The organism is Pseudomonas sp. NPDC089407 (genome assembly GCF_044900445.1).
Taxonomy (GTDB): domain Bacteria; phylum Pseudomonadota; class Gammaproteobacteria; order Pseudomonadales; family Pseudomonadaceae; genus Aquipseudomonas.
Genome location: NZ_JBJDNB010000002.1, coordinates 57,672 through 113,841, shown reverse-complemented (window position 1 = coordinate 113,841; position 56,170 = coordinate 57,672). Strand labels below are relative to the sequence as shown.

Sequence of the window (56,170 nt, the reverse complement as noted above, 5' to 3'; positions counted from 1 at the left end):
AATTTAATGATCAATTTACTGACGACTTAAAGCGCTCAAAGCCATCTGCCAACCCGACGAACATTTTTACAATCTATTTTCAAAAAACACCTAGCCATTTGCAAGGTCGTTATCAACCACGTAAAAAACAGTTGGACTCCTTGAATGCCCGCATTATCAAAAATGACGATTCTGGCAATCAAACGCACCGACTTATTGAAAGACGAACGCTATATGACAGAGTTCAAGACGGCGGGCCTCATCTTATGATTTTGACCGAAACTTTTAAAAACACTGTTCTTAGCCCAGTACTCTTGATCCTGTTATGCCTGTTAGGCGTCTTCCCTCTGGACGTCATCCTTCCTTCGTTCCCTGCACTTGCAGAAGCCTTTCTAGTAGATCCAAAGCTAATAGCTTATTCGGTAAGCCTGTTCGCGTTTGGCGTAGCTGTAGCGCAAATTGTTATTGGCCCGCTATCTGATCGAGTTGGGCGCAAGAGACTGTTACTCGGCGGGTTGGGGATATCCATTGCTGGGGCAATTGGCTGCCTGCTTTCAATCGACTATGAAATGTTTCTGGCTTTTCGGTTACTGCAAGCCGTCGGCTGTGGCAGCCTGGTTCTGAGCCAAGCACTTGTACAGGACCTGTATAGTGGAAAACAGCGTAACACCATGCGCATCCTATTGACGAGTGCAAGTGGCGTGTTCATATCAATCTCGCCCGTCGCTGGTGCAGTTCTCCAACAATCAATGGGTTGGACAGGCAGCTTTACGGTATTTATTGCAATTGCTGTTTTCGTCATCTTGCTTGCAGGAGTGATACTGCACGAAACACCTGTTTCAGCCGTGCGTAACTCAGGAGTACAAAGTTATCTTACCATGTTGCGCGACGCATCCTATGTAAGCTTTTCTCTACAAGCAACTTTAGCGTTCGCCTGCCACTTTTCCTTCATTGTCGTTGCACCGCTGCTACTCATGGAACAGCTAAGCCTGACGCCGTATGAGTGTTCTATTGCATTCATTTTCTACGGGCTCGCTTATGTGGTCGGTGGCGCAATCGCGACTTACTTGAACAATCGAGTCAGCGCACACGCTCAGATAGGCATGGGGTTTATGCTGATAGCCACTGCGGGAGCCGCTCTGTTGATTTGGCATTGGGTAGCAGGGCTGACAATACCAGGCCTCATGATACCGATGATCTTTTGTACAGCAGGAACGACGCTGGTACGCCCAGCTGCTGCCACGCAAGCATTAGCCCGCTATCCGCAGCAGGCGGGTGCAGCAGCATCGCTTAACACAACATTGCTATTTGCCGGGGGTGGTTTAGCTGGCACTTTGATTGCGACCACTGAACACCTGCTGCCGATGAGCTTGGGGGTTCTGTTCCTAAGCAGCGCCCTTGGCGGCTTCCTGCTGCTCATGTGTCTCAAAGGCAATAGCATGCAGCACTGCTAATTTCTGCAGAAAGCCAGTGAAGCAAACGCATAAATGCCAGAGGCCCCGCAATTGCGGGGCCTCTGGCATTTCTAGCTCACACCGGGTTCAACCCGCCGGCCGCAAGCCCTGGCGCATGCCAAACAGGAACAGCAACAGGTCCTGGTCCGGCTCGGCCTTGGCATGCTGCTGCGGTTTCATGTCCCGCGGTAGCGCGCACTGGTCGGCCATTTCAGCCTTGCTGAACACGGTCGGCTTTGGCTCTTCCCAGGCAGCGACCGCCACGGTGGTCACCGCCAGGCCTGCAATCAGGAACAAAGCTCGAGCTATTTCTAGTTTCATTACCCTAACCCTTTGACAGCGCTGCCAAACGCCATCTTGTAAAAGTAGAGCAGCGTTTGCCATTCCGCGTCATTGAGCGACGAATGGCGACGCAGCTGGCGCAGGTCGTTACCTGCCGCGCGCTGGCAACTGATGCGCCGCCGGCACTTTTCCAGGTCGAGCAAGGCCACTTCGACGCGGGCCTGCTCGCCTTCGCCGATCACCTTGATGAATACGTGCTTGCCATACAGGCAGCCGTGCTGCCAATGGCCCAGGTGCATGCGCGCCAGGTTATCCGCCAGGTCCTTGAGCATGCGCTCATGCACCACCTGCGGGTAACGCTCGCGGGCACCTTCGGCATGCCAGTTATCGAGCTCGACAAAGCCGTCCAGCGCTTCGCTGACCAGCAACGCACGCCACTGGTGGTCAGGATCGCGCTCGGCGCCACAGAAGACGATACGCGGAACGCGTACGCCCAGTTGCTCGAAGCTGGTCAGCGCATCGAGCTCACGCAACACAGTCGGCCGGCCGAAGGGGTGCAGAAGGCTGCGGTAGATGTGCCCGACCTGGCGCTTGGCATACAGCAGCTTGCCATTGGCATCGCTGAGACGTTGCACGCCACTCTCGCCGCCGCGGCGCTGGTTAGGCTCCTCGACCCACTCGCCTTGCTGGCGCCAGTAAAAATCGAACCGCGACTCCCCTTTCTGGGCTACAGCCATCAAACACTACCCCTTACGCAATACATAGACCCGCCACATGGCATAGAACGGCAGGAAGTCGAGGCGCTCCTGGATTCTGAAGCCGGCGGCCCTGAATTCTTCTTCAACCGTTTCGGCCGGTAACACAAAACGGTTCTGGTAATTGTCCTGCTCGGCCCTGACGCTGCGGCGCCGCTCCAGGTTTTTCCGCCGCCAGGCCTTGAAGTTGCCATCAACCCACAGCGACAGGATCACACTATCACGGCTAACCCTTTGAAATTCCGAAAGAATTTTCTTTCTGTGTGCCGACTCGCCAATGTGGTGGAACAAGCGCATGCAGAAAATGCTGTCCACCGCGTTGTCCGGCAAGTCGATGTCGAATGCCGATGTCTGCAAAGGCCGTACCCGTGATACCACCTCTGGCGGTTGCGCGGCACAGGCAGTCTCGATCATCGCCTCGGAATTGTCGGCGCCAATGATCACCCGGTTGGGCTTTTCTGCCAGCAGCGGCCAGAAGCGACCGGCGCCACACGGCAGGTCCAGTACCAGGCCAGGCTCGCCGGCCAATGCCAAGGCGCGACGCGCCAGTTGCTCATCGCGCTTGTGGGACAGCCGTCGTGCCAAGCCGTCCTGATGCTTGAGAAAGTACTCGCGGGCATGGTCTTTGTCGTACTTCTCGGAAAATTCAAGCTTGATGGGGCTACGCATTGGGCATCTCCAGACTCCATTGCGCCCACATTAGGCAGGCAAGCGTCGGAATCAGGTCATGCCGATGTGAAAAATATGTTGAACGCCGTTACAGCTGTAACAACACTTTACTCAACCAGGACGTCCGGGTCCCCCTTGACCACTGTGTTGCTCAGGTCCACGTGGAAACGGCAGCCGTGTGGCACGGCCGAGGTCAAGGTGACCCGCCAGCCTTGGTCGTCGCAGATCCGCTGTACCAGCGACAAGCCCAGGCCCAGGCCTTCGCCGCGTCGCTCGTCACCGCGCACGAATGGCTTGAACATCGCTTCTCGCTGTTCCTCAGGGATGCCCACACCGCTGTCTTCCACACTGAAGCCGTTGCTTTCCAGGCTCAGGCGGATATAACCACCATCGGTGTAGTGCGCTGCGTTACGCAGCAAGTTACCCATCACCGACTGCAGGAAAGTGGCGTTGTACAGCACTGCGCTGGCACTCACATGGCCATCGAAATACAGGGCCAGGCCCTTTTGCTCGATCGTGTCGCGCCACACCCCGACCAACTCGTCGGCCACCTCGCGCAGGGTTGCCCGCGATGCTACCGCGCCCTCGTCACGCTGGGCCCTGGCCAACATCAGGAAGGTCTTGACCAGTTCGCGCATTTCTTCGGTGGCGCGCGCCACGCGCTCCACCTGGCTGCGTGCGCGGGTATCGAGGTTGGGGTTTTCCAGCAGCAGTTCGCAGGAAGTGGCCAGCACCATCAAGGGTGTGCGCAGCTCGTGGCTGACGTCGCTGGTAAACAGCCGCTCACGGTTCAGCGCGTCGCGCAGCCGGCCCAAGGTGTCATCAAAGGCCACAGCCAACTGGCCGACTTCGTCCGCGGCATAGTCCGGCGCCAGCGGCGGGGCCAGGCCCAGCAACTGGTCGCGGTGGCGCACCTGGCGCGCCAGGCGGATAACCGGTGCCATCACCCGGCGCGCGACCAGCCAGCCGAGGATCACCGCCAGCACCAGGCTCAGCACAAAGCCCACCACCACCACGGCGAACAGCACGCGCTCGCGCTCTTCGAAGTCGCTCTGGTCCTGCAGCAGCACGTAGCGCCGGCCATCGACGATCTCGACCATGGCGTGGTACGACAGCTGGTCACGGAACACCTCGTGGAAACCGCGGTCCAGGTGGCGCAGGTCCTTGGGCATCTCGAAGTCGTCGCGCCCGCCACTGAAGTAGAACAGCTGGTCGGGGCGCGGGCGGTGGCTCCAGTCGCTGACGCTGTCCATGCGCAGCAGACGCTGCAGGTCGCCACCGAGTACCGAGGAAATCAGCCGCTCTTCAACCAGGTGCACGGTGGCGACGATACCGAAGGCGAAGGCCCCGGCCACCAGCGCGCTCATCAGGGCAAAAGCAATGATGATGCGCTGGGCAAGGCTTTGCTTAAACTCCATCGCGGCCCTCGGCGAGGCGATAGCCGACGCCATGGACGGTATGCAGCAGCGGTTTTTCAAACGGTTTGTCGATCACCTGGCGCAGCTGGTGCACATGGCTGCGCAGGCTGTCGCTGTCTGGGCAATCATCGCCCCACAGGGCTTCTTCCAGCACTTCGCGGCGCAGTACGTGCGGGCTCTTCTGCATCAGTACCGCCAGTAGCTTGAGGCCGACCGGGTTGAGCTTGAGCAGGCGGCCCTGGCGGGTCACTTCGAGGGTGTCGAGGTCGTAGCTGAGGTCGGCCACCTGCAAGGTGCGGCGCCCACCGCCCTGGGCACGGCGCAGCACGGCTTCGATGCGCGCGGCCAGTTCGGACAAGGCGAACGGCTTGAGCAGGTAGTCGTCTGCGCCGGAACGGAAGCCTTGCAGGCGGTCGTCGAGTTGATCGCGGGCGGTGAGCATGATCACCGGCGTGTCGCGGCGAGCGTCTTCGCGCAGGCGCTTGCACAAGGTGTAGCCATCGATGCCGGGCAGCATGATGTCGAGCACGATCAGGTCATAGTGCTCGGTGGCAGCCAAGTGCAGACCGGACAGGCCATCCTGGGCGCAGTCGACGGTGTAGCCCTTCATGCCCAGGTAATCGGCCAGGTTGGCCAGGATATCGCGGTTGTCTTCAACCAAAAGAATGCGCATCGGTTTCTCCTGTGCGGCGCTTCTCGCTATGGTGCGCGGCAGGCGCAGCTTAAGGCCTATGCCTGCACGGTGCCAGCCCCCGGGAAAATTCACCGCACTTGACGGTTTTTTCACTGATCCTTCACGGACACAGGATAGCGGGAAGCCGACAATGCCCGATCTTTTTCGTGCCCTGGAGCCGCCATGCAGCAACGCACCCGCCCTCGCCCGATCAATTACTGGCTGTACCTGGGGATCCCCCTGGCGACCGCGCTGGCTTTGATCCTGTTGGAACTGACTTCAGTCGACATGGACGTCGCCAACCTGTTCTTCGACCCGGCTGCCGGGCAGTTCATTGGCCGCCACAGCTATTGGCTGGAGAACATCCTGCATGACCGGGTCAAGCAAGTGGTGATTTTGCTGGGCGTGCTGTCATTGCTGACCTTCGTCGCCAGCTTCTTCGTCAAGCGACTGTTTGGCTGGCGTCGCGAACTGGGTTGCCTGGTGCTGGCACTGGGCTTGTCCACGGCGTTTGTCACGCCGCTGAAGAAGGTGACCCAGGTGCAGTGCCCGTGGAGCCTGACCCAGTTTGGCGGCAGCGAAACCTACAGCAAGTTGCTGGAGCCGCGCCCAGCTACCGACAAGCCAGGGCTGTGCTGGCCGGGTGGGCATGCCGCGACCGGGTTCTGCCTGTTCGGGCTGTTCTTCATGCTGCGTGATCGCAAGCCGCGCCTGGCGCGGGTGGCGTTTGTCGTGGCCTTGGTGGCCGGCTCGGTACTTGGCGTAGGGCGGATGATGCAGGGGGCACACTTCCTGTCACATAACGTGTGGACGGCGGTGTTCTGCTGGTTGATCGGGTTGGGGTCGTATTACCTGATTCTGTATCGCCGTGGGAGGGTTGAAGCGCCAGCCGTCGAACGCAGCGTCGCCTGAACCAGGGGCCGCTTCGCGGCCCGATCGCGACACAAGGCCGCTCCTACAGATTACGCGCTCCCCTGTAGGAGCGGCCTTGCGTCGCGATGGGCTGCGCAGCAGCCCCAATGGCCCCCACAGGAAAATAAAAAAGCCCCGGTTCTCGCGAACCGGGGCTCCTTATGGTGCAGGGGGTAAGGCTGGCTTACATCATGCCGCCCATGCCACCCATGCCGCCCATGTCTGGCATGCCGCCGCCAGCTGGGGCTTCGCTTGGCGCGTCAGCAATCATGGCTTCGGTGGTGATCATCAGACCGCCGATCGAAGCAGCAGCTTGCAGCGCCGAACGGGTGACCTTGGCTGGGTCCAGGATGCCCATCTCGATCATGTCGCCGTATTCGCCGGTAGCAGCGTTGTAACCGAAGTTACCCGAACCTTGCTTGACCTTGTCTGCAACAACGCTTGGCTCGTCGCCGGCGTTGGCAGTGATCTGGCGCAGCGGGGCTTCAACAGCGCGGCGCAGCAGGGCGATACCGACGTTCTGGTCTTCGTTGTCGCCTTTCAGGTCAACGATGGCCGACAGAGCGCGAACCAGGGCAACACCACCGCCAGGTACCACGCCTTCTTCAACGGCTGCACGGGTAGCGTGCAGGGCGTCTTCAACGCGCGCTTTCTTCTCTTTCATTTCAACTTCGGTGCCGGCACCGACCTTGATCACGGCAACACCGCCAGCCAGCTTGGCCAGACGCTCTTGCAGCTTCTCACGGTCGTAGTCCGAGGAAGTTTCTTCGATCTGGGCACGGATCTGCTTAACGCGAGCTTCGATCTCGGTGTCAGTACCTGCACCATCGATGATGGTGGTGTTTTCCTTGGACAGGATCACGCGCTTGGCGTTACCCAGGTGCTCCAGGGTAGCGGTTTCCAGGGACAGGCCGATTTCTTCGGAGATGACCTGGCCGCCAGTCAGGACGGCGATGTCCTGCAGCATGGCCTTGCGGCGGTCGCCGAAGCCCGGTGCCTTGACCGCAGCAACCTTGACGATGCCGCGCATGTTGTTGACGACCAGGGTAGCCAGCGCTTCGCCTTCAACGTCTTCAGCAACGATCAGCAGTGGGCGACCGGCCTTGGCAACGGCTTCCAGCACTGGCAGCAGCTCACGGATGTTGGAGATTTTCTTGTCAACCAGCAGCAGCAGCGGGCCTTCCAGCTCGGCAACCATGGTGTCAGGCTTGTTGACGAAGTATGGCGACAGGTAGCCACGGTCGAACTGCATGCCTTCTACGACGGACAGTTCGTTTTCCAGGCCCGAGCCTTCTTCAACGGTGATCACGCCTTCTTTACCGACTTTTTCCATGGCTTCGGCGATGATTTCACCGATGGAGTTGTCGGAGTTGGCAGAGATGGTACCTACCTGGGCGATGGCCTTGGAGTCGGCGCATGGCTTGGACAGGTTCTTCAGCTCGGCAACAACGGCAGCAGTGGCCTTGTCGATACCGCGCTTCAGGTCCATCGGGTTCATGCCGGCAGCGACGGCTTTCAGGCCTTCGTTGACGATGGCCTGAGCCAGAACGGTAGCGGTGGTGGTGCCGTCACCGGCAGCGTCGTTGGCCTTGGAAGCGACTTCCTTGACCAGCTGGGCGCCCATGTTTTCGAACGCGTCTTTCAGCTCGATTTCTTTGGCGACGGAAACGCCGTCCTTGGTGATGGTCGGCGCGCCGAAGCTCTTGGCCAGTACCACGTTACGACCTTTCGGGCCGAGGGTCGCTTTTACCGCGTCAGCCAGAACGTTGACACCAACCAGCATTTTCTTACGAGCGGAATCACCGAATTTTACGTCTTTAGCAGCCATGATCGTTTAATCCTTGGAATTCTTTGGAGTAACGGGAAGTCGGGGAAATCAGCCTTCGATAACGGCGAGGATTTCGTTCTCGGCCATGACCAGCAGGTCTTCGCCATCGACTTTCACGGTGTTGCTGCCCGAGTAAGGGCCGAAAACCACTTTGTCACCGACTTTAACAGCCAGCGCACGTACTTCGCCGTTTTCCAGAACGCGACCGGTGCCAACAGCAACGACTTCGCCGCGGTTTGGTTTTTCAGCGGCCGAACCCGGCAGGACGATACCGCCAGCGGTTTTCGATTCTTCTTCGCTGCGACGGATGACTACGCGGTCATGCAGAGGACGAAGCTTCATTGTCGATCTCTCCCAAATTGTGGTTTTCATCGGCCGGTATCGAAACCGGCGGGTTGATGCTGTCCGGCGTTGCCGGGAGGCTGCTCGCATGGGGCGAACTGCCTGAGTTATGTCTGGTGTTTCCACCAGAAACCTTGCGGTGACCACATACATGAGGCCGCCATATTCAATTACAAGGCTTCAGATGCAAAATTTTTCAGTTGGCTGAAAAAGCCCGGGGCCGCATGCGCGGCCCCGGGGTTACAACGGTGTTTATTTGTCGCGGCGCTCGTACTCGCCTTCGATCACATTCGGGCGATGGCCACCATCGCGCGGCTGCGCCTGGAACGGGTCATCCTGGAACGCCCGCTGGCGCATGGCCTGGGCCTCGGCACGTTCACGCATCTTGCGCGCAGCCAGGCGACGGGTGAACGGCAGCAGGCACAGCACACCAAGTACGTCGCTGATGAAGCCCGGCAACAGCAGCAAGCCGCCACCCACGGCCATCATCAAACCCTGGAACATGTCCTCGGCGGGCAGTTCGCCACGCTGCAGGCTTTCGCGGGCACGCAGGGCGGTGGCCAGGCCGGCCACGCGCATGACCAGCACACCCAGGGCGGAGCCGGCGATGATCAGCAGCAGCGCCGGGAAGAACCCGATGGCCGCGCTGACCTTTACGAAGACGAACAGCTCCAGCACCGGAAACAGCAGAAGCAACAGTAGAAAAGCACGCATCAAAGCATTCCTCGTCGGAAGAGAACCTTCCTGTAAGACCTACAGGTGGATGCGAATGCCCGTTTTTTCAACCCTCAACCTCTGTCGTAGCCGGCCACTGGTCGGCGCGCGCCAGCAAAACCAAGGCTTCGCGTACTTGTGTCGGCGTGTTGCAAATGCTCGGGAAAGGCAACCAGTGCACCGCCTGGCCGATGCGCAGGTGCATGCCTTCGCTGTCTACCCCGACCATCTGCGCTGGCGCATGGCGTGGCAGGTCGGTCAGTTCCACATAATGGGCGATGGCATTGGCGTGGTCGCTGTTCATGTGCTCGACCATGCTCGCCTCGGCCTTGCCGGCGAACGGGTTGGCCAGGGTCACCTGGTCGAGCCAGTGGATCGCGCCGAAGCCGCCGATGTAGCGGTGGCGTACCGGCTGCAAGACCCAGAAGTCGAAGTCGTGGGCCTTGTGGTAGTTGGCGGCATCCGGGAAATAGCGGTAGTAGCGCTCGGCAGCGGCCTCGATGGCGGCTTCGTCGACCAGCTTGAGCGCCTCGGCCATCACCGTCAGGCGCCCTACGGCCTGCACATCCTCGGCTTCGCGCTCCCCGACCAGCAGCGAGCACTTGGGGTCTTGCTGCAGGTTGTGGGTGTGCTGGGCGATGCGGCTGATGAGAATCAGCGGTTTGCCCTCGGCATCCAGGCAGTAGGGTACGACCGAACCGAACGGGAAGCCGGGCATCGACTTGGAATGGGTCGAGAGTACGCCGCGGTATTCCTTGAGCAGCAGTTCCCGGGCGGGGCGGATGGCGTTGGTACTCACTTGGGGGCGGCTCCTGGCGGCGGACTGGGTAAATGACAAGATAAGCATTATCACATCCAGTGCCAATGGGGCTGCTTTGCAGCCCTATCGCGACGCAAGGCCGCTCCTACAGGGGATCGCGTACTCCTGTAGGAGCGGCCTTGCGTCGCGAAAGGGCCGCAAAGCGGCCCCAGGGATTTACCAGGTAACGCCGAACCCAGCGGTATAGCGCGTCTTCTCCAGATCACTGTCACGCGTTCCGCTGATGATGTCGCGCTCGGCCTTGAGGTTGAGCGAAGCCCACTCGGTCACCTTGTAACGCAACCCGACCTCGGCATCCAGGGAGTAGTCGGCCACGCCACCCAGCGGCTTGGCGAGCTCGCCATTGGTGAACAACTGCACGTTCTTGCCGATCAGGTAGCGGGTATAGTCCCACTTCACCGCGGCAGAATAGAAGTTGTCCTTGCTGCCGTCCTGGTATTCGAAGTCGGTGCGGTTGATCAGCGAACCCAGCGAGAACGCGCCCAGTTCGTCGTCCCAGAACTGGTAACCCGGGCCAGTACCCACGGTACGCTGGCGGGCCAGGTCTTCGATGCGATCACGCTTGTATTCCGCCCGCCCTTGCCAGAACCACTTCTCGGTGATGAAGCGGTCCAGGGCATACTCGGCACTCCAGTTGTCCGTGGTCGTGACGTCGTCCTTGGTCTCGCGGTTGTACTCGCCTTCGGCATTGTGCCGCCAGCGGCCGTGACGGGCCGTGGTCTTGAAGCTGACGTCGTAGTCGTCGGTGTCATTTTCGGCACGCTTGTAATCCAGCGCCACGTCGACGTTACCTTTCCAGACCAGGTCCTCGACCAGCGGCTTGGGTTTCATGATCTGCTCGATGCTGGCCAGTTCCACGGTCTTTGGCGCGTCGCCATTGGCCAATGTCACCTTGCCTGCTTCCGCAGCCTTCAGCGACTTCGCCTTTTCACCACTGTAGGCGTCCTGCTTGACCAGCATCTCCTGGTCGCTTTCCAGGGTCTGAACTTGTTTCCAGTCCAAGGCAATGGACCCGCCATACGGGGTTTCCAGCAGCAGCTTGCCGCCATCGAAGACTTTGATCTTGCCGCTTAGCCGGTCACCGTTCTTCATCCACACGGTATCGGCAAATACCGGTGAGGCGCACAGGGAGGCAGCTAGCAGGCACAACAAGGATCTAGAATACATAAACGGACTACGGTTCGATTTGACGAAAAAAGCCGGGCATTATCCAGATACCGACAACCAGAGCAAGGACAGACCGGGAGCCCGCCGTTGAGTTCAACGCTCATTTGCCCGACCACCGGTCCGGTTTCATCTACAGCCCAAGGGGGGCGTGATGTCTGAAGCCTATGAGCACGCCCTCGACTGCGCCGAAGGCCGACGAACGGCGTTGTATTCGGTGCTCGGCCAAGTACCGGCGGGCAAGGTGGTGAGCTACGGCCAACTGGCCGAACTGGCAGGGCTTGGCCGCGCCGCACGCTGGGTCGGGCGCACGCTCGGGCAGTTGCCCGCAGATACCCGCCTGCCCTGGCACCGGGTGCTCGGCGCGGGGGGCCGGCTGAGCCTGGCACTGGGTACCCCGTCGGGGGATGAACAACGGGCGCGACTGCGCGCGGAGGGTGTGAATGTAACCAACAATCGTGTGGATATGACGCGCCATGGCTGGCGCCCAATGGAGCACAGCGGTTAGAGTGCGCGCTTTGTTTTCGAATACTTGAGGCAGATGTTGGCCCATGCCCCGTAAAACCTGGCGCGCTGCGCTTGCTGCCTATGCCAGCCCGTCAACCTTGGTACTTTTGCTGCTCGGTTTCGCCGCCGGCTTGCCGTACATGTTGGTGTTCTCGACCCTGTCGGTGTGGTTGCGCGAGGCCGGTGTGGCCCGCGAGACCATTGGTTACGCCAGCCTGATCGGCCTGGCCTACGCCTTCAAGTGGGTGTGGTCGCCGCTGCTCGACCAATGGCGCCTGCCGCTGCTTGGCGGCCTGGGCCGGCGGCGCTCGTGGCTGCTGCTGTCGCAGTCACTGGTGGTCATCGGCCTGGTCGGCATGAGCCTGTGTGACCCGCAGCAACATCTGTCGTGGCTGATCGCCATGGCCGTACTGGTAGCCTTTGCCTCGGCCACCCAGGACATCGCAGTCGATGCCTACCGCCTGGAAATCGCCGACGACCAGCGCCAGGCCGCGCTGGCTGCCAGTTACATGGCCGGCTATCGGATCGCTGCACTGCTCGCCACGGCTGGCGCCCTGTTCTTTGCCGAGTGGTTCGGTTCCACCGGTTTCAGCTACCTGCACAAAGCCTGGGCCGGCACTTACGTGATGTTCGGGGTCATGATGCTGCCCGCGCTGTTCACCACCCTGATCATGCGCGAACCCCCCGTGCCCCTGCGCACCCAGCTGTCTGCAGCACGCTACGGGCTGGTGCACCAGATGGCCTCGGTGTTCGTGCTGATCATCCTGCTGGTGTCGGTACCGGCCAGCTTCACCCAGATGTTCAATACCGGCTGGTCCACGGTCATATCCGGTGATGCCACGCCGCTCGACCTGCTGGTGGAAGACCGCGCCTTCCTACGCCTGATTCTTTATGTGTTGCTGAGCTGGGCGTGCCTGTCGAGCCTGGGCCGCCGCGGCCTGGCCCCGGTGCTGACACCGGTCAACGACTTCATCGCCCGCTACCGTTGGCAGGCCCTGCTGCTGCTGGGCCTGATCGCCACCTACCGCATGTCGGACACGGTTATGGGCGTGATGGCCAACGTGTTCTACATCGACATGGGCTTCACCAAGGACCAGATTGCCAGCGTCAGCAAGATCTTCGGCCTCATCATGACCCTGGTCGGTGCTGGCGTCGGCGGCCTGCTGATCGTGCGTTTCGGCATCATGCCGATCCTGTTCATTGGCGGCGTGGCCTCGGCGGGTACCAACATCCTGTTCCTGATGCTGGCCGACATGGGCCCGAACCTGGAAATGCTGGTGGTCACCATCTCACTGGACAACTTCAGCTCCGGCATGGCCACCTCGGCCTTCGTCGCCTACCTGTCGAGCCTGACCAACCTGAAGTTCTCGGCCACCCAGTACGCGCTGCTCAGCTCGATCATGCTGCTGCTGCCGCGGTTGATTGGCGGGTATTCGGGGGTGATGGTGGAGAAGTTCGGGTACCACGACTTCTTCCTGATTACCGCACTGCTGGGTGTGCCTACGCTGATCCTGATCGCCTTGCAGTGGCGCCAAGAGGCTGGGCGAGGGACGCCGGTGGCAGAGGAAAATTCAGCGGCCGAGCGGCCCTGATAGATTTGCAGCGCCTGTACTGGCCTCTTCGCGGGCTCGCCCGCTCCCACAGGTAAATCACAGGTTCAGACATTGTGGTGTACCTGTGGGAGCTGGCTTGCCGGCGATAGGGCCGATACAGAGAACATTGATTACTGAGTAACAGCCCCTTCCCCAGGCCGCCCACCCACCACATACCACAGCGGCCACAGTGCCAGAGCCCCTGCCACCCCCGCCGCCAGGGCAAAGTGCAGCAAGCTGGCACCGGCACCTATCATCGCCAACAGCGCCCCGCCCAGCCCCAGCAGGGCGATGGTGATCATCCCCAGCATCGCCGAGACCAGGCCCTTGCTCTGCTCGCTGGAGAACAGCGTCATGCGGTACAGCACCGCGTTGGCTACGCCCAGGCCCAGCGCGTACAGCGACATGCCTGCCACCACGCTGGTCACGCTCGGCCAGTACCAGGTCGCCAGTACCATCAGGCTCAACCCCGACAGATACGGCCACAGTGCACCACGTACCAGCGCCGGTAGCGGGTAACGGTCGGCAATACGGTTGATGATCAGGTTGCCGAGGATCAGCCCGCCAAACACCGGCAACTGCCACAAGGCGTACGCCATCGTGCTCAACCCCTCGTCATGAATCAGCAGCACTGGCGACAGGCCGATCCAGCCAATCAGTGGCAAGCCCACCAGGCCCAGCGCGGCGCTGCCGGCAACGAAGCGGCGGTTGGCCAGCAGCTGGCCGTAGCCCGCCAGCAGTGGCAGCAGGTGGATTGGCGTGAACGCCAGGCGTGAGCCGTCGCGGCGCTCCACGCCCAGGGTTTCCGGCATCAGCCGGTACAACAGCACCCAGCACAGGACCGCGCCGATGGCGAAGGCCACGAACAGCCAGCGCCAGTCCAGCCACTGCAGCAGCAAGGTGCCTACCAGCGGCCCGAGCAGCGGCGACAGCAAGGCGATGTTGGCCAACAGCGCCATCATGCGCACGGCGTCTGCCTCGCTGAAGGCTTCGTTCAGGGCCGGGTAGCTGACCGTGACCACAAAGCCCAGGCCAATGCCCTGCAGCAGGCGCAGCAGGTTGAACAGGCCGATGTCGTGAACCCAGAACGTGGCCAGGCAAGCCAGGCCAAAGAACGTGCAGCCGACCAGCAGCAGCGGGCGCCGCCCGTAGCGGTCAGCCAGCGGGCCGATCAGCCATTGCAGTACCACGCCACCCAGCAGGTACAGGTTGAGGGCATGGGGGATGTATTCCGGGCTGGCGTTCAGGTCGCCGACCACTACCGGCATGGCCGGCATGACTGCGTCACTGGCCAGGTAGGTGAGCAGCTCGAACAGGGCCAAGGTCAGGCCGAACAGCAAGGCGCGCAGGGGGGTGATGTACAGCAATGGTTTCATGATGGCGTATCGGGTGTGGCAGGTGGGCTAGGGTATATGCCAGAAATGACGGGGTTTTGCTGTGAACAAGTGTAAAAACGGGGCCGCTGCGCGCCCCATCGCGACACAAGGCCGCTCCTACAGAGATCGCGTTAACCCCTGTAGGAGCGGCCTTGTGTCGCGATGGGGCGCGCAGCGGCCCCGGCTTTCTACAACCTTACTGTGCGGCAGTTTCCTGCACCACACGAATCACCCGCTGCGGAAACGGAATGTCGATCCCTTCAGCCTTCAACCGGTCACGCGCATGCTCGTTGAGCATGAACATCACATCCCAGTAATCAGACGTCTTGGTCCACAAGCGCAGCGACACCGTGATCGCGCTGTCACCCAACGTTGCCACTACGGCCTGCGGCGCCGGGTCGGCCAGTACACGCGGGTCCTTGGCCAATTCAAGCAGCACGTTACGGGCCTTTTGCAGGTCGGCCTCGTAATCCACGCCCACATCGAACACCACCTTGCGCGTCGGCTGGCGGTTGGTGTTGGTGATGATGCCGTTGGACAGGCTGCCGTTGGGCATGATCACAGTCTTGTTGTCACCGGTACGCAGCACGGTGTGGAAGATCTGGATGCTGTCGACGGTGCCGGAAACACCCTGCGCCTCGATCCAGTCGCCGATGCGGAACGGACGGAACATCAGGATCAGCACACCCCCGGCGAAGTTTGCCAGGCTGCCTTGCAAGGCCAGACCGATGGCGAGACCGGCGGCACCGATGGCGGCAACGAACGACGTCGTCTCGATGCCGATCATCGAGGCCACGCTGACCAGCAGCAGCACCTTCAACACAATGTTGGCCAGGGTGCTGATAAAGCCCTGCAGCGCCAGGTCGGCGTTGCGCAGGCCGACCAGCTTGCCCAGGCGGGCGCTGACCTTGTTGATGATCCACCAGCCGACCGCCAGGGTCAGCAGCGCCAGCAGCACACGGCTGCCGTATTCCATGATCAAGGGGATCCAGGTTTGCGATTGGCGGACCAGCTGATCGACTTCAGCGTTCAAATCCATATTCATCTCCTGATGCCGAGCGGCAAGTACACGGTAGAACAGGCCGCGTGTTCACGCAGCCCCGGCCCCCATGGACATCATCTGGCCATCGGGGTTCCGGGCGTGGCGATCAGTCGCGGAAGTTGTTGAACTGCAGCGGCATGTCGAATTCCTTGGTGCGCAACAGGGCAATGGCTTCCTGCAGGTCGTCGCGCTTCTTGCCGGTGACACGCACCTGCTCACCCTGGATGGCGGCCTGCACTTTCAACTTGCCATCCTTGATGGTGGCAACGATCTTCTTGGCCAGGTCCTTGTCGATGCCTTCGCGGAACTTGGCTTCCTGTTTCTTTTCCTTGCCGGACGGATATGGGTCTTTGGTTTCCAGGCATTTCACGTCGATCTTGCGCTTGACCAGCGCCAGGCGCAGGATTTCCAGCATGGCTTCGAGCTGGAACTCCTCCTCGGCGGTGAGCATCACGGTCTGATCCTTGTCCTTGAACTCGAAGGTGCCCTTGCCCTTGAGGTCGTAACGGCGGTCAAGCTCCTTGATGGCGTTGTCGACCGCATTCTGCACTTCGTGCTTGTCCAGTTCCGATACCACGTCGAACGAAGGCATGGTTGTTCTCCCAAAATAAAAGCGCGCTCAGGCTGAAGATGGAGCGCGCTGGGTTTGACGGTTAAAATGCGGGCTCATTATAACGGGTTGCGAAACGCATATGAGCAGCACCTGGCATATTCTCGGCGCCGGCAGCCTGGGCAGCCTGTGGGCCTGCCGCCTGGCACGCGCAGGCAGGGCCGTACGCCTGATCCTGCGTGACGGGCAACGGCTGCAGGCTTATCTACAGGCCGGTGGCCTGACCCTGATCGAACAGGACCAGCCCCGGCACTACGCCATCCCCGCCGAAACCGCGCAGGCGCATGGCCCCATCCACCGCCTGCTGGTGGCCTGCAAGGCATATGACGCCGCCCCGGCAATTGCCGGTATTGCACCGCGGCTGGCCGAAGGCGCCGAAGTGCTGCTGTTGCAGAACGGCTTGGGCAGCCAGGACGAAGTCGCCGATCTGGTGCCGCACGCACGCTGCATCTTTGCCTCCAGCACTGAAGGAGCATTTCGTGAGGGCGACTGGCAAGTGCGCTTTGCCGGCCACGGTTTCAACTGGCTGGGCGACCCGCGCAACCCGGAGCCGCCGGTTTGGTTCGATGACCTGCACCAGGCCGGTATCCCCGCCGAGTGGACGGTGGATATCCTCTCCCGCCTGTGGCGCAAGCTGGCGCTCAATTGCGCGATCAACCCGCTGACCGTGTTGCACGACTGCCAGAACGGCGGGCTGCTGGGGCATCTGCCTGAAGTGGAGGCCCTGTGCGCCGAACTGGCTGGGTTGCTGCGCCGATGCGGCCAGCCACAAGCAGCGGACGGGTTGGACGAAGAGGTGCAGCGGGTGATCCTTGCCACTGCAGCCAACTACTCTTCCATGTACCAGGACGTGCGCGCGGGCCGACGCACCGAGGTGCATTACCTGCTCGGCCATGCCTGCCGCGCGGCCGAACGCCATGGCCTGCACCTGCCGCAACTGGAACACCTGCAGCAGCGCCTGGTCGAAAACCTGCGTGTACGCCACTTGCCCAGCGACTGACGCGGCCCCTTCAACCGGATACGGACATTGCCAAGCCCATGACCTTGCGCCAACGCCTGGAAAACCTCCCGGTCGGGCAGAAACTGCTGGCGGCCCTGCTGGTGCTGCTGGTAACCATCCTGCTGGTGGCCAACCTCACCTTCATCAGCGCCGCCTACTGGATCACCCAGGAAAGCATGGCGCCGCAGGCGTTGCAGACCATCGGCCGGTTGGTGGCCAACCCGCAGCTGGCGGCCCGTGCTGGCGACACCCCGGAAACCGCCAGCGCCCTGCTCAAGGAGCTGGACAGCTACACGCCATTGCGCGCTGCCGCCGTCTACGGCGGCGATGGCCGCATGCTGGCGCAGTTGCAGCATGGCGACCCCATGGCCTTGCCCAAGCGCTTTCGCAACATTGACGGCTGGCGCCTGATGGAGTTTCGCAGCACACAGCTGATACGCATCCCACGCGACGCCAACCCACCGGCGCACCTGCTGCTGGTGGCCAGCAGCGAACTGCCCACGGCGTTCTACACCGGCACGCTCAGCGCCAGCCTGGGCATTCTGGTGTTCAGCATCCTGCTTTGGATTGTCGTTGCCCGGCAGATCAAGCGCCTGATCACCCAGCCGATCAACCAGCTGGAAGAACTCAGCCGCCAGGTCACCCGCGAAGAGAGCTATGCCCTGCGCGCCCGGCGTGGCAACGACGATGAAATCGGCAGCCTGGCCGCGGCCTTCAACACCATGCTGTCGCGTATCGAGGCCCGTGAGCAGCAGCTCAAGCGCGCTCGCGACGAGTTCCAGGACGCCTACGACCAGGCCCAGGGCCTGGCCGAGGAAACCCGCCATACCAACCGCAAGCTGGAACTGGAAGTGCAGGTGCGCAGCAAAATCGAGAAAAAACTCACCGGCTTCCAGAACTACCTCAACAGCATCATCGACTCGATGCCCTCGGCACTGATCGCCCTCGACGAACAACTCTACGTGACCCAGTGGAACCACGAAGCCACCGTGCTTTCCGGCACACCGCTGGATGAAGCACTGAACCAGCCGGTGTTCATTGCTTTCGAGCCACTCAAGCCGTTCCTGCCGCAACTGAAGGAAACCGTGGAAAGGCACCGGGTGGCGAAGATCGAGCGGGTCACCTGGCCCAAGGGCGACGACCTGCGCCACTACGCCCTCACCTTCTACCCGCTGACCGGTGGCGGCGGCCGAGGGGTAGTTATCCGCATCGACGACATCACCCAGCGCCTGTCGCTGGAAGAGATGATGGTGCAGTCGGAGAAAATGCTCTCGGTCGGAGGCCTGGCCGCCGGCATGGCCCACGAGATCAACAACCCGCTGGGCGCCATCCTGCACAACGTGCAGAACATTCGTCGGCGCCTTTCGCCGGACCTGCCGCGCAACCTGGAACAGGCTCAAGAGCTGGGTGTCGACCTGGCCACGATCAATCGGTACCTGGACAGCCGCGAAGTGCCGCAACTGCTCGATGGCATCCAGCAAGCCGGCGCGCGGGCGGCGAAGATCGTTACCCACATGCTCAGTTTCAGCCGCCGCAGCAACCGCCAGCTGGTGCCCTGCGAGCTGCCGGCACTGATCGACCAGGCGCTGGAAATTGCCGGCAATGACTTTGACCTGACTATCGGTTTCGACTTCAAGGGCCAGGCCATCGTGCGCCAGTTCGACCCCGCGCTGGGGCCGGTGCCATGCACCGCCAACGAGCTGGAACAGGTACTGCTCAACTTGCTGAAGAACGCCGCCCAGGCCATTCACCTGCGCCCACAACCCAGTGAGCCCGGGCGCATCACCCTGCGTACCCGGCTGAACCCGCCGTGGGCGGAAATCCAGGTCGAGGACAACGGCGTCGGCATGCCCGAAGCGGTGCGCAAGCGCACCTTCGAGCCGTTCTTTACCACGAAGGAAATCGGCCAGGGTACCGGGCTGGGCCTGTCGGTTTCGTACTTCATCATCACCAACAACCACAAGGGGCAGATGGAAGTGCAGTCCACGCCCGGCCAGGGCACCTGCTTCACCCTGCGCCTGCCCCTCGGCCAGCCGGCAGCGGTAGCGCCGGCCAAAACGGAGCAATGACATGGGCTACCGCCTTTCGAAGATCTACACCCGTACCGGCGACAAGGGCGAAACCGGCCTGGGCGACGGCCGCCGGGTGCCCAAGGACCACCCGCGGATCGAAGCGATTGGCGAGGTGGACAGCCTGAACAGCCAGTTGGGCGTACTGCTGGCGGGCCTGGCCGAGCACGGCCTGGATGAGGTCAGTAAAGTGCTGGCGCCGTGTCAGCACCGCTTGTTCGACCTGGGCGGTGAACTGGCGATGCCCAGCTACCAGGCGTTGAACCAGGCAGAACTGGAGCGCCTGGAGGCGGCCATCGATGTGTGGAACGAAGAGCTGGGGCCGTTGAAGAACTTCATCTTGCCCAGTGGCTCGATGCTGGTGGCGCAGGCGCATGTGTGCCGTAGCCTGGCGCGCAGTGCCGAGCGGCGGTGTCAGGAGTTGAATGCATTGGAGCCGCTGGAGGGGGTTGGGTTGGCGTATATCAACCGGCTGTCTGACCTGCTGTTTGTGGCGGCGCGGATCATTGGGCGGCGGCAGGGGGTGGATGAGGTGTTGTGGCAGCCTGCTGAAAAGCCTCAGGGCTGATATTTTTGGGCTGCTGTGCAGCCCATCGCGACGCAAGGCCGCTCCTACAGGGGTACGCGAACTTTTCAGGGTTGTGCGGTCCCTGTAGGAGCGGCCTTGCGTCGCGATGGGCCGCAAAGCGGCCCCAATTACTAGGCTTCAGGCCAGAATGCGCGTATCCCGGCCACACCCTGCGCCCCTGCTTCCCAGGCCTTCTCCCGCTCACCCGGCCCGACCCCACCCAGCAGGTACACCGGCTTGCTGAACCCGGCAATCAAGCGCTGTGCCTCTTCCCAGCCCAATGGCACCGCCTCGGGATGCGTCTGGGTCGCCTGCACCGGCGACAAGGTGACAAAGTCCACGCCCATCTGCTCGGCCAGCGCCAGCTCTTCGGCACTGTGGCAGGACGCCGCCAGCCAGCGCTCCTTGGGGAACGGCCGCCCTTTGGCAGCGTACTTGCGCAATTGCGCGGCGGTCAGGTGCCAGCCGGCCGACGGGAAGTCACCCAGCCATTCCAACGGCCCCTTGAGCATCAGCTGCGCCTTGCCCCCACACAGCCCGACCGCATCCACTGCCACGTCGCGGTACTTGGGGTCGTACATGTCCGGGGCACGCAACTGGATCAGGCGAATGCCGCTGGCCACGGCCTTCTGGATGCCCTTGAGCATCTGCGGCACTTCCAGGCCGTCCGGGGTAATCAGGTACTGGTCCGGCAGGCGCGCAGCCGCCACGATCGGCTTGTTGGCCTCGGGGAACGCGTACTGCGGCAGGTCGCGCGGGGCAACCCATTCCAGCGGCTGGCCCTCGGCACCGTGCGGCTCGCCGGTGAACGCCAGGACCTCACGCACATCCAGCAGCACCTGCTTGTCCGGGTAGTCGTGGCTGACCTTGATCAGCGCACGCGAACCGCTCACCTCGATACCCAGCTCTTCACGCAGCTCGCGGGCCAGCGCCGCTTCGACGCTTTCGCCCTCCTCCACCTTGCCGCCGGGGAACTCCCACAGGCCGCCCTGATGCTGGGTGTCGGCACGCCGCGCGATCAGAATACGGCCATCAGTGCCACGAATGACGGCCGCTACTACATGAATCCGTTTCACACTTCACGCTCCGCCAGGCCAGCCTGCTGCCAGGCCTGGAAGGCTGGCCACTGGTAAATGGTCTCGATGTAGGCCGCAGCCTCCGCAGGCACCTCCACACGGTACGTGCGCAGGCGCACGGCCACCGGGGCGAAGAAGGCATCGGCCAGGCTCGGCTTGCCGAACAGGAACGGGCCGCTGTCTTCGGCCACCAGGCGGCATTCGGACCACAGCGCGACGATGCGGTCGATGTCGATCTGTACGTCCAACGGCATGTTGTCCAGTGCCTGGTCACGCGCCAGGTCGAACGGCATGGCGCCGCGCAGGGCGAAGAAGCCGCTGTGCATCTGCGCGCAGGCCGAACGGGCCTGGGCCCGCGCTGCCACGTCGGCAGGCCACAGTTGAGCCTCGGGATGGCGTTCGTTGAGGTATTCGGCGATTGCCAGCGAATCGGCGATTACACCATGCTCGGTCTTGAGCAACGGTACCTTGCCGGTAGCGGAATAGGCGAGAAGGCGCTGACGGGTGTCAGGCTGATTGAGCTTGATCAGGGTTTCTTCGTAGGGCACGCCGGCCAGTTCGAGGGCCAGGGCGCCACGCAGCGACCAGGAGGAGTACAGCTTGTCGCCGATGATCAGGTGATAGCTCATGGTTCGGCTCCATCGGTTTGGATTTTTTTTGGGGCTGCTTTGCAGCCCAATCGCCGGCAAGCCAGCTCCCACAGGTACAGCACAGGGCCTGAAGGCTAGGCTGTACCTGTGGGAGCTGGCTTGCCGGCGATTGGGCCGCAAAGCGGCCCCATTTGGATCAGGTACGGTACTCGGCGTTGATTTTCACGTACTCGTGGGACAGGTCGGTGGTCCAGATGGTTTCGCTGCACTGGCCACGGCCCAACTCGATACGGATGGTAATCTCTTCCTGGGCCATCACTGCCGAACCCTGCGCTTCGGTATAGCTCGGGCTGCGGCCACCCTGGCTGGCGATGCACACGCTGTCCAGGTACACATCGATCAGGCTCACATCCAGCTCCGGCACACCGGCACGGCCAACGGCGGCGAGGATACGGCCCCAGTTCGGGTCGGAGGCAAACAGTGCGGTCTTGATCAGCGGCGAGTGGGCAACGGCGTAGCCGACGTCCAGGCATTCCTGGTGGTTGCCACCACCGTTGACCTGCACGGTGACGAACTTGGTCGCACCTTCGCCGTCACGGACGATGGCCTGGGCCACTTCCATGCACACTTCGAACACGGCCTTTTTCAGCGCTTCGAACAGTGCGCCGCTGGCTTCGGTGACTTCCGGCAGGTTGGCTTTGCCGGTGGCGATCAGCATGCAGCAGTCGTTGGTCGAGGTGTCGCCGTCGATGGTAATGCGGTTGAACGACTTGTTGGCGCCGTCCAGCATCAGGTCCTTGAGTACCGCCGGGGCAACTTTGGCGTCGGTGGCAATGTAGCCGAGCATGGTGGCCATGTTCGGGCGGATCATGCCGGCGCCCTTGCTGATGCCGGTGACGGTAACGGTCACGCCGTCGTGCTGGAACTGCCGGCTGGCACCCTTGGGCAGAGTGTCGGTGGTCATGATGCCGGTGGCGGCTTCAGCCCAGTGGTTCTCCGACAGGTTGTCGAGGGCGGCTTGCAGTGCGCCTTCGATCTTCTCGACCGGCAGTGGCTCACCGATCACGCCAGTGGAGAACGGCAGTACCGACTCGGCGGGTACGCCGGTCAGTTCGGCCAACTTGGCGCAGGTGCGCTCGGCAGCGGCCAGGCCTGGCGCGCCGGTACCCGCGTTGGCATTGCCTGTGTTGGTCAGCAGGTAGCGCACGGTGCCCTGTACACGCTGCTTGGACAGGATCACCGGCGCCGCGCAGAAGGCGTTGAGGGTGAACACGCCAGCCACGCTGGAGCCTTCGGCACAGCGCATGACCACCACATCCTTGCGCCCCGGGCGCTTGATGCCGGCAGAAGCGATGCCGAGTTCAAAACCCGGAACCGGGTGCAGGGTGGGCAAAGGACCAAGACCAACAGCCATTAGAGCGCTCCTAGAAAAATCGGTTGATGTACAAAAAGCGAGGCCGCTTCGTGCCCCAACGCGACACAAGGCCGCTCCTACAGGTTGTCGCGATTCCTGTAGGAGCGGCCTTGTGTCGCGAAAGGGCCGCAAAGCGGCCCCAGTATGTCTCAGGTTACAACGACCAGGTCAGATCACTCGATCTGCCCGTGGCAATGCTTGAACTTCTTGCCCGAACCACACCAGCACGGCTCGTTGCGGCCCAGCTTCTGGTCGTTGCGCACCGGCGCTGCGGCTACCGCCACTTCGGCGCCTTCCTCGCTCAGTTGCTCGCTTTCCAGGCCCGGTGCAGCGGCGTGCTGGAACTGCATGCGGCTGGCCAGTTCCTCGGCCTCGCGGCGCAGGCGGGCTTCTTCTTCGGCCGGGTCTTCGCGGCGAACCTGAACGTGCGACAGCACGCGGATAGTGTCGCGCTTGATCGACTCCAGCAGCTCCTGGAACAGGCTGAACGACTCGCGCTTGTACTCCTGCTTCGGGTTCTTTTGCGCATAACCACGCAGGTGAATACCGTGACGCAGGTGGTCCATGGTCGACAGGTGGTCTTTCCACAGGTCGTCCAGCACGCGCAGCAGGATCTGCTTCTCGAAGGTACGCAGGGCGTCGAGGCCGGCCTGGTCTTCCTTCTCGGTGTAGGCCGTGGTGATTTCGTGCAGCAGCTTCTCGCGCAGGGTCTCTTCGTAGAGGTGATCATCCTCGTCGAGCCACTGCTGGATCGGCAGCTTGATGGCGAAATCGCTGGCCAGCGAAGCTTCCAGGCCGGCCACATCCCACTGCTCGGGCAGCGACTGCGGCGGTATGTGCTGGCTGATGGTAGCGTCCAGCACTTCCTGGCGGAATTCGACGATGGTGTCGCCAATGTTCTCGGCCGCCAGCAGGCTGTTGCGCATGTGGTAGATCACCTTGCGCTGCTCGTTGGCCACGTCGTCGTATTCGAGCAATTGCTTACGGATGTCGAAGTTGCGGCCTTCGACCTTGCGCTGGGCCTTCTCGATGGCGTTGGTGACCATGCGGTGCTCAATGGCCTCGCCCGACTGCATGCCCAGGGCCTTCATGAAGTTCTTCACCCGGTCAGAGGCGAAGATGCGCATCAGGCTGTCTTCCAGCGACAGGTAGAAGCGGCTGGAACCCGGGTCACCCTGACGGCCGGAACGGCCACGCAGCTGGTTGTCGATACGGCGCGATTCGTGGCGCTCGGAAGCGATCACATGCAGGCCACCGGCCTCGATCACCTGCTGGTGACGCTTCTGCCAGTCGGCTTTGATCTGGGCAATCTGCTCGGCGGTCGGGCTTTCCAGGGCGGCCACTTCGGCTTCCCAGTTGCCGCCCAGAAGGATGTCGGTACCACGGCCGGCCATGTTGGTGGCGATGGTCAGCGCACCCGGGGCACCGGCCTGCGCGATGATCTCGGCTTCCTTCTCGTGGTACTTGGCGTTCAGTACCTTGTGGTCGATACCTTCCTGCTTCAGCAGGTTCGACATGTGTTCGGACGTTTCGATGGTCGCGGTACCCACCAGGATCGGCCGGCCCTGCTTCATGCTTTCCTTGATGTCGGCGATGATCGCGGCGTATTTCTCGTCGGCGGTCAGGTACACAAGGTCGTTGAAGTCTTTACGCGCCAGTGGCTTGTTCGGCGGGATGACCATCACGTTCAGCGCGTAGATCGACTGGAACTCGAACGCTTCGGTGTCGGCAGTACCGGTCATGCCGGACAGCTTGGTGTACAGGCGGAAGTAGTTCTGGAAGGTGGTCGAAGCCAGGGTCTGGCTTTCGGCCTGGATGTTCAGGTTTTCTTTTGCCTCGATGGCCTGGTGCAGGCCTTCGGACAGGCGACGACCCGGCATGGTACGGCCGGTGTGTTCGTCGATCAGCAGGACCTGGCCGTCCTGGACGATGTATTCGATGTTGCGGTGGAACAGCTTGTGCGCACGCAGGCCGGCGTAGACGTGGGTCAGCAGGCCCAGGTTGTGCGCCGAGTACAGGCTCTCGCCTTCGGCCAGCAGCCCGGCCTGGGTCAGCATCTCTTCGATGAACTGGTGACCGGCTTCGTTCAGCTCGACCTGGCGGCTCTTCTCGTCGATGGTGAAGTGGCCTTCCTGGGTGACCTGGCCTTCGACTTCTTCGATGTGCTGGGTCAGGCGCGGGATCAGGCGGTTGATCTCGATGTACAGCTTGGAGCTGTCTTCGGCCTGGCCGGAAATGATCAGCGGGGTACGCGCTTCGTCGATCAGGATGGAGTCGACTTCGTCGATTACGGCAAAATTCAGTTCACGCTGAAACTTCTCGTCCTGGCTGAACGCCATGTTGTCGCGCAGGTAGTCGAAACCGAATTCGTTGTTGGTGCCGTAGGTGATATCGGACGCATAGGCAGCACGCTTTTCTTCCGGCGGCTGGAACGCCGAGACGATACCGACCGACAGGCCGAGGAATTCGTACAGCGGGCGCATCCAGTTGGCGTCACGGCGGGCCAGGTAGTCGTTGACGGTGACCACGTGCACGCCCTTGCCGGACAGTGCGTTGAGGTACACGGCCAGGGTACCGACCAAGGTCTTGCCTTCACCGGTACGCATTTCTGCGATCATACCCTCGTGCAGGGTCATGCCGCCGATCAGCTGCACGTCGAAGTGGCGCATGCCCATGACACGCTTGCCGGCCTCACGGGCCACGGCGAAGGCTTCAGGCAGCAATTGGTCCAGTGTCTCGCCTTTGGCCAGGCGCTCCTTGAACTCTGCGGTCTTGCCCCGCAGTTGCTCGTCGGAGAGGGCCACCATCTTCTCTTCGAAGGCATTGACGATACTCACCGTCTTGAGCATGCGTTTGACTTCACGCTCGTTCTTGCTTCCAAAAAGTTTTTTTAACAAAGGCGCAAACATATCGGCAGGATCTTCCACACGTAGGGATGGAGGGCGGCCCCATGAGTCGCCCGTGCAGCCCTGAGGCCGCATGCGAACGAGCATTCTACCCGGAAACGATGGTGAGGAAAGTGGTGGATTTCCACGATGCTATTACAGCGTTTTGGCGGGGGCCTGTCTTAGATAGGGGCATTTTCCCTGAGTTCAAGGCTTGGCAACATGAAAGGTATCGAGAACTGGTCTTAGCTTTGTTACCTGTGCCGGCCTCTTCGCAGGCAAGCCCGCGAAGAGGCCGGCACAGGTAACAGAGGTGTTAAACTGCAGCCCATACAACCTCACACGTGCCCCAATGGCCTACAAACCCTCCCCCGCCCAGCCACCGTCGGCCCTGCTGCGCCAGGTACGCCCGCTGCGCCTGCTGCTGAACCAGGCCGAACGCCTGGAGCACCTGCAGCGCCTGCTGGAAAGTCAGCTGCAACCGGCCGCCCGCGAGCACTGCCACGTGGCCTCATGGCGGGATGGCACCTTGCTGCTGGTGGTCACCGATGGCCACTGGGCAACGCGCCTGCGTTATCAACAGAAGCGCTTACTGGCGGCCTTGCAGGCCATGGAAGCCTTCGGCAACCTCAGGCGCATCCTCTACAAGGTGCAGCCGCCGCTGGTGCCGGCCAAGCGCGGCGGGCATGCCGCCGAGCTGTCCAATACTGCGGCGGAAAGCCTGCTTGATACTGCTGAGGGGATTGCTGATCCGAAGTTGCGGGCGGCGCTGGAGCGGTTGGCGGGTCATGCTCAGGGCAAGGGCTGAGAGCGATCGCCTTGAGTTTTGCAGCGGCGCGGAAATCGAGCGCCGCCCGCGCGGCGCTTCGCGGGGCAAGCCCGCTCCCACATCTGTTTCGGGCCAATCTATCCTGCGCCTTTCGCGCGCGCACCCTTGGCGCATGGCTTGAGGTGGATTGAGCAGCGGCGCATTCGATATCGAAGGGGACAACAAGGCGGACAGCGGTGGCCTCACAGAATTGATTGGCCCGAAACAGATGTGGGAGCGGGCTTGCCCCGCGAAGCGCCGCGCGGGCGGCGCTCGATTTCCGCGCCACTGCAAAACTCAAACTGAACACCTGTCAGACCCAGCCCAAAACTCAAACTCAACACCTGTCAGCCCCACCCCAAAACCCAAACCGAACACCCACCATCCCCAAAATCCCAGATCCCGCCCATAAAAAAGGCCACCCGAAGGTGGCCTTAATGAACTAGAGAGTGTTCGAACTTACACGGCCGCAACAGGGCGCATGTACGAGATCGGTGCCGTGCTGGCATCTTCGAAAGTGACCACTTCCCAGGCATCGGTTTCGTCGATCAGCTTGCGCAGCAGCTGGTTGTTCAGCGAGTGGCCGGACTTGTAGCCCTTGAACTCACCGATCAGGCTGTTGCCCAGCAGATAAAGGTCGCCAATGGCGTCGAGGATCTTGTGCTTGACGAATTCGTCATCGGAACGAAGGCCGTCTTCGTTGAGCACACCGGTCTCGTCGACTACGATGGCGTTCTCGACACTGCCACCCAACGCAAGGTTGTGCTTGCGCAGGTATTCGATGTCACGCATGAAGCCGAAGGTACGGGCGCGGCTGACTTCCTTCACGAACGAGGTGCTGGAGAAGTCGACGACCGCACTCTGGGTCTGGCCCTTGAGGACCGGGTGATCGAAGTCGATCTCGAAGCTCACCTTGAAACCGTCGAAAGGCAGGAACGTGGCGCGCTTGTCGCCCTCTTCCACGGTTACCTCACGCAGGATGCGGATGAACTTCTTGGCTGCGTCCTGTTCTTCCAGGCCGGCAGACTGAATCAGGAATACGAAAGGACCGGCGCTGCCATCCATGATCGGCACTTCCGAGGCGGAGAGCTCGACGTAGGCGTTATCGATGCCCAGGCCCGCCATGGCGGAGAGCAGGTGCTCGACCGTATCGACCTTGACGTCACCGTTGACCAGCGTCGTCGACATGGTTGTCTCGCCGACGTTGGCCGCACGCGCAGCGATTTCGACCACAGGGTCGAGGTCGGCGCGGCGGAAGACGATGCCGGTGTCAACAGGTGCAGGCTTGAGGGTCAGGTAAACCTTCTCCCCGGAGTGCAGACCGACACCTGTGGCACGGATGGTATTCTTCAGGGTGCGTTGTTTAATCATGGCATTGGCCGCTTCAGCGCAAATTGCGAACAGGTATCAACAAAGGCTGGCGATGATAACAGACCCAACCTTTGATGAATACCAATCACCTTTATACCCCTGATAAATTCCATTAATCAGCCTGACGACGCAGGAATGCCGGGATATCGAGGTAGTCCAGGTCATCCTGAGGGTTCAGTTTAGCCGCTGCGGCAGCCCCTGCATGGGCCTGGTTGCGCATGACGGTCGGGCGCTCCAGGTCACGGTAGTTGACCGCTGGCTGCTCCTGGCGAACAGGCGCCGGGTTGGAAGCCTCGTACACTTGCTGGGCAGTCTGCAGGGTGTTGTCGACCACTTTCACAGGCTTCTCGATGCGCGCGCCCAGGCCAGTAGCCACCACGGTAACGTGCAGCTCGTCACGCATGTCCGGGTCGATCACGGTGCCGACCTTGACCATGGCGTGGTCGGAGGCGAAGGCTTCGATGATGCTACCCACGTCGGAATATTCACCCAGCGACAGGTCCGGGCCTGCGGTGATGTTCACCAGGATGCCGCGGGCGCCCTGCAGGTTCACGTCTTCCAGCAGCGGGTTGCGGATTGCAGCCTCGGTGGCTTCACGCGCACGGTTCGGGCCGCTGGCGCAACCAGTACCCATCATCGCCATGCCCATTTCACCCATCACGGTGCGCACGTCGGCGAAGTCGACGTTGATCATGCCCGGGCGCTTGATGATGTCGGAGATACCGCGAACGGCACCGGCCAGCACATCGTCAGCCTTGGCGAAGGCCGACAGCAGGCTGGCGTCCTTGCCCAGGATGGTCAGCAGCTTCTCGTTGGGGATAGTGATCAACGAGTCGACGCTTTCAGCCAGCATGCGGATGCCTTCATCGGCGATCTGCATGCGCTTGCGGCCTTCGAACGGGAACGGACGGGTCACCACGGCTACGGTGAGAATGCCCATTTCCTTGGCCACTTCGGCAATGATCGGCGCTGCACCGGTACCGGTACCGCCGCCCATGCCAGTGGTGATGAACACCATGTTGGTGCCCTGCAGCACTTCAGCGATGCGCTCACGGTCTTCCAGCGCGGCCTGACGACCGACTTCCGGATTGGCACCGGCACCCAGGCCCTTGGTCACACCCGTGCCCAATTGCAGGATGGTGCGCGCGCCGATGTTTTTCAGGGCCTGGGCATCGGTGTTGGCGCAGATGAATTCCACACCTTCGATGCTGCTTTTGACCATGTGATTGACGGCGTTGCCGCCACCACCACCAACGCCGATCACCTTGATGACCGGACTTTGCGGGACGTTGTCTACGAGCTCGAACATTTTCCCTCTCCTTACAGTTCTCTAGTTGTTGCGCCTACCACTACTGCTTTGAAACTTAGAAGTTGCCCTGGACCCACTTCTTGAAGCGCTCAAGCACTGGGGCCTTCGGTTCATCGCCATAGCTGTTGTTGCTGCTGTTGGTGTTACCGGTCAGGACCAGGTCCTCGGACTGCTTGAGCAGGCCGTAGGTGAGCAAGCCCACGCCGGTGGAATAGATCGGGTTGCGCACCACGTCGCTCAGCCCCCGAACGCTGTGCGGTACGCCCAGGCGAACCGGCATGTGGAAGATTTCCTCGGCCAGTTCCACGGCGCCTTCCATCTTCGCGGTGCCGCCGGTGAGGACGATGCCGGCTGGCACCAGGTCCTCGTACCCGCTGCGGCGTAGTTCGGCCTGGATCAGGGTGAAGAGCTCGTCGTAACGCGGCTCCACCACCTCGGCCAGGGCCTGGCGCGACAGCTCGCGCGGTGGGCGGTCGCCCACGCTTGGCACCTTGATGGTCTCGCCAGCGCCGGCCAGTTTGGCCAGGGCGCAGGCGTAGCGGATCTTGATTTCTTCGGCGTACTGGGTCGGCGTACGCAGGGCCATGGCGATGTCGTTGGTCACCTGGTCGCCGGCAATCGGGATGACCGCGGTATGACGGATCGCGCCCTCGGTGAAAATGGCGATGTCGGTGGTGCCGCCACCGATGTCCACCAGGCACACACCCAGCTCTTTTTCATCGTCGGTCAGCACCGAGTAGGCCGAGGCCAGCTGCTCGAGAATGATGTCGTCGATTTCCAGGCCGCAGCGGCGCACGCACTTTTCGATGTTCTGTGCAGCATTCACCGCGCAGGTGACCACGTGAACCTTGGCTTCCAGGCGCACGCCCGACATGCCCAGCGGCTCGCGTACGCCTTCCTGGTTGTCGATCACGTAGTCCTGCGGCAGGGTGTGCAGCACGCGCTGGTCAGCCGGGATCGCCACGGCCTGGGCCGCGTCGAGCACCCGCTCCAGGTCAGCCACACTGACCTCGCGGTCGCGGATGGCGACAATCCCGTGGGAGTTCAGGCTGCGGATGTGGTTACCGGCCACGCCAACGAACGCCGAGTGAATACGGCAGCCGGCCATCAGCTGCGCTTCTTCGACAGCGCGCTGGATCGACTGCACGGTGGACTCGATGTTCACCACCACGCCTTTTTTCAGGCCGCGGGACGGATGGGTGCCGATGCCGACAATTTCCAGCGTGCCGTCTTCGCCCACTTCGCCGACCAGCGCCACCACCTTGGAGGTGCCAATGTCCAGCCCGACGATCATTTTGCCGCTATGCGCGTTTGCCATGGTCCTGCCTCTCTCTAATTCTTCGCAACGGCGGGTTGGGCCGTCGTCGGTGCAATCGGTTCCCGCCAACCAACGGCAAGTCCGTTGGAATAACGCAGATCAATGCGGGCGATAGTGGTGATCTGGTCTTTGAGTGTCTTGTCGTAAATGGCAATGAAACGGCGCATCTTCTCCACCAGATGGTCGCGCCCCAACAGCAGCTCGATGCCTGGCCCGGCACTGCTCGCGCCCGTGGTCAGGAACCAGCTGCCTCGCTCGCGCAGCTCCAGGCGAGCGATGGAAAAGCCCAGGGGGCGCAGCATCTGGCTCAATACCTGATACTGCTGCATGACTTGTTGCTGGGCACGCTGCGGCCCGGCCAGCTGCGGCAGGTGCTCGTAGTTGGCCAGTTCACGCGGGGTGAACGCCTGGCCCTGGTTGTTGAGCAAGGCTTCGTCACCCCAGCGTGCCACCGGCAGCTGCTCTTCGAGGCGGATCACCACCTCGTCGGGCCACACCCGGCGCACTTCGGCATGGGCGATCCAGGGCATCTGCTCAAGCTCTGCACGCATCGCCGGCAGGTCGACGCTGAAGAAGCTCGCCGCCACGTAAGGCGCGATACGCTGCTGCACCGACTGCTGGCTGATGTAGCTGAGGTCACCTTGCACGTCGATCTTGGTGATCGGCCGGTCGGCGTACGGCATCAGGCGAATGGCACCCTCGTAGGCACCAAAACCTGCCGCCACCAGCAGCACTGGCCACAGCAGGCGCTTGAGGCCGCCCAGGCTTGGCCGCGGCAGGCGCGCCGATACGGGCTCGTCGGCCACCAGCCGGCTGGCACCACGCGGCACCGGCTTGCTACGGCCGGTGACGGGTTGCTGCTGACGTATCATTGCGCCTTGCATGATGATTAACCTCGCGTCGCCACGCTTTCAGCCAGGATTGCCAGCACCAGTTGCTGGAAGTCCAGGCCAGCCGCGCGGGCCGCCATGGGCACCAGGCTATGATCAGTCATGCCGGGTGCGGTGTTGACTTCGAGCAGCCAGAACCGGCCCTGCTCGTCCTGCATCACGTCCAGCCGCCCCCAGCCTTCGATGCCAATGGCATCACAGGCGCGGGCGGTCAGGTCGATCAGTTCCTGTTCCTTGGCGCTATCCAGCCCGCACGGGATGCGGTACTGGGTATCGTTGGCGATGTACTTGGCGTCGTAGTCGTAGAACACGTGCGGTGTACCCAGGGCGATCGGCGGCAGCACCTGGCCGCGCAGTACCGCGATGGTGAACTCCGGGCCGTGGATCCACTGTTCCACCAGTACCTGGGAATCGTATTGGGCGGCGTCCTTCCAGGCGGCGACCAGTTCCTGGGCGCTGTTCACCTTGGCCATGCCGATGCTAGAGCCTTCATGGGCGGGTTTGACGATAAGCGGGAAGCCCAGTTCCGTACTGGCCTGCAAACAATCGTTTTCGCTCGCCAATACCGCGTGGCGCGGGGTCGGAATACCCAGGCTCTGCCACACCTGCTTGGTGCGCAGCTTGTCCATGGCCAACGCAGAAGCAAGGATGCCGCTGCCGGTATAGGGGATGCCCAGGCACTCCAGCAAACCTTGCATGCTGCCGTCTTCACCGCCACGACCGTGGAGGATGATGAAGGCGCGGTCGATCTTCTCGCTTTGCAGGCGATCGAGCAGGTCGTCACCGACGTCGATGGCGACCACGTCGACACCGGCAGTGGTCAACGCATCGATCACGGCGGCGCCGGACTTCAGCGACACTTCGCGCTCGGCACTCTTGCCGCCGTACAGCACGGCAACGCGGCCGAACGCTTTCACATCCAGGGTCGAGTGCAGTTTTTCGTAGGCGCTGGTCATTTCGACTTCTCCTGCTTGGCGCCAGCGAACAGCGGGCTTTTCATCAGTTGCGGGGCCAGCCCGCCAACGTCACCGGCACCCTGGCAGAGCAGGATGTCGCCAGCGCGCAGCAGTGGCTTGACCAGCGGTGCCAGTTCGGCGCCACGTTCGATGTAGATCGGGTCCAGCTTGCCGCGCTGGCGGATGCTGTGGCACAGCTGACGGCTGTCGGCACCCGGGATCGGCTCTTCGCCAGCCGGGTAGACCTCCATCAGCAGCAGCACGTTGGCATCGCCCAGCACCTGGACGAAATCGTCATACAGGTCGCGGGTACGGCTATAGCGGTGCGGCTGGTAGACGATCACCAGACGGCGGCTTGGCCAGCCACCGCGCACAGCCTTGATCACGGCAGCCACTTCGGTCGGGTGGTGACCGTAGTCGTCGACCAGCATCACGCTGCCGCCTTCGACCGGCAGCTCGCCGTATACCTGGAAGCGGCGGCCGACGCCCTGGAAGCCGGACAGGCCCTGGACGATGGCTTCGTCAGTGATGCCTTCGTCAGTGGCGATGGCAATGGTGGCCAGGGCATTGAGCACGTTGTGGTTGCCTGGCATGTTCACCGACACTTCCAACGGCTCGCGATCACGGCGCAGCACGGTGAAGTGGGTTTGCATGCCCTGCTGGCGCACGTTGATGGCGCGGATGTCGGCCTCTTCGCTGAAGCCATAGGTTACGGTCGGGCGCTTCACCTGCGGCAGGATCTCGCGCACGACCGGGTCGTCCAGGCACATCACGGCCAAGCCGTAGAACGGCAGGTTGTGCAGGAACTCGACGAAGGTTTTCTTCAGTTTGTTGAAGTCACCTTCGTAGGTCGCCATGTGGTCGGCGTCGATGTTGGTGACCACGGCCACCATCGGCTGCAGGTGCAGGAAGCTGGCATCGCTTTCGTCTGCTTCGGCGATCAGGTAACGGCTGGTGCCCAGCTGGGCATTGGTGCCGGCAGCGGTCAGGCGGCCACCGATGACGAACGTCGGGTCCAGGCCACCGGCGGCAAATACCGAAGCCAGCAGGCTGGTGGTGGTGGTCTTGCCGTGGGTACCGGCAACGGCCACACCGTGGCGGTAGCGCATCAGTTCGGCGAGCATCTCGGCACGCGGCACCACCGGAATGCGCCGCTCCAGGGCGGTGGCCACTTCCGGGTTGGCCGGGTTGATGGCGCTGGATACCACCAGCACATCGGCGGTGGCAGCGTTCTCGGCGCGGTGGCCGACGAAGATTTCGGCGCCGAACGATTCCAGGCGCTCGGTAACCGGCGAGGCTTTCAGGTCGGAACCGGATACTTCATAGCCCAGGTTCAGCAACACTTCGGCAATACCGCACATGCCTACACCGCCAATACCGACGAAGTGAATACGGCGAATACGGCCCATCTTCGGCTGGGGCATGGCTTTCTGGCTCTCAACCATGGGCCACCTCCAGGCAGATATCGACCACGGTGCTGGTTGCTGCGGGTTTGGCCAGGCGCCGTGCGGTGCCTGCCATGACGTTGAGTTTCTCGGGTTGCATCAGCACCTCGTTCAGGCGTTCAGCGAGCTGCGCTGCGCCAGTTGTCGCTTGTGGCATCAGGAAGGCAGCGCCTTCGCGGGCCAGATATTGGGCGTTGTGGGTCTGGTGGTCATCGATCGCATGGGGCAACGGCACCAGCATCGACGGCAGGCCTGCTGCCGCCAGTTCGCTGACGGTCAGGGCACCGGCCCGGCATACCACGATGTCTGCCCAGCCATAGGCTTGGGCCATGTCCTTGATGAAGGGCTCTACCTGGGCCGCGACACCCACCTCGTGATACCGCTCGGCGGTGATCGGCGCGTGTTGTTTGCCGGCCTGGTGGAACACCTCTGGCCGCAGCGCGGCAGGCACCTCGGACAGGGCCTTAGGCAACAATTTGTTCAAGGGTTCCGCACCCAGGCTGCCACCCAGCACCAACAGGCGTGCGCGGCGTGCAGCCAGGGGCGCGCGTTGCGCGTCCATGAACAGCTCCGGGCGCACCGGGTTGCCGGTGGTGCGACGCTTGTCGCTGGCCTCGAAGGTGTTCGGGAACGCTTCGCAGACCCGCGCAGACAGGGGCACCAACAACCGATTGGCGGTGCCGGCCCGGGCGTTCTGCTCGTGGATCACCAGCGGCACGCCGCACAGCCGCGCAGCCACACCACCAGGGCCGGTCACATAGCCGCCAAAGCCCAGCACGCAGACGGGCTTGAGCTGGCGAATGATGCGCCGCGCCTGCAGCACAGCCTTGACCAGGGTGAACGGCGCCTTGAGCAGCGACAGCTTGCCTTTGCCGCGCAGGCCGCTGACCTGGATCAGGTGCAGCGGCAGCCCAGCCTGTGGCACCAGTTCGTTCTCGATGCCACGCGGGGTGCCCAGCCAGTGCACGCTGTAACCACGCGCCTGGAACTCACGGGCGCAGGCCAGGGCCGGGAACACGTGGCCCCCGGTGCCGCCGGCCATGATCAATACGTTTTTGCCGTCAGCGGCCATGACTGGGCTCCTCGGCAAAATCGCTTTCGCTGAATTCATGTTCCTCACTGCCAAGGTGCGTGCGGCTCTCCCACTCGATGCGCAGCAACAGCCCCACGCAGGCGCAGCAGATAACCAACGAGCTGCCCCCGTAACTGAGGAACGGCAAGGTGAGGCCCTTGGTCGGCAGCAGGCCGACGTTCACGCCGATGTTGATCAGGAACTGGCCGATCCACAGGAACGCCAGGCCGAACGCCACGTAGGCGGCAAAGTACTGCTTGGCCTTTTCGGCCCACAGGCCGATGTACAAGGCGCGCACGGTAACGAACACGAACAGCGCGATGGTCACCAGCGAGCCGACCACGCCGAGCTCTTCGGCCAGTACCGAGAACACGAAGTCGGTGTGCGCTTCCGGCAGGTAGAACTGCTTCTGCACGCTGTTGCCCAGGCCGACACCCAGCCACTCGCCACGGCCGAAGGCAATCAGCGCCTGGGTCAGCTGGTAGCCCGAGCCAAACTGGTCGGACCACGGGTCGGTAAAGGTGATCAGGCGCGCCATGCGGTACGGCTGTGCCTGCACAAGGACGAACACCGCCAGCACCGCCAGCACCACCATCAGGCTGAAGCGGAACAGCCCCACCCCGCCGAGGAACAGCATGGCCGCCGCCGCGCCCATCATCACTACGGTGGCGCCGAAGTCCGGCTCCATCAGCAGCAGGGCAGCCATGGGCAGCAGCACGATGAACGGCTTGAAGAAGCCCATCCAGGTCTCGCGTACCTCGGTCTGCCGGCGTACCAGGTAACCGGCCAGGTAGACGACCACGAACACCTTGGCGATTTCCGAAGGCTGCACGTTGAAGAAACTGAAGCCGATCCAGCGCATGGAGCCGTTTACCTCACGGCCGATACCCGGCACCAGCACCAGCACCAGCAGACCGAAGGCGCCCAGCAGCATCAGGAAGCCCATGCGCTGCCAGGTGGCGATCGGCACCAGCATGGTCGTGCCGCAGGCCACCAGGCCGAGGAACACGTACACCAGGTGGCGGTACATGTGGTAAAGCGGGTTGCCCGATTGCACCGCAGCCACTTCCGAGGAGGCCGAGGTGATCATCACCAGGCCCAGGCCGAGCAAGGCCAGGCAGCCTGCCAGCATCGGGAAGTCCAGGTCGATGCCACGGCCGCTGATCAGCGGCGACGGATAGGGCTTGAGGATGCCGAAGATCATGCCAGGCCTCCCGCTGCCTGGGCGAACAGGCGCCCGCGTTCTTCGAAGTTCTTGAACATGTCGAGGCTGGCGCACGCCGGCGACAGCAGCACGGCATCGCCGGCCTGGGCCAGTTCGGCGCATTGCTGTACGGCATCGTCGAGGGTCTTGACCCGCACCAGCGGTACGTCATTACCCAGAGCCTCGGCCAGGCGCTCGGCATCACGGCCCAACAACACCACGGCGCGGCAGAAACGCTTGACCGGTTCGCGCAATGCGCTGAACTCGGCGCCTTTGCCATCACCACCGGCAATCAGCACCAGCTTGCCTTCGATGTCGGCACCCAGGCCTTCGATGGCGGCCAGGGCCGCACCCACGTTGGTGGCCTTGGAATCGTCGTACCAGTTCACGCCGTTACGCTCGCGTACCCACTGGCAACGGTGGGCCAGGCCGCCGAATTCGCGCAGGGCTTCGAGCATCGGCTCGAATGGCAAGCCGGCAGCATGGCCCAGGGCCAGTGCCGCCAGGGCGTTGCTCTGGTTGTGCGCGCCACGAATCTTCAGCTCACGCACCGGCATCAACGTCTGGAACTCGAATGCCAGGTATTTCTCGCCCTCCACTTCGCGCAGGCCAAAGGCCTTGAAGTCAGGCTGGTTGAGGCCAAAGGTCCAGCAGGGGCGACCTTCCACCGGCAGCGGCCGGCTCAGGGCGTCCTGGCGGTTGACCACCACCTGTTTGGCACCACGGAAGATCCGGTGCTTGGCCAGGTGGTAGGCCGGCAGGCCGCTGTAGCGGTCCATGTGGTCTTCGCTGATGTTCAGCACGGTGGCCACTTCGGCGTTGAGTTGGTCGGTGGTTTCCAGCTGGAAGCTGGACAGCTCCAGTACGTACAGCTCGACGTCATCAGCCAGCAGGTCCAGCGCCGGGGTACCGAGGTTGCCGCCCACGGCCACGCGCTTGCCGGCCTTGGCGGCCATTTCGCCGACCAGGGTGGTGACGGTGCTCTTGGCATTGGACCCGCTGATGGCAATGATTGGCGCCTTGGCGTAGCGAGCGAACAGCTCGATGTCACCGGAAAGCTGCACGCCACGCGCCGCCGCCTGCTGCAGGGCCGGTGTAGCCAGGGCGAGGCCCGGGCTCACATACAGCTCGTTGGCGCGGCACAGGAAGTCCACGTCCAGTTCACCACAGCGCACTTCCACCTGCGGGTAATCACGGCGCAGGGTGTCCAGTTCCGGCGGTTGCTCGCGGGTGTCGGCGACCGCAAAGGCAATGCCCCGGTTCGCCAGGAAGCGAACCAGGGACATGCCGCTCTTGCCGAGGCCGACAACGATGCGGAATTGGTCGGAAGCGATCAAAGACACGCTCATCTACCTCAGTTTCAGGGTTGCAAGGCCAATCAGTACCAGGATTACGGTGATGATCCAGAAGCGGACGATCACCCGAGGCTCTGGCCAGCCCTTGAGTTCAAAGTGGTGGTGAATCGGCGCCATGCGGAACACGCGCTTGCCGGTCAGCTTGAAGGAAGCGACCTGGATCACCACCGACAGGGTTTCCACCACGAAAATGCCGCCCATGATGAACAGGACGATTTCCTGGCGCACGATCACTGCGATGGTGCCCAGCGCGGCGCCCAGGGCCAGCGCACCGACGTCCCCCATGAACACTTGCGCCGGGTAGGTGTTGAACCACAAAAAGCCCAGGCCGGCACCGATCAGGGCACCGCAGAACACGATCAGCTCGCCCGAGCCGGGTACGTACGGGATCAGCAGGTATTCGGCGAACTTCACGTTGCCCGACAGGTAGCAGAAGATGCCCAGCGCACCGCCAACCATCACCGTTGGCATGATTGCCAGGCCGTCAAGGCCGTCGGTGAGGTTGACTGCGTTGCTGGAGCCGACGATGACGAAGTAGGTCAGCACCACGAAGCCGACACCCAGCGGAATGGTGGCGTCCTTGATGAACGGCAAAATCAGCGTGGTCTCGACGCTGGTCGGCGCGGTCTTGTACAGGAACACCGCCGCAGCCAGGCCGAACACCGACTGCCAGAAGTATTTCCAGCGGCTTGGCAGGCCACGCGAGTTCTTTTCGATCACCTTGCGGTAGTCGTCGACCCAGCCGATGGCGCCGAACGCCAGGGTGACGATCAGCACCACCCAGACATAGCGGTTGCTCAGGTCGGCCCACAGCAGGGTGCTGATGGCGATGGCCGACAGGATCAGTGCGCCACCCATGGTCGGGGTGCCGGACTTGGAAAGGTGCGATTGCGGGCCGTCATTACGCACGGCCTGGCCGATCTGGCGAATTTGCAGGGTACGGATCATCCACGGCCCCAGCCACAGCGCCAGGGACAACGCGGTCAGTACACCAAGAATCCCGCGCAGGGACAGGTACTGGAAGACCGCGAAGCCTTTGTGGAACTGTTGCAGATACTCGGCCAACAGCAGCAGCATTAATGTTTCTCCCCGCTGGCACCGCACAATGCCGCCACGACGTTTTCCATCGCAGCGCTGCGCGAGCCCTTGATCAAGATAGTGGTGTCGCTGGCATTTTCGGCGCTAACTGCGTCGATCAGCTCAGCTTGAGTAGCGAAATGACGGCCATCGGCGCCGAACGCTTGGACCGCATGTTTCATGTTGGAACCCGCTGCGTACAGGGCGTTGACCTTGCCACGCGCATAGTCGCCCACCTGACGGTGGCCTTCTTCCGCCCATTGCCCCAGTTCGCCGATATCCCCAAGCACCAGGACGGTGCGTCCGGAAAAGCCGGCGAGTATATCAATGGCCGCGCACATGGAGGTGGGATTTGCGTTGTAACTGTCGTCGATCACCCGCACACCGTTTGGCGCGATTTGCGCCACGGTACGGCCCTTGACCGGTTGCACTGCAGCCAGGCCGGCGGCGATGCCGCTCAGGCTCAGACCAACGGCATGCGCAGCGGCGGCAGCGGCCAGGGCGTTGCTGACGTTGTGCTCACCCAGCACATTGAGCTGCACGTCTACCGCTTCACCGGCGCCATGCAGCTTGAACGATGGGCAACCACGGGCATCGCGACCGATGTCCGTGGCATGGAAATCGGCCTTGTCGTTGCTGCGCGCGAAACTGATGACCTTGTGCGCACCGGCACGCGCCTTCCAGACGGCGAAGGCTTTGTCGTCAAGGTTGAGGATGGCGATACCGCCCTCGCCCAGGCCTTCAAGAATTTCGCCCTTGGCCTCGACGATCTTCTCCGGGCCGCCGAACTCACCCACGTGGGCGGTACCGGCGTTGTTGATGATCACCACCTGCGGTTGGGTCAGGCCGACGGTGTAGCGGATTTCGCCAATGCGCGAAGCGCCCAGTTCGATCACTGCGGCGCTGTGCTCCGGGGCGATTTCCAGCAAGGTCAGTGGCGCACCGAGGTCATTGTTCAGGTTGCCGCGGGTGGCGTGCACCAGGCCTCGGGTACGCAAGATGCTGGCAAGCATTTCCTTGACCGTGGTCTTGCCGCTGGAACCGGTAATGGCCACCACCGGCTTGTCGTAAGCGGCGCGGTTCAGGGCGCCGAGCTGGCCCAGGGCCAGACGGCAATCGGCAACCAGCAACTGCGGCAGGTCGACATCAGCGACCTCACGTTCGACCAAGGCAGCGACTGCGCCCTTGGCTTTTACATCAGCCAGGTAGTCATGGCCATCGAAACGCGGGCCGGTCAGGGCGACGAACAGTTGCCCGGCGCTGACGCTGCGGCTGTCTATGCTAACGCCGGTAAAGGTGGCATCGGCGCCGATTTGTTGACCACTCAGTGCTGTGGTCAGCTGGCTGAGTGACAGCGGCTTAAGCATGTGGCGCCTCCCAGGCTGCAAGTGCCTTTTCGGCTTCAATCAAGTCGGAGAAGTCATGGCGCTCGCCATTGATCTCCTGGTAGTCCTCGTGCCCCTTGCCGGCCAGCACGATCACGTCATTGGCGGCAGCGGTGGCAATCAGGTGCGCGATGGCCTCGCCGCGGCCGGCGACGAACTCGACCCCGGCCGGCTTGGCGAAACCAGGGCGGATGTCATCGAAGATACGCAGCGGGTCTTCGGTCCGCGGGTTGTCGTCAGTGACCAGTACGCGGTCAGCCAGGCGCTCGGCTACTTCGGCCATCAGCGGCCGCTTGCCACGGTCACGGTCGCCGCCGCAGCCAAACAGGCACAGCAGCTTGCCGTGGGCATGCGGGCGCAGGGCTTCGAGTACCTTTTCCAGGGCGTCCGGTGTGTGTGCGTAGTCGACCACCACCAGCGGCTTGTCGCCACCACCCAGGCGCTGCATGCGGCCGACAGGACCTTGCAGTTTCGGCGTGACCTTGAGGATTTCGTCCAGCGAATAATCCAGCGCCAGCAGGGTCGCGACAGCGGCCAGCATATTGCTCAGGTTGAAGCGCCCCAACAACTGACTGCGCAGCGTGCGCTCACCCTGGGCGGTGACCAACGTGGCGCTGACGCCATCGTCATCGAACCTGGCCTCAGGGCAGAACAGCGACGCGTCCGGGTTTTCCAGGCTATAGCTGAGCAGCCGGGTCTCGATACGATCGGTAAACGGTTTGCGGGCGAAATCGTCAGCCAGGCGACGACCGAAATCATCATCCAGGTTGACCACCTGGCAACGCAGGCTCGGCCAGGCGAACAGCTTGGCCTTGGCCGCCTCGTAGGCCTGCATGCTGCCGTGGTAGTCGAGGTGATCGCGGGACAGGTTGGTCATGACCGCGATGTCGAATTCCAGCGCGGCGACGCGGCCTTGCTCCAGAGCATGGGAGGAAACCTCCATGGCCACGGCCTTCGCGCCGCCTTTCTTCAGGTCGTTCAGCGTCGCCTGCACGGCAATCGGGTCCGGCGTGGTCAGGCGACCGCTCTGCAGCTCGCCGTAGAAACCGGTGCCCAGGGTGCCGATCAGGCCACAACGCTGGCCAAGCAGATCGAGCGCCTGCGCTACCAGCTGGGTGACGCTGGTCTTGCCGTTGGTGCCGGTCACGCCGACCAGGTTCAGTTGGCGGCTAGGCTCGCCATAGAAGCGCCCGGCAATGTCCGACAGCTGGGCAATCAGACCCTTGACCGGAATCAGCGGCACATCGGTCAGCGGCAGCACGTTGGCGCCCTGCTCTTCATAGGCCACGGCGGCAGCACCACGGGCCAAGGCATCGGCAATGTGCTCGCGGCCATCGACCTTGGCCCCCGGCACGGCCAGGAACAGGTCGCCTGGGCGCACATGGCGGCTGTCCAGGGTCAGTTCACGGATCAGCGGGTCGCGGCTGGCGTGGGCGAACAGCTTGCTTAACGGCATTGTCATTATCCACGCCCTCCCTTGGCGGCTGCTGCGTTGACTTGCGGTTGACCGGCAGGTGCCGGTGCTGCGGGTGGCGGCAGGTTGTCTGGCGGCACGTTCATCAGGCGCAGGGTGCCCGACATGACCTTGCTGAATACCGGCGCCGAAACCAGGCCGCCGAAGTAACCACCTTTGCCCGGTTCATCGATCACCACGACGATGGCATAGCGTGGGTCGCTCATCGGCCCGAAACCGGCAAACAGCGAGCGGTAGGCGTTTTCGGTGTAGCCCTTGGAACCGACGGTGGCCTTACGCGCGGTACCGGACTTGCCGGCCACGTGGTAGAACGGCACCTGGGCGCGGAACACGCCGCGCGGCGCTTCGATCACCTGCTGCAGCATGCCCTGGACGGTTTCGGCGGTTTCCTTCGGAATGGCCTGCACGGCTTCCGGCGCCTTGTCGACCTTGAGGATCGACAGCGGCACCATCTTGCCGTCGTTGGCCAGCGCCGCGTAGGCATGCACCAGTTGCAACGCGGTCACCGACACGCCGTAGCCATAGGACAGGGTCGCGGTCTCGGCTTTGCGCCACTCGCGGTGGTTAGGCAGGTTGCCGACGCGCTCACCCGGGAACCCAAGGCCGGTGTACTGGCCCAGGCCGACCTGGGACATGACCCGGTAAATGGCTTCGCCGCCGATGTCGAAGGCGATCTTGCTCATGCCGACGTTACTGGAGTTGATCAGGATGCCGGTCAGGTCGAGAATCGGGCCCTCGCTGCGCGACACGTCCTTGATGGTGTAGCGGCCGATCTGCAGGCTGCCCGGGTACACCTCGACCTTGTCGCTGGGTTTCCAGCGGCCGCTTTGCAGCGCCGCGCTCATGGAGATCGGCTTGACCGTGGAACCTGGCTCGAACACGTCGATGATGGCCCGGTTACGCATGGCCGCCGGGAACATGCTGCGGCGGTTGTTGGGGTTGTAGGTCGGTTGGTTGACCATGGCCAGGACTTCACCGGTCTTGACGTCCATGATCACCAGGCTGCCGGCCTTGGCGTTCTGTTCGGCAATGGCGTTGCGCAGCTCGCGGGTCGCCAGGTATTGCAGGCGCAGGTCTATCGACAACGCCAAGGTCTTCCCGGCCTTGGCGTTCTTGGTAACCTGAATGTCCTTGATCAGCCGGCCACGCCGGTCCTTGATCACCTGGCGTTTGCCGGGCACGCCGGCCAGCCACTCGTCATAGGCCAGCTCGACCCCTTCGCGACCGTGGTCGTCAAGGTCGGTGAAGCCGACCATGTGCGCAGTGACATCACCGGCCGGGTAGAACCGGCGGAACTCTTCCAGGCCATACACACCGGGCACTTTCAGGTCGAGCACGTGCTGGCCCTGCTCCGGGGTCATGCCACGGACCAGGTAGATGAACTCTTTGTTGGCCTGCTGGGTCAGGCGTTCGATCAACTGCTGTGGGTTTTGCCCCAAGGCTGCGGCCAGTTGCGGCCAGCGCTCCCTGGACGCCTGCATTTCCTTGGGGTTGGCCCACAAGGTGGTGACCGGGGTACTCACGGCCAAAGGCTCACCGTTGCGGTCAGTGATCAGGCCACGGTGTGCAGGAATAGGGATATGGCGCAGGCTGCGCGCATCGCCCTGGCCCTTGAGGAAGTCACGGTCAACCACCTGCAGGTCGATGATGCGCCAGCAAATGGCACCCACCATGATTGCCAGCAAACCGATCACCACGCGGAAGCGCCACGGGTACAGTGCGCCTTCGAGCTTCATCATGGCGCCACCATCCGTACTTCGTCAGCCGAAGGTACCCGCATATTCAGCTGTTCGGAGGCGAGATTTTCGATACGGCTGGCGGCGGTCCAGGTGCTTTGCTCGAGGATCAGCCGGCCCCACTCGGCCTGGGCCTTGTCGCGCTCGCTCAATTCACCGTACAGGGTGTTGAGCAGCTGACGGTTCCAGTGCGCGCTGTAGGACACCGCAATGGCCGAAACCAGCACGCCAACAAACAGCAGAAGCATCACGAAGCTTCCGCCTGGCAGGGGCTTGGCAAACAGCCTGCTCACCGCAGCTTCTCCGCCACACGCATCACGGCGCTGCGCGACCGTGGGTTGGCCTTGAGCTCGGCTTCAGAGGCGAACTGGGCTTTGCCGATGAGTTTGATCTTCGGCTCGAAGACTTTGTGCTGAACCGGCAGGTTGCGCGGCAGGTTGTCCGCCTCGCCTTTCACCAGTTTGCGCATGAACAGTTTGACGATACGGTCTTCCAGCGAGTGGAAGCTGATGACCGCCAGGCGACCGCCGATTTCGAGCGCATCCAGTGCAGCCTCAAGACCGGTTTCAAGGTCACCCAGCTCATTGTTGACGTGGATACGCAGGCCCTGGAAGGCGCGCGTGGCCGGGTTCTTGCCCTTCTCCCAGGCGGGGTTGGCCACCTTGAGCACTTCTGCCAGGTCGGCAGTACGGGTGAACGGCTGCTTTTCGCGGCGCTCGACCACGGCACGCGCCATGCGCCCGGCAAAACGCTCTTCGCCGTATTCCTTGAACACGCGAGCGATTTCTTCCACCGGTGCCGTGGCGATGAACTCGGCGGCACTGATGCCCTGGTCCGGGTTCATGCGCATATCCAGCGGGCCGTCATTGAGGAAGCTGAAACCACGCTCGGGGTCATCCAGCTGCGGCGAGGACACGCCCAGGTCCAGCAGCACGCCGCTGACCTTGCCATGCAGGCCACGCTCGGCCACTTCCGCGCCCAGCTCGGCAAAGCTGCGCTGCACAATGACAAAGCGGCCGTCTTCGGCCGCCAGCGATTGACCGGTGGCAATCGCTTGTGGATCTTTGTCGAAGCCCAGCAGCCGCCCTTGCGGCCCAAGCTTGCTGAGAATAAGCCGGCTGTGTCCGCCACGGCCGAAAGTGCCGTCCAGATAGCAACCGTCGGCGCGCAGGGCCAATGCCTCGACAGCTTCGTCGAGCAGGACGGTAATGTGGTTGAAGCCGCTATCTATGGTCACAGGATCAGGTCACGCAATTCGTCGGGCATGGCGCCCGGTTGTTGAATAGCTGCAAGGTCGGCTGCCGAAACCGCGTTCCAGGCATCTTCATCCCACAGCTGGAATTTGTTCAGTTGCCCCACCAGCATCGCCTTCTTGTCGAGCTTGGCGTACTCACGCAGGCGGGGCGGCACCAGGAAACGCCCACTGCCATCGAGCTCCAGGTCAACCGCATTACCAATCAGCAAGCGCTGCAGGCGGCGGTTTTCCTCACGCAACGATGGCAAGGCACGCAACTTGGCTTCTATCTGTTCCCACTCATCGAGGGGATAAACACACAAGCAGGGGTCCACAGCGTCGATGGTCACGATCAGCTGACCATTGCAACGCGAATCGAGCTCGTCACGGTACCGGCTCGGCATGGCGAGACGGCCCTTGGCATCGAGGCTGACGGCGTTGGCTCCGCGGAACACGGCTGCGATTCCCCACAATGTTATCTTTTTTGTGCCAGAAAACCCACTTCATCCCACTTTCTGCCACTTGCGCACACTATAGGAATCCGCCCGCAGCACCGTCAAGGCACGTTCGGAAGGAAAAGCCTTACAGGACCGAGATTTAGCGTCACAAAAGAATGTGGAAGGACTACCACAGAGAAAAAAACACGAGAAAAATCAAACCCACGCAAGCGAATGGAGTTCGAAGTTAAAGTAATTTATTAAGAGTAAGATTTTTTCGGTATTACCAGTGGGGATCTGCTATCGAATCAAGCAGGAAAGGAAAGGTGGAGAGTCGATCTGTAAGCCGGGTTTTGTCGAGGACAGTCATTCCTCTACGACGGCCATCACTGGACGCCTCTAGCAACCTACCCGGTTCCGACGCGGGCCACGCCTGATGGAACCCTATTTGGTCTTGCTCCGAGTGGGGTTTACCTAGCCACGAACTGTTGCCAGCCGTGCGGTGCGCTCTTACCGCACCTTTTCACCCTTACCGGCACCGAAGTGCTTAGGCGGTTATTTTCTGTGGCACTTTCCGTAGGCTCGCGCCTCCCAGGCGTTACCTGGCACTCTGCCCTATGGAGCCCGGACTTTCCTCCCCCCGCTGTTGTTCTACAAGGTAGCGGAACAAAAACAGGCAGCGACTGTCCGATCGACTCTCCGCCGACAAGATTAACGGCACACGCGCCCAAGAACAAGCGCTACCGGCATTTATATCAAACTGCCACTATTCGGCTTTCTGCTTTTCCAGGGCAAGTTGATACAAAAGGTTCTTGCGCACCCCGGTAATTTCAGCCGCCAGCGCCGCCGCCCGCTTCAGTGGCAACTCGGCCAGCAGCAGGTCGAGCACCCGCTGGGCCTCGGTACTGATGGCCTGCTCGCCTTCCGGCGCAGTCCAGCCGCCCACCAGCACCACACACTCACCGCGCTGCTGGTTGCTGTCACCTGCCACAAATGCCCGCAACTCAGCCAGCGGTAGGCCCTTGAGGGTTTCGAAGGTCTTGGTCAGCTCACGCGCCAGCAGCGCCGGGCGCTCGCCACCGAAAACCGCTTCCATGTCCTCAAGGCATTCAAGGATACGGTGCGGCGCCTCATAGAAGATCAGTGTGCGCGGCTCTTCCTTCACCTGCTCCAGGCGCGCCCGGCGCCCAACCTGCTTGGCCGGCAGGAAACCTTCGAAAATGAAGCGATCCGACGGCAACCCGGCCGCCGACAGCGCGGCGATCAAGGCGCAGGCGCCGGGCACAGGCACCACACTCACACCGGCTGCCCGCGCCTGCCGCACCAGGTGGTAGCCCGGGTCGGAAATCAGCGGCGTGCCGGCGTCGGAGACCAGCGCCACGTTTTCGCCGGCCAGCAGCTTGGTGAGAAAGCGCCCGCCCTCGTCACGCTCGTTGTGCTCGTGACAGGCCGCCAGTGGCGTATCGATACCAAAGTGTTGCAACAGGCGGATCGAATGGCGGGTATCTTCGGCGGCGATCAGCGCCACTTCTGCCAGCACCTTCAGCGCCCGGGCGCTCATGTCGTCGAGGTTGCCGATGGGGGTTGCCACCACATACAGCGTCCCCACCGTGGATTTCGAAGCCCCTGCCACATCAGTCACTGCGCACACCTGTCATTCGGATCAAAGCCGCCATTGTAGCCCGAGCGCCTGCAACAGGGCGCAAAGAACTTCATCGTCGACCTGCGGCAAGCCACCTATAGTGAAGGATCGACACGGCAACATCGCGCCCCGGCCAGTGCTTGGGTACAATTGCCGGCCAACTTGATCGAGTAACAGGACCTTTACATGATCGCTTGCCTGCGGCTGCTCACAGCCCTCTGCCTCGCTGCCCTGCTGGCAGCCTGCGCCAGCTCGCCCTCATCCAGCCTGGGCGAACTGCCACGCACGCCGGACGCCAGCATCGAGCAACTGCTCGAAAAGGCTGCATCCAGCAAGTCTGCGGAAGACGCCGCCCTGCTGCGCCTGAGCGCGGCCGACCTGGCCTACAAGCAGAAGGACTTCCCCCGTGCCGCACGCATTCTCGAGCAGGTCCCGCTGGACACCCTCAAGCCGGCCCAGCAAGTGTTCGCCAGCACCCTCGCTGCCGAACTGGCCATGAGCCGCAACCAGCCAAAGGCCGCCCTCGCTGCCCTGGCCCACCCTAGCCTGCAGCGCGTTGCCGAGCTGCCCCAAGAGCAGCAAGCACGCACCTACAACGTGCACGCCGCTGCCCTCGAGGCCGACGGCCAGGCCCTGGCTGCTGCACAACAGCGCGTACTGCTGGCCCCATTGCTCAGCGGCCAGGCCGCCAGCGCCAACAACGACGCCACCTGGGCCCTGGTTGCCTCATTGCCGGCAGAGCAGCTGCAGCAGCCTGGCAACGACCAGACCCTGAACGGCTGGGCCAGCCTGGCCCTCGCCGTGAAAAGCGCCGGCACCCTGGAGCAGCAGCAAGCCGCCATCGAGGCCTGGGTCAAGCAGCACCCGGACCACCCGGCTGCCCAACAACTGCCATTGGCGCTGACCAAGCTCAAGGAGCTGGCCAGCCAACCGCTGACAAAGATCGCCCTGCTCCTGCCTCAGGAAGGCCCGCTGGCCGGCGTTGCCCGCGCCCTGCGTGATGGCTTCATGGCCGCGCATTTCCAGGGCCAGCAAGCCGGCCAGCCGGCACCTGCCGTGCAAGTGTTCGACAGCTCGCGCATCGGTTCGCTCGACGACTTCTATCGCCAGGCCCAGGCCGCCGGCGTGCAACTGGTGATCGGCCCGCTGGAAAAACCACTGGTCAAGCAACTGGCCAGCAAACCGCAACTGCCAATCACCACCCTGGCCTTGAACTACGCCGATGCCGGCCAGGTAGCCCCGCCGCAACTGTTCCAGTTCGGCCTGGCTGCCGAAGACGAAGCCCGCGAAGTCGCCCGCCGCGCCCGCGCCGACGGCATGGTCCGTGCCGTGGCGCTGGTGCCAAGCGGCGAGTGGGGTGACCGCGTGCTGGCCGCCTTCCGTCAGGACTGGGAGGGCAATGGCGGCACCATACTCGCCGCCCAGCGCATCGCTCAGCCCGTTGCCCTGGCCCAACAGATCGCCGACCTGTTCCAGCTGCGCCAGAGCGAAGGCCGCGCCAAGAGCCTGCAAAGCACCGTAGGCGGCAGCATTGCCGCACAACCGTCGCGCCGCCAGGACATCGACTTCATCTTCCTCGCCTCCACCCCACAACAGGCGCAGCAGATCAAGCCGACGCTGAACTTCCAGTACGCCGGCGACGTACCGGTCTACGCCACCTCCAACCTGTACAGCGCCAGTGGTGACGTCAACCAGTACAACGACATGAACGGCATCCGCTTCTGCGAAACGCCGTGGCTGCTCGACACCAGCAACAGCCTGCGCCAGCAGGTGGTACAGCAGTGGCCACAAGCTGCCGGCAGCCTGGGCCGCCTGTATGCCATGGGCGTAGATGCCTACAGCCTGGCGCCACGCCTGGGCCAGCTGAAAGCACTGCCGGACAGCCGCGTCCAGGGCCTTTCCGGCAGCCTTGGCATCAATGCCAACCAGCGCGTCGAACGCCAGCTGCCATGGGCCGAATTTGCCGGCGGCCAGGTCAAGCGCCTGCCTGACACCCCGCGCTGATGGCCGCAGCATCACCAACCAGCGCCGGCCAGGCCGCAGAATCCCAAGCCCTTGAGTACCTTCAAGGGCAGGGCCTGCAGCTGCTTGCGCGTAACTGGCGATGCAAAGGCGGTGAGCTTGATCTGGTCATGCTCGACGCCGATACAGTAGTATTCGTCGAAGTCCGCTACCGGCTGCACGCGGCCTTTGGAGGCGCCCTCGACAGTATCGACGGGCGCAAGCAGAAACGGCTGGTGCTTGCCGCCAGCCTGTTCCTGCAAAAGGAGCCCCACTGGGGCAACCACCCCTGCCGCTTCGACGTTGTCGCCCTGCAGGGCAGCCACCATGCAGGCAGACCGCTTCAATGGCTGAAAAACGCCTTCGAATGCTGAACCCTCTTCGTATTTTTTGCTCTATGTATCGCGGGCTGGTCGTTGTTGCGCGTTGCAAAGGCCACCGCCCCACTTAAGGTCACCAGATGGACATGCAATCCCGAATTCGCCGGCTGTTCCAGGCCAGCATCGATACCAAGCAACAGGCGATGGACATCCTGGCACCGCACATCGAGCAGGCCAGCCTGGTCATGGTCAATGCGCTACTCAACGAGGGCAAGATGCTCGCCTGTGGCAACGGCGGCTCGGCCGGCGATGCGCAGCACTTTTCCTCGGAGCTGCTCAACCGCTTCGAGCGCGAACGCCCGAGCCTGCCGGCCATTGCCCTGACCACCGACAGCTCGACCCTGACCTCGATCGCCAACGACTACAGCTACAACGAAGTGTTTTCCAAGCAGATCCGCGCGCTGGGCCAGCCCGGCGATGTTCTGCTGGCGATCTCCACCAGCGGCAATTCGGCCAACGTGATCCAGGCGATCCAGGCCGCACATGACCGCGAAATGATTGTCGTAGCAATGACGGGGCGCGACGGCGGCGGCATGGCTTCGCTGCTGCTGCCCGAAGACGTGGAAATCCGCGTACCTTCGACGGTTACCGCGCGCATCCAGGAAGTCCACCTGCTGGCGATCCACTGCCTGTGCGATCTGATCGACAGCCAACTGTTCGGGAGTGAAGAATGACCCCTATGCGCCTCGGCCTGCTGGCCCTGACCCTGTGCCTGAGCGTCACCGGCTGCAGCTCGGTACTCACCTCTGCGCGCAATTCGCCGATTGAAGACGATCGCGGCACGCGCACCATCGGCAGCAAGATCGACGACTCGCTGATCGAAACCAAGGCCGCCGTGAACATCTCCAAGGCCAACCCGGACCTGGACAAGGGTTCGCACATCGTTGTCAGCAGCTACAACGGCATCGTCCTGCTGGCCGGCCAGACCCCGCGCGCCGACCTCAAGAGCCTTGCCGAGCAGACTGCCGGCCAGGTTCAACGCGTCAAGAAGGTGCACAACGAGCTGCAGGTCATGCAGCCCTCCTCGATCCTGGCGCGCAACAACGACGCCTGGCTGACCACCAAGATCAAGACCCAGATGCTGACCGACAATGCCGTACCCAGCTCGCGCATCAAGGTGATTACCGAGAACGGCATCGTTTACCTGCTCGGCCTGGTGACCCAGCAAGAGGCCAACTCGGCCACTGCCGTGGTGCAGGGTGTGTCGGGTGTGCAGAAGATCGTCAAACTGTTCGAATACATCGACTGATTGTTGGTCTGGAAATTTTCAGCGCCTGCAAGACCGAGCGCCGCCCGCGCGGCGCTTCGCGGCACAAGGCCGCTCCCACATCTGTTTCGGGCCAATTATTCCTGTGCCAGAGGCGTGCGCACCCTTGGTGAATGACTTGAGGCAAAGAAAAAGGCGATCCGGTTGGATCGCCTTTTTTATTACTTGACCACTTTCAGGCTGGGCCGACCCGTCGGGCGAGGCGGCTGGCCACCGCCCTCTGGCGGGCCATCGTCGTCCGGTTGCACATCATCATCATCTTCCAGATCTTCGCCATCCGGCGAATCCAGTTCAAAGACCATGCCTTGGCCGTTTTCACGGGCATAAATACCCAGGATGGCACCCACCGGCACGAACAGCGAATGGGCAACACCACCGAAGCGGCCCTCGAAACTGACTGCGTCGTTGTCCATGTGCAAGCTGCGCACGGCACTTGGCGAGATATTCAGGACAATCTGGCCATCACTGGCGAAACCATCCGGCACCTGAACTTTCGGGAATTCGGCATTGACCAGCATATGGGGCGTGCAATCGTTGTCGACGATCCACTCGTACAGTGCTCGAACCAGATAGGGGCGACTGGAGTTCATCAACGGCTCCTTAAAGCTTGCGCATTTCACGTTCTACGGAGGACAGGCTCGCCTGGAAAGGCTCGCGGGCGAACTGGCGCTCCATGTAATCCAGCAGCGGCTTGGCTTGCCGCGGCAACTCGATACCCAACACCGGCAAACGCCAGAGTATTGGAAGTAGACAACAATCGACCAGGCTTTGCTCATCGCTCATGAAGCAAGCGAATTCATTGAACAACGGCGAAACGCCGGTCAGGCTTTCGCGCAGGGCCTTGCGCGCTTCGGTACGGGCAGCCTCGCTGCTGCGCGAATCGAGCACGGTATCGGCCAGGGCGCACCAGTCGCGCTGGATGCGGTGCATCAGCAAACGGCTATTGCCGCGTGCAACCGGGTAAACCGGCATCAGCGGCGGGTGCGGGTAACGCTCCTCGAGGTATTCCATCACCACGGTCGATTCATACAACGCCAGGTCACGGTCGACCAGGGTCGGCACGCTGCCGTAAGGGTTGACCTCGGCCAGCTTGGGTGGCAAGCGCGCAGGGTCGACATCGATGACCTGCACACTGACGCCCTTCTCGGCCAGCACCAGGCGTACCCGATGAGAATAGTGATCAGCGGGATCGGAATAGCAGGCTAACCTGTTGGTTGCGCCCATGTAGCGGCTCCTCGCACGGGATGCTTGTGCAACTGTAAATGAAAACGCGCCCGGGGCCCCCTGGCATGACTACCAGGGCGCCCCGGGCGCGTTCAACAACCAGAAACTACTGCGTGATCAGTGCACGTCCTTCCAGTATTCACGCTTGAGCAAGTAGGCGAATACGAAGAAGAAAGCCAGGTACAGCAACACGTAGGTACCGATGCGCTGGCTTTCCAGTTTGACCGGGTTGGCCGAATAGGCCAGGAAGGTCACCAGGTTCTTGACCTTCTCGTCGAACTGCTCGGTGGTCAGGGTACCGGATTTCGGCGTGATGGTCAGCTGGTCACAGGCTTCGTGGGTAATCGGGCTACCGGTCAATGGGTCGAATTGCTTCTTGCCATCGGTCACCGTCTGCACCTGCTTGCAACCGATCACCTGGTTACCCTGCAGGCCGACCAGCACGTTAGGCATGCCGACGTTCGGGAACACCTTGTTATTCACCCCGTACGGCCGCGATGGGTCCTCGTAGAAGCTGCGCAGGTAGGTGTACAGCCAGTCGGTACCGCGCACCCGGGCAACCAGGGTGAGGTCGGGCGGCGCGGCGCCAAACCAGGTCTTGGCATCGCTTGGCTGCATGCCGATCTGCATGTGGTCACCGATCTTGGCGCCGGTGAACACCAGCTTCTCGAGCATCAGCTCGTGCGGGATACCGAGGTCATCGGCGACCCGCTCGTAACGCTGGAACTTGGCACTGTGGCAACCCATGCAATAGTTGGCAAAGGTACGCGCACCGTCCTGCATGGCGGCCTTGTCGGTCAGGTCGATATCGGCCTTGTCCAGTTCCAGGCCGTGTTCGGCAGCGAAGGAAAAGGCAGGCATCACTGCCAGCAAAAATACTGCAATCAACTTTTTCATCAGCCAGTCACCCTTTCCGGAACCGGTTTGGTCTTCTCGAGCCTTGTGTAGAACGGCATCAGCAGGAAGTAGGCGAAGTACAGCACCGTGCACACCTGTGACAGCAAGGTACGCCCGGGTGTCGGTGCCAGTACGCCGAGCACGCCGAGGATGACGAAGGCCACGCAGAACACCAGCAGGAAGACCTTGCTGATCCAGCCCTTGTAACGCATGGAACGCACCGGGCTGCGGTCGAGCCAGGGCAGTACGAACAGCACGGCGATGGCCGCACCCATGGCAATCACGCCCATCAGCTTGTCAGGCACCGCACGCAAGATGGCGTAGAACGGTGTGAAGTACCACACCGGCGCGATGTGCTCGGGTGTCTTGAAGGCGTTGGCCTGCTCGAAGTTCGGTTTCTCCAGGAAGTAACCGCCCATTTCCGGGAAGAAGAACACCACGGCGCAGAACACGAACAGGAACACCACCACGCCGACAATGTCTTTCACGGTGTAGTAAGGGTGGAACGGGATGCCGTCCAGCGGGATACCGTTTTCATCCTTTTTCTTCTTGATGTCGACGCCATCGGGGTTGTTAGACCCCACTTCATGCAGGGCGAGGATATGCAGCACCACCAGGCCAAGGATCACGATAGGCAGGGCCACCACATGCAACGCAAAGAAGCGGTTCAGGGTGATGCCCGAGATCAGGTAGTCCCCGCGAATCCATTGCGTGAGGTCGTCACCGATCACCGGGATGGCACCGAACAGCGAGATGATCACCTGGGCACCCCAGTACGACATCTGGCCCCACGGCAGCAGGTAACCCATGAAGGCCTCGGCCATCAGCGCCAGGTAGATCAGCATGCCGAACAGCCAGACCAGCTCGCGTGGCTTCTGGTAGGAGCCGTAGAGCAGGCCACGGAACATGTGCAGGTAGACTACGATGAAGAACGCAGACGCGCCGGTAGCGTGCAGATAGCGCAGGATCCAGCCGTATTCCACGTCACGCATGATGTACTCGACCGAGGCGAAGGCCTCTTCCGCCGAGGGCGTGAAGCTCATGGTCAGCCATACCCCAGTGACGATCTGGTTGACCAGTACCAGCAATGCCAGGGAGCCGAAGAAGTACAGGAAGTTGAAGTTCTTGGGCGCGTAATACTTGCTCAGGTGGTCTTCCCACATTTTGGTGGCGGGGAAGCGAGCATCAATCCAGTCCATGAACTTGCTCATCATGCGTTCTCCTGGTCGACGCCGATGACGACAATCTCGTCCGACTCGTATGAGTGCGGTGGCACAGGCAGGTTAAGGGGCGCCGGCTGCGACTTGTAGACACGGCCAGCGAGGTCGTAGTGGGAGCCATGGCACGGGCAGAAATAGCCGCCCACCCACTTCGGACCCAGGTCGGCGGGTGCGACTTCCGGGCGGAAGGTGGGCGAACAACCCAGGTGCGTGCACAGGCCGACGAGGATGAGCACTTCCGGCTTGATCGAACGCACCTCAGGGTCGACGTAGGTCGGCTGCACTGAAGCCTTCGACTCTGGATCAGAGAGTTCGCCGGTAATTTTTTTGAGGTTGCCAAGGATTTCCGGCGTTCGCCGCACGATGAATACAGGCTGGCCACGCCACTCTGCAACCATCTGCTGCCCAGGCTCGACCTTGGCGATATTGACCTTCACCGGTGCACCTGCGGCTTTCGCCTTGGCACTGGGAAACCATGACCCCACGAACGGTACCGCAGCCCCCACTGCTCCCGCTGCCCCGACCACGGATGTCGCGGCTACGAGGAAGCGGCGCCGGCCTGCGTTGACGCCGTCATTGCTCATTCAGTCCTCTCCCATCAGCTTGCTTGGCCTGTTGAACCAGGCTTGTACTTAGGTTGTGTCAGTGGCACTAAAAATTGGCCGTCATGGTAAGAAACAAATCCACACACTGACAAGGGATTACCCTGGCAAGGGGCAACAACCCGCGCTTTGCTTGATCTGCGTCTATTCGACAAGCGGCTACTGACATGCTGACAGGTTAGTTCAAGCCAAAAAAAAAGCCCGGTTCCAAGGAACCGGGCTTTTTTCGACTGCCGAAGCGGTATTAACGCTTGGAGTACTGAGGACGCTTACGCGCTTTACGCAGACCCACTTTCTTACGCTCGACTTCACGAGCGTCGCGGGTGACGTAGCCAGCACGACGCAGGGCGCCACGCAGGGTTTCGTCGTATTCCATCAGGGCGCGGGTGATACCGTGACGGATCGCACCGGCCTGACCGCTGACACCACCACCGGAAACGGTGACGTAGATGTCGAACTTCTCAACGGTTTCGGTCAGCTCGAGTGGCTGGCGAACAACCATGCGAGCGGTTTCGCGACCGAAGAACACGTCCAGAGAACGGTTGTTGATGGAGATGTTACCAGTACCCGGACGCAGGAATACGCGAGCGGTTGCGGTCTTGCGACGGCCAGTGCCGTAATTTTGAGTCGCCGACATAATGAACTATCCCGTTAGATCTTCAGTTCTTGAGGCTGCTGAGCAGTGTGTGGGTGAGCAGCACCCGCGTACACTTTCAGCTTGCGGTACATGTCGCGACCCAGCGGGTTCTTAGGCAGCATGCCTTTGACCGCGGTTTCGATAACACGCTCAGGGGCCTTGGCGATCAACTTCTCGAAGTTGATTTCCTTGATACCGCCCGGGAAGCCGGAGTGGGAGTAGTACATTTTGTCGGAAGACTTGGCACCAGTCACACGAACCTGCTCGGCGTTGATAACGACGATGTAGTCGCCGGTGTCAACGTGAGGGGTGTATTCTGGTTTGTGTTTGCCACGCAGACGGGTAGCGATTTCGGTAGCCAGACGACCCAGGGTCTGGCCAGCGGCGTCGACTACGAACCACTCGCGCTTTACTGTTTCCGGTTTAGCAGTAAAAGTTTTCATTCTCTAAAGCCTCAGAGGCCGCCCAGCGAAAAATAGACGGCGAATCTTACTGGATAGTGCACATCTTGCCAAGGGCAAGCGCGCAGCCGAACACAGACGCTTTTGGGGGCTCGGGTCGGGCACGCCAATGTTCGACGGGGTTCTTCCTGCGTGATGGTGCATCACTTCCGCCACGCGGAGAGGGGCTGAATTATCCAGATTGCGCGAAAAATTTCAACCTGCTTTGATGAGCTTCTATTGCCAAGGAGTGTTTACCCGATGGAATACCGCCAGCTCGGCCGAACCGACCTCAACGTCAGCGCCCTGTGCCTGGGCACCATGACCTGGGGCGAGCAGAACGTCCAGGCCGAGGCCTTTGCACAGATTGCCCGGGCCAAGGCCGCCGGGATCAACTTCATCGACACCGCCGAGATGTACCCGGTGCCGCCGCGCCCGGAAACCTACGCCGCCACCGAACGCATCATCGGCAACTGGTTCCGCGAGCAAGGTGACCGCGATGACTGGGTACTGGCCAGCAAGGTCGCCGGCCCCGGCAACGGCATCAGCCACATCCGCGACGGCCAGCTCAAGCACAACCGCCAGCACATCGTCGCGGCGCTGGACGAAAGCCTCAAGCGCCTGCAGACCGACCGTATCGACCTGTACCAGTTGCACTGGCCAGAGCGCAGCACCAACTTCTTCGGCAAGCTGGGCTACCAGCACCTGCCGCAGGACCACTTTACCCCGCTGGAAGAAACCCTCGAGGTGCTCGACGAGCAGGTGCGCGCGGGCAAGATCCGCCACATCGGCCTGTCCAACGAAACGCCGTGGGGCACCATGAAGTTCCTGCAGCTGGCCGAAAGCCGTGGCTGGCCGCGGGCGGTGTCGATCCAGAACCCGTACAACCTGCTAAACCGCAGCTTCGAGGTGGGCCTGGCGGAAGTGGCCATCCGCGAACAGTGCGGTTTGCTGGCCTATTCGCCGTTGGCATTCGGCATGCTTTCAGGCAAGTACGAGAACGGTGCACGGCCAGAGAATGCGCGCCTGACCCTGTTCAGCCGCTTTGCC

54 protein-coding genes and 1 other RNA gene (1 of these 55 running past the window's edge) are annotated in these 56,170 nt (G+C 62.2%); 13 read left to right on the top strand and 42 right to left on the bottom strand.

Annotated features, from left to right (window positions below; genetic code table 11):
• Positions 1-245: 245 nt before the first annotated feature.
• A complete protein-coding gene (locus ACI2KG_RS02505; protein ID WP_404660767.1) occupies positions 246-1,433 on the top strand; it encodes an MFS transporter in 1,188 nt (395 codons plus the stop codon).
• An 87-nt stretch (positions 1,434-1,520) separates the two neighbouring features.
• Here ACI2KG_RS02505 and ACI2KG_RS02500 read toward each other — a convergent pair whose 3' ends face one another.
• The 5 genes from ACI2KG_RS02500 to colR form a co-directional block, all read right to left on the bottom strand.
• Positions 1,521-1,754 (bottom strand): hypothetical protein, encoded by a 234-nt coding sequence (locus ACI2KG_RS02500; RefSeq protein ID WP_404660661.1) that lies wholly within the window; start codon positions 1,752-1,754, stop codon positions 1,521-1,523.
• The gene (locus tag ACI2KG_RS02495) at positions 1,754-2,452 is read right to left on the bottom strand and encodes a lipopolysaccharide kinase InaA family protein (RefSeq protein WP_404660660.1); all 699 of its coding nucleotides are present in this window, start codon (positions 2,450-2,452) and stop codon (positions 1,754-1,756) included. Before ACI2KG_RS02495 ends, ACI2KG_RS02500 begins: the two co-directional genes overlap by 1 nt.
• 6 nt (positions 2,453-2,458) lie before the next feature.
• Positions 2,459-3,139 carry a class I SAM-dependent methyltransferase gene (locus tag ACI2KG_RS02490; protein WP_404660659.1) on the bottom strand — a complete coding sequence of 227 codons (681 nt, stop codon included), beginning with the start codon at positions 3,137-3,139 and terminating at the stop codon, positions 2,459-2,461.
• A gap of 107 nt (positions 3,140-3,246) precedes the next feature.
• On the bottom strand, positions 3,247-4,557 hold the full coding sequence (locus ACI2KG_RS02485; protein WP_400614581.1) for a sensor histidine kinase: 1,311 nt from the start codon (positions 4,555-4,557) through the stop codon (positions 3,247-3,249).
• Positions 4,547-5,230: a two-component system response regulator ColR gene (gene colR, locus ACI2KG_RS02480; RefSeq protein ID WP_003255215.1), complete on the bottom strand. Its 684-nt coding sequence runs from the start codon at positions 5,228-5,230 to the stop codon at positions 4,547-4,549. The genes ACI2KG_RS02485 and colR overlap by 11 nt, the downstream gene beginning before the upstream one ends.
• Positions 5,231-5,413: 183 nt before the next feature.
• On the opposite strand from colR, the gene ACI2KG_RS02475 reads away from it, so the two are divergent.
• Positions 5,414-6,142: a phosphatase PAP2 family protein gene (locus ACI2KG_RS02475; RefSeq protein WP_404660658.1), complete on the top strand. Its 729-nt coding sequence runs from the start codon at positions 5,414-5,416 to the stop codon at positions 6,140-6,142.
• A 184-nt stretch (positions 6,143-6,326) separates the two neighbouring features.
• Here ACI2KG_RS02475 and groL read toward each other — a convergent pair whose 3' ends face one another.
• From groL to ACI2KG_RS02450, 5 genes are all read right to left on the bottom strand, one after another.
• Positions 6,327-7,970, bottom strand: coding sequence for a chaperonin GroEL (gene groL / locus ACI2KG_RS02470; protein ID WP_400614575.1), 1,644 nt, complete (start codon positions 7,968-7,970; stop codon positions 6,327-6,329).
• Between the two features lie 48 nt (positions 7,971-8,018).
• Positions 8,019-8,312, bottom strand: coding sequence for a co-chaperone GroES (locus tag ACI2KG_RS02465; protein WP_009684394.1), 294 nt, complete (start codon positions 8,310-8,312; stop codon positions 8,019-8,021).
• A gap of 252 nt (positions 8,313-8,564) precedes the next feature.
• A complete protein-coding gene (locus ACI2KG_RS02460) occupies positions 8,565-9,026 on the bottom strand; it encodes an FxsA family protein (RefSeq protein ID WP_400614572.1) in 462 nt (153 codons plus the stop codon).
• 67 nt (positions 9,027-9,093) lie between these two features.
• Positions 9,094-9,825: a HugZ family protein gene (locus ACI2KG_RS02455; RefSeq protein ID WP_404660657.1), complete on the bottom strand. Its 732-nt coding sequence runs from the start codon at positions 9,823-9,825 to the stop codon at positions 9,094-9,096.
• Positions 9,826-10,002: 177 nt separating this feature from the next.
• Positions 10,003-11,013: a DUF481 domain-containing protein gene (locus ACI2KG_RS02450; protein ID WP_400614566.1), complete on the bottom strand. Its 1,011-nt coding sequence runs from the start codon at positions 11,011-11,013 to the stop codon at positions 10,003-10,005.
• Positions 11,014-11,164: 151 nt separating this feature from the next.
• Here ACI2KG_RS02450 and ACI2KG_RS02445 point away from each other — a divergent pair, with 151 nt between their 5' ends.
• Positions 11,165-11,518, top strand: a complete 354-nt coding sequence (locus ACI2KG_RS02445; protein ID WP_404660656.1) for an MGMT family protein — start codon at positions 11,165-11,167, stop codon at positions 11,516-11,518.
• 43 nt (positions 11,519-11,561) lie between these two features.
• The gene (locus ACI2KG_RS02440; protein ID WP_404660655.1) at positions 11,562-13,109 is read left to right on the top strand and encodes an AmpG family muropeptide MFS transporter; all 1,548 of its coding nucleotides are present in this window, start codon (positions 11,562-11,564) and stop codon (positions 13,107-13,109) included.
• A 131-nt stretch (positions 13,110-13,240) separates the two neighbouring features.
• Here ACI2KG_RS02440 and ACI2KG_RS02435 read toward each other — a convergent pair whose 3' ends face one another.
• From ACI2KG_RS02435 to ACI2KG_RS02425, 3 genes are all read right to left on the bottom strand, one after another.
• Complete coding sequence (locus ACI2KG_RS02435) at positions 13,241-14,485, bottom strand: MFS transporter (protein ID WP_404660654.1); 1,245 nt, start codon at positions 14,483-14,485, stop codon at positions 13,241-13,243.
• Between the two features lie 196 nt (positions 14,486-14,681).
• Entirely contained in the window at positions 14,682-15,524 is an 843-nt protein-coding gene (locus ACI2KG_RS02430) for a mechanosensitive ion channel family protein (protein ID WP_404660653.1), read from the bottom strand.
• 109 nt (positions 15,525-15,633) lie between these two features.
• Entirely contained in the window at positions 15,634-16,119 is a 486-nt protein-coding gene (locus tag ACI2KG_RS02425) for a YajQ family cyclic di-GMP-binding protein (RefSeq protein WP_016488946.1), read from the bottom strand.
• Between the two features lie 100 nt (positions 16,120-16,219).
• Between ACI2KG_RS02425 and ACI2KG_RS02420 the strand changes: the two genes are divergently transcribed.
• Genes ACI2KG_RS02420 through ACI2KG_RS02410 form a run of 3 tightly spaced genes read left to right on the top strand, consistent with a single transcriptional unit; the run spans position 16,220 to position 19,774 of the window.
• The gene (locus ACI2KG_RS02420) at positions 16,220-17,137 is read left to right on the top strand and encodes a putative 2-dehydropantoate 2-reductase (RefSeq protein WP_404660652.1); all 918 of its coding nucleotides are present in this window, start codon (positions 16,220-16,222) and stop codon (positions 17,135-17,137) included.
• A gap of 38 nt (positions 17,138-17,175) precedes the next feature.
• The gene (locus tag ACI2KG_RS02415) at positions 17,176-19,206 is read left to right on the top strand and encodes an ATP-binding protein (RefSeq protein WP_404660651.1); all 2,031 of its coding nucleotides are present in this window, start codon (positions 17,176-17,178) and stop codon (positions 19,204-19,206) included.
• Between the two features lies 1 nt (position 19,207).
• Complete coding sequence (locus ACI2KG_RS02410; RefSeq protein WP_404660650.1) at positions 19,208-19,774, top strand: cob(I)yrinic acid a,c-diamide adenosyltransferase; 567 nt, start codon at positions 19,208-19,210, stop codon at positions 19,772-19,774.
• 131 nt (positions 19,775-19,905) lie between these two features.
• On the opposite strand, the gene ACI2KG_RS02405 is transcribed toward ACI2KG_RS02410, so the two are convergent.
• The 4 genes from ACI2KG_RS02405 to secA form a co-directional block, all read right to left on the bottom strand.
• Complete coding sequence (locus ACI2KG_RS02405; RefSeq protein ID WP_404660649.1) at positions 19,906-20,850, bottom strand: Nudix family hydrolase; 945 nt, start codon at positions 20,848-20,850, stop codon at positions 19,906-19,908.
• Positions 20,847-21,479 (bottom strand): glutathione S-transferase family protein, encoded by a 633-nt coding sequence (locus tag ACI2KG_RS02400; protein ID WP_404660648.1) that lies wholly within the window; start codon positions 21,477-21,479, stop codon positions 20,847-20,849. Before ACI2KG_RS02400 ends, ACI2KG_RS02405 begins: the two co-directional genes overlap by 4 nt.
• Positions 21,480-21,636: 157 nt before the next feature.
• A complete protein-coding gene (gene argJ / locus ACI2KG_RS02395; protein ID WP_027917987.1) occupies positions 21,637-22,854 on the bottom strand; it encodes a bifunctional glutamate N-acetyltransferase/amino-acid acetyltransferase ArgJ in 1,218 nt (405 codons plus the stop codon).
• A 173-nt stretch (positions 22,855-23,027) separates the two neighbouring features.
• Complete coding sequence (secA, locus tag ACI2KG_RS02390) at positions 23,028-25,763, bottom strand: preprotein translocase subunit SecA (protein ID WP_400614540.1); 2,736 nt, start codon at positions 25,761-25,763, stop codon at positions 23,028-23,030.
• Between the two features lie 328 nt (positions 25,764-26,091).
• Here secA and ACI2KG_RS02385 point away from each other — a divergent pair, with 328 nt between their 5' ends.
• Positions 26,092-26,547 (top strand): DUF721 domain-containing protein, encoded by a 456-nt coding sequence (locus ACI2KG_RS02385; protein WP_404660647.1) that lies wholly within the window; start codon positions 26,092-26,094, stop codon positions 26,545-26,547.
• A gap of 459 nt (positions 26,548-27,006) precedes the next feature.
• Here the strand turns inward: ACI2KG_RS02385 and lpxC are convergent, their stop codons facing one another.
• The 18 genes from lpxC to rsmI all read right to left on the bottom strand — a co-directional run bounded on the left by lpxC (position 27,007) and on the right by rsmI (position 46,452).
• Entirely contained in the window at positions 27,007-27,918 is a 912-nt protein-coding gene (gene lpxC, locus ACI2KG_RS02380; RefSeq protein ID WP_201202068.1) for a UDP-3-O-acyl-N-acetylglucosamine deacetylase, read from the bottom strand.
• A 112-nt stretch (positions 27,919-28,030) separates the two neighbouring features.
• Complete coding sequence (ftsZ, locus tag ACI2KG_RS02375) at positions 28,031-29,227, bottom strand: cell division protein FtsZ (RefSeq protein WP_003260772.1); 1,197 nt, start codon at positions 29,225-29,227, stop codon at positions 28,031-28,033.
• Positions 29,228-29,282: 55 nt separating this feature from the next.
• Positions 29,283-30,545, bottom strand: a complete 1,263-nt coding sequence (gene ftsA / locus ACI2KG_RS02370) for a cell division protein FtsA (protein ID WP_103449232.1) — start codon at positions 30,543-30,545, stop codon at positions 29,283-29,285.
• A 14-nt stretch (positions 30,546-30,559) separates the two neighbouring features.
• Positions 30,560-31,429: a cell division protein FtsQ/DivIB gene (locus tag ACI2KG_RS02365; RefSeq protein ID WP_012274056.1), complete on the bottom strand. Its 870-nt coding sequence runs from the start codon at positions 31,427-31,429 to the stop codon at positions 30,560-30,562.
• A 5-nt stretch (positions 31,430-31,434) separates the two neighbouring features.
• Entirely contained in the window at positions 31,435-32,391 is a 957-nt protein-coding gene (locus ACI2KG_RS02360; RefSeq protein WP_400614534.1) for a D-alanine--D-alanine ligase, read from the bottom strand.
• Entirely contained in the window at positions 32,388-33,836 is a 1,449-nt protein-coding gene (gene murC, locus ACI2KG_RS02355; RefSeq protein ID WP_010952455.1) for a UDP-N-acetylmuramate--L-alanine ligase, read from the bottom strand. The genes ACI2KG_RS02360 and murC overlap by 4 nt, the downstream gene beginning before the upstream one ends.
• Complete coding sequence (murG, locus tag ACI2KG_RS02350) at positions 33,829-34,908, bottom strand: undecaprenyldiphospho-muramoylpentapeptide beta-N-acetylglucosaminyltransferase (protein WP_404660646.1); 1,080 nt, start codon at positions 34,906-34,908, stop codon at positions 33,829-33,831. Before murG ends, murC begins: the two co-directional genes overlap by 8 nt.
• Entirely contained in the window at positions 34,898-36,112 is a 1,215-nt protein-coding gene (ftsW, locus tag ACI2KG_RS02345) for a putative lipid II flippase FtsW (protein WP_404660645.1), read from the bottom strand. Before ftsW ends, murG begins: the two co-directional genes overlap by 11 nt.
• Positions 36,109-37,455 carry a UDP-N-acetylmuramoyl-L-alanine--D-glutamate ligase gene (gene murD / locus ACI2KG_RS02340; protein WP_400614527.1) on the bottom strand — a complete coding sequence of 449 codons (1,347 nt, stop codon included), beginning with the start codon at positions 37,453-37,455 and terminating at the stop codon, positions 36,109-36,111. Before murD ends, ftsW begins: the two co-directional genes overlap by 4 nt.
• A 6-nt stretch (positions 37,456-37,461) precedes the next feature.
• The gene (gene mraY, locus ACI2KG_RS02335) at positions 37,462-38,544 is read right to left on the bottom strand and encodes a phospho-N-acetylmuramoyl-pentapeptide-transferase (protein WP_404660644.1); all 1,083 of its coding nucleotides are present in this window, start codon (positions 38,542-38,544) and stop codon (positions 37,462-37,464) included.
• Positions 38,544-39,911 (bottom strand): UDP-N-acetylmuramoyl-tripeptide--D-alanyl-D-alanine ligase, encoded by a 1,368-nt coding sequence (murF, locus tag ACI2KG_RS02330; protein WP_404660643.1) that lies wholly within the window; start codon positions 39,909-39,911, stop codon positions 38,544-38,546. The genes mraY and murF overlap by 1 nt, the downstream gene beginning before the upstream one ends.
• A complete protein-coding gene (locus ACI2KG_RS02325) occupies positions 39,904-41,391 on the bottom strand; it encodes a UDP-N-acetylmuramoyl-L-alanyl-D-glutamate--2,6-diaminopimelate ligase (protein WP_404660642.1) in 1,488 nt (495 codons plus the stop codon). The genes murF and ACI2KG_RS02325 overlap by 8 nt, the downstream gene beginning before the upstream one ends.
• Positions 41,391-43,139: a peptidoglycan D,D-transpeptidase FtsI family protein gene (locus ACI2KG_RS02320; protein ID WP_404660766.1), complete on the bottom strand. Its 1,749-nt coding sequence runs from the start codon at positions 43,137-43,139 to the stop codon at positions 41,391-41,393. Before ACI2KG_RS02320 ends, ACI2KG_RS02325 begins: the two co-directional genes overlap by 1 nt.
• Entirely contained in the window at positions 43,139-43,432 is a 294-nt protein-coding gene (gene ftsL, locus ACI2KG_RS02315; RefSeq protein ID WP_400614520.1) for a cell division protein FtsL, read from the bottom strand. The genes ACI2KG_RS02320 and ftsL overlap by 1 nt, the downstream gene beginning before the upstream one ends.
• On the bottom strand, positions 43,429-44,376 hold the full coding sequence (gene rsmH / locus ACI2KG_RS02310) for a 16S rRNA (cytosine(1402)-N(4))-methyltransferase RsmH (RefSeq protein ID WP_404660641.1): 948 nt from the start codon (positions 44,374-44,376) through the stop codon (positions 43,429-43,431). Before rsmH ends, ftsL begins: the two co-directional genes overlap by 4 nt.
• Positions 44,373-44,828, bottom strand: coding sequence for a division/cell wall cluster transcriptional repressor MraZ (gene mraZ, locus ACI2KG_RS02305; RefSeq protein ID WP_004575120.1), 456 nt, complete (start codon positions 44,826-44,828; stop codon positions 44,373-44,375). Before mraZ ends, rsmH begins: the two co-directional genes overlap by 4 nt.
• Before the next feature lie 308 nt (positions 44,829-45,136).
• Positions 45,137-45,509, bottom strand: an RNA gene (gene rnpB / locus ACI2KG_RS02300) — RNase P RNA component class A.
• Positions 45,510-45,576: 67 nt separating this feature from the next.
• Positions 45,577-46,452, bottom strand: a complete 876-nt coding sequence (rsmI, locus tag ACI2KG_RS02295; protein WP_404660640.1) for a 16S rRNA (cytidine(1402)-2'-O)-methyltransferase — start codon at positions 46,450-46,452, stop codon at positions 45,577-45,579.
• Between the two features lie 186 nt (positions 46,453-46,638).
• Here rsmI and ACI2KG_RS02290 point away from each other — a divergent pair, with 186 nt between their 5' ends.
• The 4 genes from ACI2KG_RS02290 (at position 46,639) to ACI2KG_RS02275 (ending at position 50,082) form a co-directional block, all read left to right on the top strand.
• A complete protein-coding gene (locus tag ACI2KG_RS02290) occupies positions 46,639-48,456 on the top strand; it encodes a penicillin-binding protein activator (protein ID WP_404660639.1) in 1,818 nt (605 codons plus the stop codon).
• Positions 48,456-48,827 carry a YraN family protein gene (locus tag ACI2KG_RS02285; protein WP_400614510.1) on the top strand — a complete coding sequence of 124 codons (372 nt, stop codon included), beginning with the start codon at positions 48,456-48,458 and terminating at the stop codon, positions 48,825-48,827. Before ACI2KG_RS02290 ends, ACI2KG_RS02285 begins: the two co-directional genes overlap by 1 nt.
• Before the next feature lie 86 nt (positions 48,828-48,913).
• On the top strand, positions 48,914-49,507 hold the full coding sequence (locus tag ACI2KG_RS02280; RefSeq protein WP_136913061.1) for a phosphoheptose isomerase: 594 nt from the start codon (positions 48,914-48,916) through the stop codon (positions 49,505-49,507).
• Positions 49,504-50,082 carry a BON domain-containing protein gene (locus ACI2KG_RS02275; protein ID WP_201202042.1) on the top strand — a complete coding sequence of 193 codons (579 nt, stop codon included), beginning with the start codon at positions 49,504-49,506 and terminating at the stop codon, positions 50,080-50,082. Before ACI2KG_RS02280 ends, ACI2KG_RS02275 begins: the two co-directional genes overlap by 4 nt.
• 179 nt (positions 50,083-50,261) lie before the next feature.
• On the opposite strand, the gene ACI2KG_RS02270 is transcribed toward ACI2KG_RS02275, so the two are convergent.
• The 7 genes from ACI2KG_RS02270 to rplM all read right to left on the bottom strand — a co-directional run bounded on the left by ACI2KG_RS02270 (position 50,262) and on the right by rplM (position 55,123).
• Positions 50,262-50,690 (bottom strand): ClpXP protease specificity-enhancing factor, encoded by a 429-nt coding sequence (locus tag ACI2KG_RS02270; RefSeq protein ID WP_404660638.1) that lies wholly within the window; start codon positions 50,688-50,690, stop codon positions 50,262-50,264.
• A gap of 10 nt (positions 50,691-50,700) precedes the next feature.
• Positions 50,701-51,324 carry a glutathione S-transferase N-terminal domain-containing protein gene (locus ACI2KG_RS02265; protein ID WP_400614503.1) on the bottom strand — a complete coding sequence of 208 codons (624 nt, stop codon included), beginning with the start codon at positions 51,322-51,324 and terminating at the stop codon, positions 50,701-50,703.
• 117 nt (positions 51,325-51,441) lie between these two features.
• Complete coding sequence (locus tag ACI2KG_RS02260; protein WP_400614500.1) at positions 51,442-52,221, bottom strand: cytochrome c1; 780 nt, start codon at positions 52,219-52,221, stop codon at positions 51,442-51,444.
• Positions 52,221-53,432 carry a cytochrome bc complex cytochrome b subunit gene (locus ACI2KG_RS02255; protein WP_056801798.1) on the bottom strand — a complete coding sequence of 404 codons (1,212 nt, stop codon included), beginning with the start codon at positions 53,430-53,432 and terminating at the stop codon, positions 52,221-52,223. The genes ACI2KG_RS02260 and ACI2KG_RS02255 overlap by 1 nt, the downstream gene beginning before the upstream one ends.
• Positions 53,432-54,025 carry a ubiquinol-cytochrome c reductase iron-sulfur subunit gene (petA, locus tag ACI2KG_RS02250; protein ID WP_201202028.1) on the bottom strand — a complete coding sequence of 198 codons (594 nt, stop codon included), beginning with the start codon at positions 54,023-54,025 and terminating at the stop codon, positions 53,432-53,434. The genes ACI2KG_RS02255 and petA overlap by 1 nt, the downstream gene beginning before the upstream one ends.
• Positions 54,026-54,287: 262 nt before the next feature.
• Positions 54,288-54,680 carry a 30S ribosomal protein S9 gene (gene rpsI / locus ACI2KG_RS02245; RefSeq protein WP_003260797.1) on the bottom strand — a complete coding sequence of 131 codons (393 nt, stop codon included), beginning with the start codon at positions 54,678-54,680 and terminating at the stop codon, positions 54,288-54,290.
• 14 nt (positions 54,681-54,694) lie between these two features.
• On the bottom strand, positions 54,695-55,123 hold the full coding sequence (rplM, locus tag ACI2KG_RS02240; protein ID WP_003251819.1) for a 50S ribosomal protein L13: 429 nt from the start codon (positions 55,121-55,123) through the stop codon (positions 54,695-54,697).
• 258 nt (positions 55,124-55,381) lie between these two features.
• Here rplM and ACI2KG_RS02235 point away from each other — a divergent pair, with 258 nt between their 5' ends.
• Positions 55,382-56,170, top strand: partial view of an NADP(H)-dependent aldo-keto reductase gene (locus ACI2KG_RS02235; RefSeq protein ID WP_404660637.1) — the 5' portion only. 252 nt of this gene lie beyond the right edge of the window; only the first 789 of its 1,041 coding nucleotides appear in the window; its start codon is at positions 55,382-55,384; its stop codon lies off the right edge, out of view.

Bases quoted from the DNA above. Each gene is read 5' to 3' on its own strand.
- lpxC (WP_201202068.1), bottom strand. From the start codon at position 27,918: ATGATTAAACAACGCACCCTGAAGAATACCATCCGTGCCACAGGTGTC.
- murF (WP_404660643.1), bottom strand. From the start codon at position 39,911: ATGCTTAAGCCGCTGTCACTCAGCCAGCTGACCACAGCACTGAGTGGT.
- ACI2KG_RS02255 (WP_056801798.1), bottom strand. From the start codon at position 53,432: ATGAGCAAGTTCATGGACTGGATTGATGCTCGCTTCCCCGCCACCAAA.
- ACI2KG_RS02420 (WP_404660652.1), top strand. From the start codon at position 16,220: ATGAGCAGCACCTGGCATATTCTCGGCGCCGGCAGCCTGGGCAGCCTG.
- ACI2KG_RS02280 (WP_136913061.1), top strand. From the start codon at position 48,914: ATGGACATGCAATCCCGAATTCGCCGGCTGTTCCAGGCCAGCATCGAT.
- groL (WP_400614575.1), bottom strand. From the start codon at position 7,970: ATGGCTGCTAAAGACGTAAAATTCGGTGATTCCGCTCGTAAGAAAATG.
- ACI2KG_RS02400 (WP_404660648.1), bottom strand. From the start codon at position 21,479: ATGAGCTATCACCTGATCATCGGCGACAAGCTGTACTCCTCCTGGTCG.
- ACI2KG_RS02275 (WP_201202042.1), top strand. From the start codon at position 49,504: ATGACCCCTATGCGCCTCGGCCTGCTGGCCCTGACCCTGTGCCTGAGC.
- ACI2KG_RS02505 (WP_404660767.1), top strand. From the start codon at position 246: ATGATTTTGACCGAAACTTTTAAAAACACTGTTCTTAGCCCAGTACTC.
- ACI2KG_RS02265 (WP_400614503.1), bottom strand. From the start codon at position 51,324: ATGGGCGCAACCAACAGGTTAGCCTGCTATTCCGATCCCGCTGATCAC.
- ACI2KG_RS02410 (WP_404660650.1), top strand. From the start codon at position 19,208: ATGGGCTACCGCCTTTCGAAGATCTACACCCGTACCGGCGACAAGGGC.
- ACI2KG_RS02285 (WP_400614510.1), top strand. From the start codon at position 48,456: ATGGCCGCAGCATCACCAACCAGCGCCGGCCAGGCCGCAGAATCCCAA.
- secA (WP_400614540.1), bottom strand. From the start codon at position 25,763: ATGTTTGCGCCTTTGTTAAAAAAACTTTTTGGAAGCAAGAACGAGCGT.
- ftsW (WP_404660645.1), bottom strand. From the start codon at position 36,112: ATGATCTTCGGCATCCTCAAGCCCTATCCGTCGCCGCTGATCAGCGGC.
- murG (WP_404660646.1), bottom strand. From the start codon at position 34,908: ATGGCCGCTGACGGCAAAAACGTATTGATCATGGCCGGCGGCACCGGG.
- ACI2KG_RS02385 (WP_404660647.1), top strand. From the start codon at position 26,092: ATGGCCTACAAACCCTCCCCCGCCCAGCCACCGTCGGCCCTGCTGCGC.
- ACI2KG_RS02365 (WP_012274056.1), bottom strand. From the start codon at position 31,429: ATGCAAGGCGCAATGATACGTCAGCAGCAACCCGTCACCGGCCGTAGC.
- ACI2KG_RS02465 (WP_009684394.1), bottom strand. From the start codon at position 8,312: ATGAAGCTTCGTCCTCTGCATGACCGCGTAGTCATCCGTCGCAGCGAA.
- rplM (WP_003251819.1), bottom strand. From the start codon at position 55,123: ATGAAAACTTTTACTGCTAAACCGGAAACAGTAAAGCGCGAGTGGTTC.
- ACI2KG_RS02450 (WP_400614566.1), bottom strand. From the start codon at position 11,013: ATGTATTCTAGATCCTTGTTGTGCCTGCTAGCTGCCTCCCTGTGCGCC.
- ACI2KG_RS02270 (WP_404660638.1), bottom strand. From the start codon at position 50,690: ATGAACTCCAGTCGCCCCTATCTGGTTCGAGCACTGTACGAGTGGATC.
- ACI2KG_RS02485 (WP_400614581.1), bottom strand. From the start codon at position 4,557: ATGGAGTTTAAGCAAAGCCTTGCCCAGCGCATCATCATTGCTTTTGCC.
- ACI2KG_RS02445 (WP_404660656.1), top strand. From the start codon at position 11,165: ATGTCTGAAGCCTATGAGCACGCCCTCGACTGCGCCGAAGGCCGACGA.
- ftsZ (WP_003260772.1), bottom strand. From the start codon at position 29,227: ATGTTCGAGCTCGTAGACAACGTCCCGCAAAGTCCGGTCATCAAGGTG.
- ftsA (WP_103449232.1), bottom strand. From the start codon at position 30,545: ATGGCAAACGCGCATAGCGGCAAAATGATCGTCGGGCTGGACATTGGC.
- colR (WP_003255215.1), bottom strand. From the start codon at position 5,230: ATGCGCATTCTTTTGGTTGAAGACAACCGCGATATCCTGGCCAACCTG.
- rpsI (WP_003260797.1), bottom strand. From the start codon at position 54,680: ATGTCGGCGACTCAAAATTACGGCACTGGCCGTCGCAAGACCGCAACC.
- ACI2KG_RS02415 (WP_404660651.1), top strand. From the start codon at position 17,176: ATGACCTTGCGCCAACGCCTGGAAAACCTCCCGGTCGGGCAGAAACTG.
- ACI2KG_RS02495 (WP_404660660.1), bottom strand. From the start codon at position 2,452: ATGGCTGTAGCCCAGAAAGGGGAGTCGCGGTTCGATTTTTACTGGCGC.
- petA (WP_201202028.1), bottom strand. From the start codon at position 54,025: ATGAGCAATGACGGCGTCAACGCAGGCCGGCGCCGCTTCCTCGTAGCC.
- argJ (WP_027917987.1), bottom strand. From the start codon at position 22,854: ATGGCTGTTGGTCTTGGTCCTTTGCCCACCCTGCACCCGGTTCCGGGT.
- ACI2KG_RS02260 (WP_400614500.1), bottom strand. From the start codon at position 52,221: ATGAAAAAGTTGATTGCAGTATTTTTGCTGGCAGTGATGCCTGCCTTT.
- ACI2KG_RS02430 (WP_404660653.1), bottom strand. From the start codon at position 15,524: ATGGATTTGAACGCTGAAGTCGATCAGCTGGTCCGCCAATCGCAAACC.
- ACI2KG_RS02440 (WP_404660655.1), top strand. From the start codon at position 11,562: ATGCCCCGTAAAACCTGGCGCGCTGCGCTTGCTGCCTATGCCAGCCCG.
- ACI2KG_RS02360 (WP_400614534.1), bottom strand. From the start codon at position 32,391: ATGACCAGCGCCTACGAAAAACTGCACTCGACCCTGGATGTGAAAGCG.
- ACI2KG_RS02500 (WP_404660661.1), bottom strand. From the start codon at position 1,754: ATGAAACTAGAAATAGCTCGAGCTTTGTTCCTGATTGCAGGCCTGGCG.
- ACI2KG_RS02435 (WP_404660654.1), bottom strand. From the start codon at position 14,485: ATGAAACCATTGCTGTACATCACCCCCCTGCGCGCCTTGCTGTTCGGC.
- ACI2KG_RS02290 (WP_404660639.1), top strand. From the start codon at position 46,639: ATGATCGCTTGCCTGCGGCTGCTCACAGCCCTCTGCCTCGCTGCCCTG.
- ACI2KG_RS02320 (WP_404660766.1), bottom strand. From the start codon at position 43,139: ATGAAGCTCGAAGGCGCACTGTACCCGTGGCGCTTCCGCGTGGTGATC.
- murC (WP_010952455.1), bottom strand. From the start codon at position 33,836: ATGGTTGAGAGCCAGAAAGCCATGCCCCAGCCGAAGATGGGCCGTATT.
- ACI2KG_RS02325 (WP_404660642.1), bottom strand. From the start codon at position 41,391: ATGACAATGCCGTTAAGCAAGCTGTTCGCCCACGCCAGCCGCGACCCG.
- ACI2KG_RS02475 (WP_404660658.1), top strand. From the start codon at position 5,414: ATGCAGCAACGCACCCGCCCTCGCCCGATCAATTACTGGCTGTACCTG.
- ACI2KG_RS02460 (WP_400614572.1), bottom strand. From the start codon at position 9,026: ATGCGTGCTTTTCTACTGTTGCTTCTGCTGTTTCCGGTGCTGGAGCTG.
- ACI2KG_RS02425 (WP_016488946.1), bottom strand. From the start codon at position 16,119: ATGCCTTCGTTCGACGTGGTATCGGAACTGGACAAGCACGAAGTGCAG.
- mraY (WP_404660644.1), bottom strand. From the start codon at position 38,544: ATGCTGCTGCTGTTGGCCGAGTATCTGCAACAGTTCCACAAAGGCTTC.
- ACI2KG_RS02490 (WP_404660659.1), bottom strand. From the start codon at position 3,139: ATGCGTAGCCCCATCAAGCTTGAATTTTCCGAGAAGTACGACAAAGAC.